Source organism: Mesorhizobium sp. WSM4823 (assembly GCF_055811195.1).
Map to the genome: position 1 here is coordinate 504,362 of NZ_JBVVQL010000001.1, position 56,460 is coordinate 560,821.

53 protein-coding genes (1 of these 53 running past the window's edge) are annotated in these 56,460 nt (G+C 63.3%); 30 read left to right on the forward strand and 23 right to left on the reverse strand.

Features of this window, described 5'->3' with window-relative positions; translation table 11 throughout:
- Positions 1–428 (forward strand): amino acid synthesis family protein (locus AC0L26_RS02470; RefSeq protein ID WP_473631092.1); only part of this gene is annotated, 428 nt, incomplete at its 5' end.
- A 6-nt stretch (positions 429–434) separates the two neighbouring features.
- Here the strand turns inward: AC0L26_RS02470 and AC0L26_RS02475 are convergent.
- The 3 genes from AC0L26_RS02475 to AC0L26_RS02485 are packed head-to-tail and all read right to left on the reverse strand — an operon-like array spanning position 435 to position 2,912.
- Positions 435–1,622 (reverse strand): amidohydrolase family protein, encoded by a 1,188-nt coding sequence (locus AC0L26_RS02475; RefSeq protein ID WP_473631093.1) that lies wholly within the window; start codon positions 1,620–1,622, stop codon positions 435–437.
- Positions 1,623–1,666: 44 nt separating this feature from the next.
- A complete protein-coding gene (locus tag AC0L26_RS02480; protein WP_352935927.1) occupies positions 1,667–2,218 on the reverse strand; it encodes a MarR family winged helix-turn-helix transcriptional regulator in 552 nt (183 codons plus the stop codon).
- A gap of 49 nt (positions 2,219–2,267) precedes the next feature.
- Complete coding sequence (locus AC0L26_RS02485) at positions 2,268–2,912, reverse strand: cysteine hydrolase family protein (RefSeq protein WP_473631521.1); 645 nt, start codon at positions 2,910–2,912, stop codon at positions 2,268–2,270.
- A gap of 233 nt (positions 2,913–3,145) precedes the next feature.
- On the opposite strand from AC0L26_RS02485, the gene AC0L26_RS02490 reads away from it, so the two are divergent.
- The 5 genes from AC0L26_RS02490 to AC0L26_RS02510 all read left to right on the forward strand — a co-directional run bounded on the left by AC0L26_RS02490 (position 3,146) and on the right by AC0L26_RS02510 (position 7,469).
- Positions 3,146–4,000 carry an NAD-dependent epimerase/dehydratase family protein gene (locus AC0L26_RS02490; RefSeq protein WP_473631094.1) on the forward strand — a complete coding sequence of 285 codons (855 nt, stop codon included), beginning with the start codon at positions 3,146–3,148 and terminating at the stop codon, positions 3,998–4,000.
- Positions 3,997–4,800 carry an SDR family NAD(P)-dependent oxidoreductase gene (locus AC0L26_RS02495; protein ID WP_473631095.1) on the forward strand — a complete coding sequence of 268 codons (804 nt, stop codon included), beginning with the start codon at positions 3,997–3,999 and terminating at the stop codon, positions 4,798–4,800. The genes AC0L26_RS02490 and AC0L26_RS02495 overlap by 4 nt, the downstream gene beginning before the upstream one ends.
- Before the next feature lie 112 nt (positions 4,801–4,912).
- Positions 4,913–5,296 (forward strand): GFA family protein, encoded by a 384-nt coding sequence (locus AC0L26_RS02500; RefSeq protein ID WP_473631096.1) that lies wholly within the window; start codon positions 4,913–4,915, stop codon positions 5,294–5,296.
- A 161-nt stretch (positions 5,297–5,457) separates the two neighbouring features.
- Entirely contained in the window at positions 5,458–6,477 is a 1,020-nt protein-coding gene (locus tag AC0L26_RS02505) for an isopenicillin N synthase family dioxygenase (protein ID WP_473631097.1), read from the forward strand.
- Between the two features lie 356 nt (positions 6,478–6,833).
- The gene (locus AC0L26_RS02510; RefSeq protein ID WP_473631098.1) at positions 6,834–7,469 is read left to right on the forward strand and encodes a LysE/ArgO family amino acid transporter; all 636 of its coding nucleotides are present in this window, start codon (positions 6,834–6,836) and stop codon (positions 7,467–7,469) included.
- 42 nt (positions 7,470–7,511) lie between these two features.
- On the opposite strand, the gene AC0L26_RS02515 is transcribed toward AC0L26_RS02510, so the two are convergent.
- The 3 genes from AC0L26_RS02515 to AC0L26_RS02525 form a co-directional block, all read right to left on the reverse strand.
- Positions 7,512–10,760 (reverse strand): winged helix-turn-helix domain-containing protein, encoded by a 3,249-nt coding sequence (locus AC0L26_RS02515; RefSeq protein ID WP_473631099.1) that lies wholly within the window; start codon positions 10,758–10,760, stop codon positions 7,512–7,514.
- 478 nt (positions 10,761–11,238) lie between these two features.
- Entirely contained in the window at positions 11,239–11,733 is a 495-nt protein-coding gene (locus tag AC0L26_RS02520) for a phosphoadenylyl-sulfate reductase (RefSeq protein ID WP_473631100.1), read from the reverse strand.
- Complete coding sequence (locus tag AC0L26_RS02525) at positions 11,730–12,155, reverse strand: hypothetical protein (RefSeq protein WP_473631101.1); 426 nt, start codon at positions 12,153–12,155, stop codon at positions 11,730–11,732. The genes AC0L26_RS02520 and AC0L26_RS02525 overlap by 4 nt, the downstream gene beginning before the upstream one ends.
- Before the next feature lie 125 nt (positions 12,156–12,280).
- Between AC0L26_RS02525 and AC0L26_RS02530 the strand changes: the two genes are divergently transcribed.
- Positions 12,281–13,117 (forward strand): GNAT family N-acetyltransferase, encoded by an 837-nt coding sequence (locus AC0L26_RS02530; RefSeq protein WP_473631102.1) that lies wholly within the window; start codon positions 12,281–12,283, stop codon positions 13,115–13,117.
- Positions 13,118–13,127: 10 nt separating this feature from the next.
- Here AC0L26_RS02530 and AC0L26_RS02535 read toward each other — a convergent pair whose 3' ends face one another.
- Genes AC0L26_RS02535 through AC0L26_RS02555 form a run of 5 tightly spaced genes read right to left on the reverse strand, consistent with a single transcriptional unit; the run spans position 13,128 to position 17,869 of the window.
- Positions 13,128–14,426: an NAD(P)/FAD-dependent oxidoreductase gene (locus AC0L26_RS02535; protein WP_473631103.1), complete on the reverse strand. Its 1,299-nt coding sequence runs from the start codon at positions 14,424–14,426 to the stop codon at positions 13,128–13,130.
- On the reverse strand, positions 14,423–15,406 hold the full coding sequence (locus AC0L26_RS02540; RefSeq protein WP_473631522.1) for a branched-chain amino acid ABC transporter permease: 984 nt from the start codon (positions 15,404–15,406) through the stop codon (positions 14,423–14,425). The genes AC0L26_RS02535 and AC0L26_RS02540 overlap by 4 nt, the downstream gene beginning before the upstream one ends.
- A complete protein-coding gene (locus AC0L26_RS02545) occupies positions 15,403–16,311 on the reverse strand; it encodes a branched-chain amino acid ABC transporter permease (protein WP_473631104.1) in 909 nt (302 codons plus the stop codon). The genes AC0L26_RS02540 and AC0L26_RS02545 overlap by 4 nt, the downstream gene beginning before the upstream one ends.
- Positions 16,308–17,075 (reverse strand): ABC transporter ATP-binding protein, encoded by a 768-nt coding sequence (locus AC0L26_RS02550; RefSeq protein WP_473631105.1) that lies wholly within the window; start codon positions 17,073–17,075, stop codon positions 16,308–16,310. Before AC0L26_RS02550 ends, AC0L26_RS02545 begins: the two co-directional genes overlap by 4 nt.
- Positions 17,072–17,869: an ABC transporter ATP-binding protein gene (locus AC0L26_RS02555; protein ID WP_473631106.1), complete on the reverse strand. Its 798-nt coding sequence runs from the start codon at positions 17,867–17,869 to the stop codon at positions 17,072–17,074. The genes AC0L26_RS02550 and AC0L26_RS02555 overlap by 4 nt, the downstream gene beginning before the upstream one ends.
- Positions 17,870–18,004: 135 nt before the next feature.
- Between AC0L26_RS02555 and AC0L26_RS02560 the strand changes: the two genes are divergently transcribed.
- The 6 genes from AC0L26_RS02560 to AC0L26_RS02585 are packed head-to-tail and all read left to right on the forward strand — an operon-like array spanning position 18,005 to position 22,376.
- Positions 18,005–18,733 carry a GntR family transcriptional regulator gene (locus AC0L26_RS02560; RefSeq protein WP_473631523.1) on the forward strand — a complete coding sequence of 243 codons (729 nt, stop codon included), beginning with the start codon at positions 18,005–18,007 and terminating at the stop codon, positions 18,731–18,733.
- On the forward strand, positions 18,730–19,218 hold the full coding sequence (locus AC0L26_RS02565) for a DUF3830 family protein (protein WP_473631107.1): 489 nt from the start codon (positions 18,730–18,732) through the stop codon (positions 19,216–19,218). The genes AC0L26_RS02560 and AC0L26_RS02565 overlap by 4 nt, the downstream gene beginning before the upstream one ends.
- A gap of 2 nt (positions 19,219–19,220) precedes the next feature.
- The gene (locus tag AC0L26_RS02570) at positions 19,221–19,580 is read left to right on the forward strand and encodes a TIGR04076 family protein (RefSeq protein WP_473631108.1); all 360 of its coding nucleotides are present in this window, start codon (positions 19,221–19,223) and stop codon (positions 19,578–19,580) included.
- Positions 19,577–20,632: an aldo/keto reductase gene (locus AC0L26_RS02575; RefSeq protein ID WP_473631109.1), complete on the forward strand. Its 1,056-nt coding sequence runs from the start codon at positions 19,577–19,579 to the stop codon at positions 20,630–20,632. Before AC0L26_RS02570 ends, AC0L26_RS02575 begins: the two co-directional genes overlap by 4 nt.
- An 8-nt stretch (positions 20,633–20,640) precedes the next feature.
- Positions 20,641–21,069, forward strand: a complete 429-nt coding sequence (locus AC0L26_RS02580; RefSeq protein ID WP_473631110.1) for a DUF4440 domain-containing protein — start codon at positions 20,641–20,643, stop codon at positions 21,067–21,069.
- 47 nt (positions 21,070–21,116) lie between these two features.
- Positions 21,117–22,376, forward strand: coding sequence for an ABC transporter substrate-binding protein (locus AC0L26_RS02585; protein WP_473631111.1), 1,260 nt, complete (start codon positions 21,117–21,119; stop codon positions 22,374–22,376).
- A gap of 84 nt (positions 22,377–22,460) precedes the next feature.
- Here the strand turns inward: AC0L26_RS02585 and AC0L26_RS02590 are convergent, their stop codons facing one another.
- The 3 genes from AC0L26_RS02590 to AC0L26_RS02600 form a co-directional block, all read right to left on the reverse strand.
- Complete coding sequence (locus AC0L26_RS02590) at positions 22,461–23,378, reverse strand: sigma-70 family RNA polymerase sigma factor (protein ID WP_473631112.1); 918 nt, start codon at positions 23,376–23,378, stop codon at positions 22,461–22,463.
- A gap of 22 nt (positions 23,379–23,400) precedes the next feature.
- Entirely contained in the window at positions 23,401–23,940 is a 540-nt protein-coding gene (locus tag AC0L26_RS02595; protein ID WP_473631113.1) for a dihydrofolate reductase family protein, read from the reverse strand.
- Between the two features lie 139 nt (positions 23,941–24,079).
- Entirely contained in the window at positions 24,080–24,619 is a 540-nt protein-coding gene (locus AC0L26_RS02600; RefSeq protein ID WP_473631114.1) for an Lrp/AsnC family transcriptional regulator, read from the reverse strand.
- Between the two features lie 48 nt (positions 24,620–24,667).
- On the opposite strand from AC0L26_RS02600, the gene AC0L26_RS02605 reads away from it, so the two are divergent.
- Together AC0L26_RS02605 and AC0L26_RS02610 are read left to right on the forward strand one after the other, a co-directional pair.
- Entirely contained in the window at positions 24,668–25,840 is a 1,173-nt protein-coding gene (locus AC0L26_RS02605; RefSeq protein ID WP_473631115.1) for an MFS transporter, read from the forward strand.
- Positions 25,841–25,990: 150 nt separating this feature from the next.
- Entirely contained in the window at positions 25,991–26,416 is a 426-nt protein-coding gene (locus AC0L26_RS02610) for a GNAT family N-acetyltransferase (protein ID WP_473631116.1), read from the forward strand.
- On the opposite strand, the gene AC0L26_RS02615 is transcribed toward AC0L26_RS02610, so the two are convergent.
- From AC0L26_RS02615 to AC0L26_RS02625, 3 genes are all read right to left on the reverse strand, one after another.
- Complete coding sequence (locus AC0L26_RS02615; RefSeq protein ID WP_473631117.1) at positions 26,417–27,547, reverse strand: anhydro-N-acetylmuramic acid kinase; 1,131 nt, start codon at positions 27,545–27,547, stop codon at positions 26,417–26,419.
- A gap of 151 nt (positions 27,548–27,698) precedes the next feature.
- Positions 27,699–28,622: an N-acetylmuramic acid 6-phosphate etherase gene (murQ, locus tag AC0L26_RS02620; protein ID WP_473631118.1), complete on the reverse strand. Its 924-nt coding sequence runs from the start codon at positions 28,620–28,622 to the stop codon at positions 27,699–27,701.
- 213 nt (positions 28,623–28,835) lie between these two features.
- Positions 28,836–29,507 carry a FadR/GntR family transcriptional regulator gene (locus AC0L26_RS02625; protein ID WP_473631119.1) on the reverse strand — a complete coding sequence of 224 codons (672 nt, stop codon included), beginning with the start codon at positions 29,505–29,507 and terminating at the stop codon, positions 28,836–28,838.
- A 205-nt stretch (positions 29,508–29,712) separates the two neighbouring features.
- On the opposite strand from AC0L26_RS02625, the gene AC0L26_RS02630 reads away from it, so the two are divergent.
- From AC0L26_RS02630 to AC0L26_RS02690, 13 genes are all read left to right on the forward strand, one after another.
- Positions 29,713–30,591, forward strand: coding sequence for a fumarylacetoacetate hydrolase family protein (locus AC0L26_RS02630; RefSeq protein WP_352936003.1), 879 nt, complete (start codon positions 29,713–29,715; stop codon positions 30,589–30,591).
- A complete protein-coding gene (locus AC0L26_RS02635; RefSeq protein WP_473631120.1) occupies positions 30,588–31,367 on the forward strand; it encodes an alpha/beta fold hydrolase in 780 nt (259 codons plus the stop codon). Before AC0L26_RS02630 ends, AC0L26_RS02635 begins: the two co-directional genes overlap by 4 nt.
- 53 nt (positions 31,368–31,420) lie before the next feature.
- Positions 31,421–32,761 (forward strand): metal-dependent hydrolase family protein, encoded by a 1,341-nt coding sequence (locus AC0L26_RS02640; protein WP_473631121.1) that lies wholly within the window; start codon positions 31,421–31,423, stop codon positions 32,759–32,761.
- Entirely contained in the window at positions 32,758–33,813 is a 1,056-nt protein-coding gene (locus AC0L26_RS02645) for a branched-chain amino acid ABC transporter permease (protein WP_473631122.1), read from the forward strand. The genes AC0L26_RS02640 and AC0L26_RS02645 overlap by 4 nt, the downstream gene beginning before the upstream one ends.
- Entirely contained in the window at positions 33,810–34,838 is a 1,029-nt protein-coding gene (locus tag AC0L26_RS02650; protein WP_473631123.1) for a branched-chain amino acid ABC transporter permease, read from the forward strand. The genes AC0L26_RS02645 and AC0L26_RS02650 overlap by 4 nt, the downstream gene beginning before the upstream one ends.
- A gap of 52 nt (positions 34,839–34,890) precedes the next feature.
- Positions 34,891–36,138, forward strand: a complete 1,248-nt coding sequence (locus tag AC0L26_RS02655; RefSeq protein WP_473631124.1) for an ABC transporter substrate-binding protein — start codon at positions 34,891–34,893, stop codon at positions 36,136–36,138.
- A 42-nt stretch (positions 36,139–36,180) separates the two neighbouring features.
- Positions 36,181–36,951 (forward strand): ABC transporter ATP-binding protein, encoded by a 771-nt coding sequence (locus tag AC0L26_RS02660; protein ID WP_352936160.1) that lies wholly within the window; start codon positions 36,181–36,183, stop codon positions 36,949–36,951.
- A 22-nt stretch (positions 36,952–36,973) separates the two neighbouring features.
- A complete protein-coding gene (locus AC0L26_RS02665; protein WP_473631524.1) occupies positions 36,974–39,190 on the forward strand; it encodes a Tm-1-like ATP-binding domain-containing protein in 2,217 nt (738 codons plus the stop codon).
- Between the two features lie 79 nt (positions 39,191–39,269).
- The gene (locus AC0L26_RS02670) at positions 39,270–41,456 is read left to right on the forward strand and encodes a flotillin domain-containing protein (RefSeq protein WP_473631125.1); all 2,187 of its coding nucleotides are present in this window, start codon (positions 39,270–39,272) and stop codon (positions 41,454–41,456) included.
- A 78-nt stretch (positions 41,457–41,534) separates the two neighbouring features.
- Positions 41,535–41,972 (forward strand): SRPBCC family protein, encoded by a 438-nt coding sequence (locus AC0L26_RS02675; RefSeq protein WP_473631525.1) that lies wholly within the window; start codon positions 41,535–41,537, stop codon positions 41,970–41,972.
- A 10-nt stretch (positions 41,973–41,982) separates the two neighbouring features.
- Positions 41,983–43,545, forward strand: coding sequence for a zinc-binding dehydrogenase (locus tag AC0L26_RS02680; RefSeq protein WP_473631126.1), 1,563 nt, complete (start codon positions 41,983–41,985; stop codon positions 43,543–43,545).
- Between the two features lie 127 nt (positions 43,546–43,672).
- On the forward strand, positions 43,673–44,782 hold the full coding sequence (locus tag AC0L26_RS02685) for a carbohydrate kinase (protein ID WP_473631127.1): 1,110 nt from the start codon (positions 43,673–43,675) through the stop codon (positions 44,780–44,782).
- A gap of 24 nt (positions 44,783–44,806) precedes the next feature.
- Complete coding sequence (locus AC0L26_RS02690; protein WP_473631128.1) at positions 44,807–45,730, forward strand: pseudouridine-5'-phosphate glycosidase; 924 nt, start codon at positions 44,807–44,809, stop codon at positions 45,728–45,730.
- Positions 45,731–45,756: 26 nt separating this feature from the next.
- On the opposite strand, the gene AC0L26_RS02695 is transcribed toward AC0L26_RS02690, so the two are convergent.
- Genes AC0L26_RS02695 through AC0L26_RS02720 form a run of 6 tightly spaced genes read right to left on the reverse strand, consistent with a single transcriptional unit; the run spans position 45,757 to position 54,594 of the window.
- Positions 45,757–47,148: an FAD-binding oxidoreductase gene (locus AC0L26_RS02695; protein ID WP_473631129.1), complete on the reverse strand. Its 1,392-nt coding sequence runs from the start codon at positions 47,146–47,148 to the stop codon at positions 45,757–45,759.
- Between the two features lie 5 nt (positions 47,149–47,153).
- A complete protein-coding gene (locus AC0L26_RS02700; protein ID WP_473631130.1) occupies positions 47,154–48,395 on the reverse strand; it encodes a VWA domain-containing protein in 1,242 nt (413 codons plus the stop codon).
- Entirely contained in the window at positions 48,388–50,661 is a 2,274-nt protein-coding gene (locus tag AC0L26_RS02705; RefSeq protein WP_473631131.1) for a DUF5682 family protein, read from the reverse strand. The genes AC0L26_RS02700 and AC0L26_RS02705 overlap by 8 nt, the downstream gene beginning before the upstream one ends.
- A 4-nt stretch (positions 50,662–50,665) precedes the next feature.
- Entirely contained in the window at positions 50,666–51,745 is a 1,080-nt protein-coding gene (locus tag AC0L26_RS02710) for an ATP-binding protein (RefSeq protein WP_473631132.1), read from the reverse strand.
- Positions 51,746–51,763: 18 nt separating this feature from the next.
- Positions 51,764–53,209, reverse strand: a complete 1,446-nt coding sequence (locus tag AC0L26_RS02715) for a DUF5691 domain-containing protein (protein ID WP_473631133.1) — start codon at positions 53,207–53,209, stop codon at positions 51,764–51,766.
- Positions 53,206–54,594, reverse strand: coding sequence for an SWIM zinc finger family protein (locus AC0L26_RS02720; protein WP_473631134.1), 1,389 nt, complete (start codon positions 54,592–54,594; stop codon positions 53,206–53,208). Before AC0L26_RS02720 ends, AC0L26_RS02715 begins: the two co-directional genes overlap by 4 nt.
- A gap of 446 nt (positions 54,595–55,040) precedes the next feature.
- On the opposite strand from AC0L26_RS02720, the gene AC0L26_RS02725 reads away from it, so the two are divergent.
- Both AC0L26_RS02725 and AC0L26_RS02730 read left to right on the forward strand, forming a co-directional pair.
- Positions 55,041–56,015: a sugar-binding transcriptional regulator gene (locus AC0L26_RS02725; protein ID WP_473631135.1), complete on the forward strand. Its 975-nt coding sequence runs from the start codon at positions 55,041–55,043 to the stop codon at positions 56,013–56,015.
- 45 nt (positions 56,016–56,060) lie between these two features.
- On the forward strand, positions 56,061–56,460 hold the start of the coding sequence (locus AC0L26_RS02730) for an ABC transporter substrate-binding protein (protein ID WP_352936042.1). It continues 1,046 nt past the right edge of the window; 400 of the gene's 1,446 nt are visible here — the first part of the coding sequence; the start codon lies at positions 56,061–56,063; its stop codon lies off the right edge, out of view.

Consider the following 56,460-nt stretch of genomic DNA (forward strand, 5'->3'; position numbering starts at 1 on the left):
ACTTTGGTCTGATTTGGGCCTACTATTGCCCCACGCGGGGGGGCGCCGCGCGCGCCTACCCCCCCCCCGCCCCCCCACCCCCCCCCCCCCCCGCCGCGGCCCCCCCCCCCCCCGAACTCGAACATGCCGCCGCCATCCTTCATCCCAAGCTCGGCGCCCCGTTTCGCGATGTGCTTGGCAAGGGTGCCGCGCTCATTCCCTCGTCGAAGAAACGTGGCGGTCTCGGCGTGCCGCTCGACATTCCGCTCGGCCACAAGGATGCGGCGCGGGTGCGCAGCCATTTCGACGGCATGGAGGTTCGCATTCCCGATGCACCACGTGCCGACGAGATCGTCGTCGCCATCGCGGTGACCGATTCCGGCAGGCCCCATCCGCGCGTCGGCGGGCTGACCAAGGACAAGGTCGTCGGCAAGGATGGCGTCAGCTAAACGTCGCTATCCCTGAATAACTTCAGGAACCCTTATTGCCGGTGGCGTGTTGCGGCTTCGGCGGGTCTGTACCACGCCGTCGATAACGACCATTCCGATCCCCGGAAGGTTGCCCTGCGCCACGCTGTCGAGCATCCCGTCTCCGGCGCCGCCGATCGCCTGGTCGATGAAGATCAGGTCGGCGGCGCGGCCGACTTCGATCATGCCGCGATCATGCAATCCGCGTACGCGCGCTGTGTTGCCGCTGGCAAAGCAGAACGCCACTTCCGGCGCGACGCCGCCCAGCGAAGCCAGCATGGTGAGGATCCGCAGGATGCCGAGCGGCTGCACGCCGGACCCGGCCGGGCTGTCGGTGCCGACGATGATGCGCGAAAGTTCGCCGCGCTGCCTGGCGAGGTCGAGCACGAACAGTCCGGTCCGTAGATTGCCGTTGTGGACGATTTCCAGCGCTCGCGAGCCATTCTCGCAGATCTGCCGGATTTCCGCTTCGGGCAGTGCCGTCGGGCCGCCGTTGACGTGCGCGACAATGTCGGCATCGACCTCCAGCACGACCTCCGCACCGATGCGGCCGGAGCCGGGCAGGGACGGCCCACCGGTGTGGGTCATCGAGGTCATGCCGTATTTACGCGCCCACGCGACCATCTGCCGTCCGGTCGGCCCGTCCTTGACGCCGCCGAGGCCGACCTCGCCGACAAGCGTCACGCCGGCTTCGGCGAGGTAGCGGAAGTCCTCCTCGACCAGGCCGGGCTCCAGAATCGGCGCACCGGCCAGTATCTTCATCCCACTCGGGCGGAAGTTGGAAAAAGTCCGCTGCGCGGCGATGGCAAGCGCCTTCAATCCGACCAGGTCGCGCGGACGGCCCGGCGTGTGGACCTCTCCCGCCGAGATCATGGTGGTGACCCCGCCATGCACGGTCGAATCCATCCAGCCGATCTGGTTCTGCCGCGGCGTCCAGTCGCCGGCCACCGGATGGACGTGATTGTCGATCAGGCCCGGAGCGACCGCCGAGCCGCCTGCATCGATCACGGTGTCGGCTGCACCGACGTCAAGCGCTCCGGCTTTGCCGATGGCGGTGATCTTGCCGTCGACCGCGATGATCGTGTCGGCGTCGAGGATCGGGCGGTCGAGATCGCCCGAGAGGACCAGGCCGATGTTGCGCACGACAAGCGTGTTGGATTTCGGGTCGAGCGACATCGGCACCTCGTCTGTTATCTCAGGGGAATGTTTCGGGACGCGCGTTATTTCCCGCCGTCGCCATTCGATGGATCGTCGTCATTGATTCGGTTGAGCAGGCGAAGCAGCGTCGCCTGTTCGGCGGGCGAAAGCGGCGACAGAAAACGCCGGCCGACTTCGACGCTGCGCTCGAGCCGGTCGAGTGTGTATCTGGTGCCTTTGTCGGTCAGCGCGATCATCGACAGGCGCTGGTCGGTATCGGAAGCGCTGCGGGTAATCAGTCCATTCTTGAGAAGCTTGCGAACGACGATGCTGATGGTCGAGGGGTCCATCGCGGTCAGCCGTCCCAAATGGTTCTGCGAGACCTCGCCATGCTTGAGTACGGTAGCGAGGGCGGCGAATTGCGTCGGTGAAAGATCCTCGCCGGCCATGACTTGCTGGAAGCGCAGCGTCGCGCGCTGGTGTGCCCGGCGGATCACGTGCGCCGGATGACGGTCTAGCTCGTAGCCGGTTTTCGCGTATCGCTGCAGCACTTGTTCGCGGCTCAGCGGCTTGGAACTGTCGCCCGGCCCTTTGGGTGCCGCACTTTCGGGTTGCGATTCGATGTCAGTCGTCACGCCGGGACTCCTCTGGTCGCTATCTCGGATGCCTCAGGCTCGAAAAAGCTCAAGCCGCAACACTCGCCGGTTGAAGCGACGTCCCGTCGCGAAGGGCTGCGACGACGCTTGCCGAATCGCTGACCACGCCGAAATGCGTCGCTATGTCGTAGAGCGAACTCTCCTGCTCGCGCGGTCCCGTCGCCGCACAGCAATCGCTTGGCACCACCACTTCATAACCCTGGAAAAAGGCATCATGGACGGTCGAGCGCACGCAGATGTTGGTGACCACGCCGAAGATGACCAATTGCTCGACCTGCATATCCTTAAGCGTCAGGTCGAGATCGGTTTGAAAAAATGCCGAATAACGCCGCTTGATCACGTGGATTTCATCGTCGCGGGCACCGAGATCCTCGATGATCTCAGGGCCCCAGCTACCCTCAAGACAATGTGGCGTGCGCTTCACCCATTCGCGCTCGCGGCGCATGCCGGCCCGGTGGGTGTCGTGCACCCAGATAACCGGCACACCGCTGGCGCGCGCGGCCTCGATGATCGCCAATTGCGGTGCAACCAGCGTCTCGTATCCCGGCAGCACCATGGCCCCGCCGGGTTTGCAAAATTCATTGACCATGTCGATGACGATAATTGCTGCGCGTTGCCGATCGAGGCGTATCGCGTCATCGTGCCGATGTGAGGAAAAACTGTCCACGGGCATGGCGAGCTCCTTTGGTCGATCGTTGATACTCATACAAAAAACCGTCGCAGATGCGAAGTCAATCCCGATAGGGACAAAGGCTGGTCGCCGAGTGTGCGTAGGCCCACCGACAAAGGTCTGAGCCGTTTTCCGATGCGAAATGACCATTGACAAGGTTCCGCAATCGGGTGTTCGATTTGTATGACCATCAACGATATTCAATTCGCTGAATCTGCTGCGCCGAGGGCTGAGACATGAAGACGATCGTCACCGGATCCAGCGGTCTGCTTGGCCGTCATGTGGCTGCGGCGCTCGTCGCTGCCGGCCATGATGTGCTGGGCATTGATGCCGTAGCGCCGGGTGACGTGGCATGGCGGCATGCGAGCGCCGACCTGATGGACCTGGGATCGGCGCTGCAGCTGGTGCGCGATTGCGACGCTGTGGTGCATGTCGCGGCCATCCCGCGCCCGACCGGACGGGCCGGCGGCGAGGTGTTCAAGACCAATATCGCGACCGCCTACAATGTCGTCGAGGCGGCTGTCATGGCTGGCGCCACGCGCTTCGTCTATGCCTCGTCGTTCAGCGTTTTTGGCTATCCTTTCTTCGAGAAGCCGGTGCGCCCATCCTACCTGCCGGTCGATATGGACCATCCGGTCGGTGCGCAGGATCCATACGGCCTGTCGAAATGGCTCGGCGAGGAGATCGTCGACGCTGCGGTGCGCCGCGGCGCGTTCTCGGCTGTCAGCATTCGTATGCCATGGATCCAGACCCCGGGTTCGTTTTTCGCCGGCGTCGGGCCACGTCGCGCCACTGCCGACAGCGCCCGCGACCTGTGGAGCTATCTCGACGCACGCGACGCTGGGCAAGGCTTCCTGCAGGCGCTGGAATGGCAAGGCGACGGTCATCTCCGCATCCTGCTGAGCGCAGCCGACACGTTCATGGAAGAGGAGACGGAGCCGCTGGTGCGCCGCGTCTACCCGGATGTCGCGCTGTCGCGGCCGATCGCCGGCCATGGCGCCGTGCTCGATACGGCCCATGCGCGCGAAACGATCGGCTTCGAGGCAAGCCATTCATGGCGCTCGTACCCAAAGCCGGAGTCTGGCAAATGAAGCGATTCGACGAAAAGAGCGTGCTCGTCACCGGTGGCGCAGGCGCGATCGGCAGTGCGGCGGTAAGGCGCTTCCTCGATGAGGGTGCGCGCGTCGCCATTGTCGACCGCAACGGCGCTGCGGCACAGGCACTGGCTCGGTTCCTCGGCGAGCATGCGATCGCGGTCGAAGCCGACGTCGCCGACGAGGCAGATGTGCGGCGCGCCGTTGCAACCACGGTCGAGACGTTCGGCAGGCTCGATGCCGTGTTCAACAATGCCGGCATTTCCGGCGTCGTCGCGCCGGTTCACGAGCTGCCTGTCGAGGACTGGGACACCATCATCCGCATCAATCTGCGCGGCATGTTCCTCGTCCTGCAGGCGTCGCTTCGGGCGATGATCGGGGCCGGCAATGGCGGCTCGATCGTCAATATGGGCTCGTCCATGGCCGGCTGGGACGTGCTCGCGGGCGGCGCCGGTTATGTCGCCTCAAAACATGGCGTGGTCGGCTTGACGCGGGTCGCGGCCATCGATGCCGCGCCCTACGGCATACGCGTCAACGCCATCTGCCCCGGCGTGATCGAAACGACGCTCGGCGTGCCGGCCAGCGACGGTGATTTCAAGAGCAGCGTGCAGCATTTTGCCGACCGCATCCCGCTGCGCCGCATCGGCCAGCCCGACGACGTCGCGGCCGCCGTGGCCTTCCTGGCTTCCGAAGAGGCCAGACACGTCACCGGCGCGGATTGGCTGATCGATGGCGGCCAGACTTTGCAGAGCTGGGCCAATGCGCCAGCCGGCGGCGCGTTTCCGAAATTCAGGTAGGTCGTCCTCATAAGGCGCCATTTGGCACAACAGTGGCCGTGCTGGCGCCGAGACGATCAATGCCATAACAATCCAACCGCGCCACTCGATGGGCTGGATCACGGAGGACCGGATGGCGACGGGACGTTGTCTCTGCGGCGGTGTGCACTACGAGATCGCGGGCGAGCTTACTCAGCCGATCGCCTGTCACTGCTCACAATGTTCGCGCACCAGCGGCAACTTTGCCGCCATGGCAGCCTGTAAGTCGGTGGACCTCAGGCTTTCGGCCTCCGAGACCCTGAGTTGGTACCAGTCATCGGAAAATGTCCAACGCGGCTTCTGCTCACGTTGCGGCGGCAATTTGTTCTGGAAGGCCGCGCCGGGCGTGGAAACATATGTCACGGTCGGGACCCTCGATCGGCCGACCGGCCTTCGTCTCGGCGAACACATCTATGTCGGCTCGAAATCCGACTTTTACGATCTGACCGACGGTCTGCCTCAGAAACACGAGTGGTAGGAAGCGGCTTCGCAACGTCCGTTCGAACGTTATTTGCCTGCCGGTCATCAAACGCAGCGCTGACTTTCTTCCATTCGCATCGAGATTGGGTCGAGCGTTCTTTGATCGTGACGACCTGCATGTCACCGTAAGGGCCTGATCCAGCCTGAAGGAGGTTGACCATGGCCAGGATTGTACCCGTGCTCGATCTCAGCCGTCTCGAACAGGGCGCATCGGAGCGTCGGACCTTTCTGTTCGACCTGCGCATGGCGGCGCGCGATGTCGGCTTCTTTTACCTCAGCGGCCATGGAATTTCAGCCGTGGAGACCGATGAGGTGCTCGATGCCTCGCGTCGGTTCTTTGCCTTGCCTGAAGCCGACAAGCTGGCCATCGAAATGGTCAAGTCCCCGCAATTCCGCGGCTACACGCGCACCGGTGGCGAACTGACCAGGGGAAAGGCCGACTGGCGCGAACAGCTCGACATCGGCGTCGAGCGCCGACCCATTACACAGGGGCGGGGCGTTCCTGCCTGGACGCGGCTGCAAGGGCCGAACCAATGGCCTTCGGCCCTGCCGGAACTCGAGCCGGCGCTGCTGGCATGGCAGACCAGGGCGACGGCGGTGGCGATCCGCCTGCTGAAGGCATTCGCGTCGTCGCTCGACCAGGCCGAGGACGCTTTCGATCCGATCTATAGCGGTGAGCCCAACCATCGCATGAAGATCGTGCGCTATCCCGGACGCGACGCAACCGGCGACGACCAAGGCGTCGGCGCGCACAAGGACGGCGGGTTCCTGACGCTCCTGCTTCAGGACGAGAACAAGGGGCTGCAGGTCGAATATGACGGAAGCTGGGTGAATGTGGATCCAATCGCCGGAACGCTGGTGGTCAACATCGGCGAGCTCCTCGAACTGGCGTCGAACGGTTATCTCAGGGCGACGGTGCACCGTGTCGTCACGCCGCCGGCCGGCGTCGAGCGGATCTCAGTTCCGTTCTTCTTCAGCGCCCGGCTCGATGCGACGATCCCGTTGCTCACTCTGCCTGAAGAACTGGCTGCCGAAGCACGCGGACCGGCGAGCGACCCGGACAATCCGCTGTTTCGCGATGTCGGGACCAATGTGCTGAAAAGCCGCCTGCGCTCGCATCCTGACGTGGCGCGTCGGCACTATGCAGATCTCCTCGAGACGAGGACGTCACCGGTCTGAAGCGTCGGAGCAGTAGAACAGAAGTTTTCGTCATTCCGGCTGCTTTGGAATTTTATTCGTCGCCAGCGCTCCCAAACAGGTTCAAACAAGTAAAACCGTTCGGCGGTTTCCTCCCATTCCGCTGAACGGTGTTCCCCTCTGAAGGTTGTAACCTTCTTTTGGCCGGGCCGCATTCGAGCCCGGCCTTTTTTCGTGCGGTTTCGGCATATCAGCTGTCGGTCCTCGAATCATGAAACTGGGAACGGGACTGCCGGCTTTGCCGTAAACGATCCATATGCGCCTGCCTTCCACACTGCGGCGCGTAGGAGGCCGCAGATGCACAAAAACGCGCGATCGAAAAAACCGGGTGACGTCGCATGACGGCCGACGCCCTGTTGTCGCCGGCAACGCTATCCGGCTTCGTGTTCGGCCTCGGGCTGATCTTTTCCCTCGGGCCCCAGAACCTAATGCTTATCCAGGCAGGATTGACGCGCAGTCATCCTTTCGCGGTCGCTTCCACGGGCTACGTCTCGGAGATCGCCCTGGTGACCATGGGAATCGGCGGATTTGGAACGCTGCTGACCGACAATCCCGCGATCTCCGGCATGCTGCAGGCCGCATGCGCCGGATTTCTCGCCTGGTGGGGCGCGCGCACCTTGCTCGCGGTCAACGGGACATCCCGCATGGAGACAGTTGCGTCAGGCCGCAAATCCCGATTGCGTGCGATAGGTTCGATGCTTGCCGTCACCTGGCTCAATCCACTGGCCTGGTTCGAGGCGATGTTTCTCGTCGGCGCGCTCTCATTCAGCTATGGCAGCGGGGAACAGGCGGGGTTCGCCGCCGGGTTCCTCGCCGCCTCCGCAATCAAGTTCTATGGCTGGAGCCTGGCCGGGGTGAGCCTGTCCCGCCACTTGGATAGCCCGGTCTACCGCAAGCGGATGGACGCGGTCGCAGGTCTCGTTCTGATCCTGGCAGCCCTCCTCCTGGCTGCAAACATCCTGAACGGGGCTTGAGCGGTAACCGCCATACCAACGATGGCCCGCCGCACATCGTCTTCAGCGCCTGTGCCGAACAAGATAGGGTTCGACCAAGGCGCGTATTTCCGCGGCGGGCGCCGCTTCGCCGGCAGTATCCAGCGCTCGTTCGTAGCGTACATACTCGTCGACAGCGGCTTCGAAATCACGGCGTGCCAGCCGCTCCTTGATCAGCGCCTTGCAGACGGATCCGGCATCCGGATAAAGGTCCAACGTCCTCAGATAGATCGAGCGCGCTTCATGGGCGTTGCCGGTTGCCTCGAGCCGCTGGCCGACCCGCAATCCGAAATCGATCAGGTCGCGGCGGACTTTTTCGGCGGCAGCGAACGACCAGAAACTGGCTCGCTCGTGCAGAAACAGCGGACCGGGAAATGCGCGGAAGAGCGCCTCGGCGTCCGGGCGCAGTCCGGCAGCGTCGCCATTGGTGGTCGTGACGGCCTTCAGCCGTGCATCCCAGTCGGCAAGGTCGACCCAGACCTTGTCCGACGCGAGGCGAAGCTTGCCTTCGCGCTGCGCGATGAGATCAGTCCGCCCGAGCAGCTTACGCAGCCGATGCAGCGCCTGCTCGCAAGCCGCCCGCGCCTGATCGCCGTCGAGGTCGGGCCACAGCCAGTCCTGAAGCGTCTCCAGCGAGCAGGTGTTGTCTTTCGAGATCGCCAGCACTCGCAGGATGTCGAGGGCCTTCGTCGGTGGCTTGGCGCCGAGAGGAAGAGGCTTTCCATCGAGTTCGAGCCGAAAGCCTCCAAGAACGTGGACCTTGAGCGGCCAAGGCCAGGCCGCGGGCCGCCGCTGCGGCGCGTCCAGCCGGCGTTCGCCGATCAGCGACCGGCAAAGTTTCGGTTCGATGCCGCGGTCCAGCGCGTCGCCAAGCAGTTCGGCGAGCAAGTCAGGAACGTTGAGGAGCACCATTGGCCAGCTGACGTCGCGGATCGCTTCAATAAAGGCCTTCAGCCGGTCGCCATAGTGCGGATTCTGGTCCCACAGGTTCTCCAGCGCGACTGCTGCCAGAATGCATATCTCGGTCCGTTTGCGGGCGCCGCCGTTCAGCCGCGGCAGCAGGTCGCGGAGAAAAGTGGCGGCATCGCGCGGCTTCCTGTCGGCCAGCAGCACTTGGAACTTTGTGATATAGTGCGCCCAGCGCTCGACCATCGGCTCGTTGGCGGCCTCGCTCGCCGCCATGAAGCGCTCGCAATCCTGATAGGCGGTCGCGAAATCGCCCTGCCTGGCATGAAGCGTAGCGTAGCAATTGGAGACGACAGCGACCTGCGTGCTGAAACGGCTGTCGGCGGTCTCGGCCAGACGCTCGACCACTTGGTGGAACTCGGCAAAGTCGTTGCGGAACTTCATCTGCATCTGAAGATGATAGAGGCCACCAAACTCCACGCCCTTGAGCGACTCGCGCTCACCGATGGCGATTGCCTCCCGCAACGCCGCTTCGGCCGAAGGATAGGGAAAACCCCGCCTCTTGTAGGGGAAATACCGGCCGCTCTTGGCGCCAAACTCGACCAGCCACATGCCGAGGACCCAAGGCGACACCTCCTTGTCGCTCAAATCCTCGACAACGCTGTCGACGGCCTTCGTGAACAGATCGGCCCGCATGGTCGATACCGAATGCTCGATCAGGGATTCGCTGGCAAGCAGCCGCAAGCTGCTTGGATCGTGCTCGGGATTCCGGGTCAACCGCTCCAGAAGTTCGGATTCCAGCGCTTGTCCGGCCGGGCTGTTGCCATAGTAGTCGTCGCCGAAGTTCAGCGCCCGCACCATGCCGATGCGCACCAGCATCGCTTCCTTTGAGGGCAGTTCCGGCAGGCCGCGCTCGATGATTTCGAATGCCCGGCGGGTCCAGGCCGAAAGACCCTCATAGGTTCGCCAGCTATCGGACTTGACTAGCACCGCGCGCGACACCGTGAGGCAAAGCCCGCGCTGATCGTCGGCCTCGCCAAAGGCGTGCCATGCCTTCGATAGCCAGCGCTCTGCCGCGGCATCGTCCGGCATGTGGGCCACGCCCAGCCAATAGAAATGCCAGCCGTTCAGGACAGCTTCCGGCAACCGGCCGACCCATTCGATGAAGGTTGTCCGATGTCCCTGCTCCAGCACGGCCTCGGCCCGGCTCAGCATGAGCTCGCTCGCCCGCTCCCAGTCCTCTGCCTGCAAGGCCAGGTGTATGGCTTCGTCATAACGATCGGCGTCCGCGAGGACCTTTGCCGCCCTTTGCTTGAGCGATTTCTGTTCCTCCGCCGAGATACGCTGTGCGAAGCGTCGGTCGAGGAAGTCTCGCAAGAGGTCGTGCAGGTGGAAAACGTCGCGGCTGTTTTCCGTTCGGGTGACCATTAGTTGCCGCTTGTAGAGCCTGTCTAGCAGTTTTCCCGCTTCGCCCGACCCGATCATCACGTCTGCCAGTTCGGCGCTGATTTCGGGCAGGAGATTGAGTTTCAGCAGCATGTCCTGATCGGCGGCTGGAAGGGAAAGGAAGAAATGTCGGCCGAGGGCGTCCGACAACGCGTTCTGGCCGCCGGGTGCTGCCCCGTTCGTGTCGTCGGGTCCGACTGCCGAGCCGTGATCGGCGAGGAGAGCCAGCCCGATCGCCCAGCCGCGTGCCGCTTCGACGTCCACTGAAACGGCGCCGTTCTTGGAACGCAGCTTGATGAAATCGCGCGCTTCCGATGTCGAGAATTCGAGCGCTCGTCGATCGACAATGGCCATTTGGCCCTTGAGAACCAGGTCACCAAACTCCTCCTGGGGCAGCGTGCGCGAGACGCAGATACAGCGGACCGTCTCGGGAAGTTCACGGAACATCACGGAAAGCACCGCCCGGAATTCGGGCGTGTCGGCGTCATGCAAGTCGTCGAGGACCAGGATGGTGCCGGGCCTTAGCCGCGTGAAATAGGCTCTGAAGAACCGCCTGGCGAACTCCTTCGGCTGCTCGGCATATTCGACGCCAAAGACCGGCATGTTTCCGACCGCAGGCGAGGCGATCGACTGCCCCAGATACTGAAAAAAGCGCGCAATATCCTGGTCGCCCTCGTCGATGCGGAACCACACATGCGGTGCCTCGACACTTTCGAGGTAGTCGATGACTGCCGTCGTCTTGCCGTAGCCGGCCGGCGCGGCCACCCAGCACACGCCCGATCGTGATTTCAGCTCGATCGCTTCGAGGACGCGGTTCCGCCTCAATATCCTAGCGCTGCGTGGTGCCGCCAGCTTGGCGATCCGGCCAGTGCCCGAGAGCGGGCGTCTCGCATCGGCTTCAACGGTGTCTAGGGGCGTCATGGGGGCTCCCGCTCGACCAATTATCCAGCGTCGGTCGTGCCGCCATGACCGTCCCGCCGCCCAGATTGACCTTAGGGTAGCGTAATCACGCGACAATTCGAAGTGGCTTCGCGGATGAAGCGGCAATGGCCGATTCTGGCGGTGCGAACCTCGATGTCCGGGCAACCGGAAACCAGGCCGCAGACTGGGCCGAATTGCGAGAGGGAATGCGCGGGCGGTGGATCCGCCGGCCCATCTTCGACCGAATGGGGCAGAATATCGGATCATTGCTATTTTCTCCGATTGGCGAGCTTGTGGGCTGCCGGGCAGTCCCTTCCAACTCACGCGCTCATCCTGCGCGCGGCGGCATCCGCGCACATCGGTATGGTCACCTAGTTTCCGGGCAGCCAATCTCCTAGTTTTCGCGGATTTGCCTAGTTTTTAATCATGCCCAGTGCTTCGCAGATGAAGCGGCAATGGCCGATTTCGGGCTGCGGACCTACCGGAAATCGGAAGCAGCCCGGGCCGAATTGCAAGAGGGAGCAGGCGACCGGTGAATTCCGCACTCCATCTTCGACAGTCCACTCCAGCGGCCCGCGCGCGGATCCTCCGCGCTGCCGCGCGCGATCGTGCGGGGCGCGCAGCCGATCGAGAGATAGCCTTTTTCGAGGAGCGGATGTCGGGGGAGATGATAACGGTCGAGATAGGCCTCGATCTGCTGGCGGGTGAAGCGGGCGAGCGGATCGATCTTCAGGCGTCCGTCAGTCTGCTCGAGTGTCGGAACATCCGCGCGAAGCCCGCCATGATATCGCTTGCGACCGGAAATCCAGGCCTTGAAACCGGCCAGGGTATTTTCGAGCGGCAGAACCTTGCGGATGTGGCAGCATCGGTCCGGATCGCGGCCGTGCAGCGATCCAGCGCCGTCGAGCGCACGCAAGGCATCCGCCTGAGGCCTGACGACGCGCAGATCGGTGAGGCCGAGCAGACGTGTCAACTGAGCGCGATAGGCGATCGTTTCCGAAGAACCCTGAGCGGATCGAGCATCCGCCCTTCGCGCGTTGCCATCAGGAATTCCGGATTCCCCGGTATCGGCCCGCCGATATGAAAGCGCCCCACCTCGCGCACGCCGGCCACCTCAGGCAGCCCGACCGCGACGACACGAGCGCTCAGCCGCCAATTGGGGATCTGGTCTTCAGCAAGTGCCGGAGTCGGCAGCAGGCCGAAAAGCATCGCCGCCGTCGCCATATTCCAGAGAGAAGAAAACCCAAACAGCGCGAACCATCGCCGGGGCTGACGAATTCCGGCAAAGTCAGCTCGGGGTACTGTACGGCCCTTTCGCATCGCGACGTTTCCTGCATCGGCAGTTGTGCACGCGTGATGGTGCTTATCGGCCGAGACTTTGACACGCCCGCGCATACGGATGACTTACGGATTCCGTCGTGGTTCACAGCACTTCGCCGGCATCGCCAAGCATGGCGCCTATGCAAACCCATTGGCAAAGCCGTATCGTGACGCATTGAAGTTGCCGCCGAGTGATCGCAATGTCCCGAACCATCAGAACGCTCGCACTCGAGGAAGTGGAAACCCTTGTCGACTGGGCGGCAGCGGAAGGCTGGAATCCCGGCCTCGGCGATGCCGTGGCGTTCCAGGCGGCGGATCCCGAGTGCTTCATCGGCGTCTTTGTCGATGGCGAGATGGTGGCCGGAATTTCGGCCGTCGCCTATGGTGACGATTTCGGCTTCATCGGTCTCTACATCTGTCGGCCTGACAGGCGCGGCGAGGGCCATGGCAGGGCGGTCTGGGATGCCGGCATGGCGCGGCTCGGCAACCGCACGATCGGCCTCGATGGTGTTTTCGAACAGCAGGCCAATTACCGCAGCATGGGCTTTGCGCCAGCCTACCAAACGATACGGTTCGTCGGAGCGCCGAACAGTCCGGCAGAAGCCGACGGCGGCATTCGCGCCATAGGCCCGGAACTCTTGGCCGATATCCTGGACTACGATAGCCGGTTCTTTCCCGCACCGAGACGATCCTTCCTCGAACGCTGGCTGCGCCCGCCGCATGTGGCGCTTGCGATCGTCAGGGGCGGCGCGATCGAGGGATACGGCGTCGCGCGCCGATGCCGGGACGGTTGCAAGATCGGGCCGCTCTTTGCCAACAGCCTGGATGCGGCAAGCCGTCTCTTCGCGGCGCTCGCCGGCGTCTCCGGACCCGGAAATATCCATCTCGATGTTCCCGAGAGCAGTGGAGACTTTGCAACCTGGCTGACGTCGGCGGGTTTCCAGCCGGGCTTCGAAACGGCTCGAATGTACAAGGGAAAAGCGCCGCAGCTCATGCAGTCCGGGGTCTTTGCGATAACGACCTTAGAGCTGGGCTGAGAGAGGTCGACTAGAGCCCCTCATCCAGCCGATCGCGCAGCATGCTTAGGGGAAGTAGCATGTTGGGTGCATGCCGCATCAAGCCGTGGAACGGGATCGGCGACGGCGGCGCAAACGGCAGCGGCAAGTCCTGCGGCTTCGCGCCATCAGCCCAATCGGCAAGCGCCTTGCCCATGCTTGTCGTCATGGCGATGCCGCGCCCGTTGCAGGCAAAGCCCGCGATCAGGCCAGGCCCAAGATCGAAGAGGTGCGGCAGGAAATCGGGCTCGACGGCGGCCATCCCCGACCAGCTGTAGGCGAGCGGCGGGATTTCCGGGAGATCGAGGTGTTTTGCCAGCCGGCGCCAGATCGCATGCGGCGCCCGCGCGTCGGCACCGGGACCAAGAATATGCATGCCGCCGGTTATCAGCCTGTTTTCGCCATCGAAGCGGAAGGTGAAAAGATTGCGCCTGGTGTCGCCGACGCCTTGCCCGCCGGGAAGCAGGCGAGTGCGGTATTCGCGCGGCAGCGGCGCCGTCGCGATCTGGAAGATTTTGAGCGGAAAGTAGGTTCGCTCAAGCGTGCGGTTTAGCGGCCCGCCATAGGCGTTGGTTGCAATCAGCACCTTTCCGGCGCGCACCGAACCGGAGGGCGTCTTCAAAACCCAGCCATCCCCTGCGCGATCGATCGATATCACACGCGTATGCTCGAAGAGGCGCGCGCCGGCTTTTTCCGCCGCATCAGCGAGCCCGCGCGCATATTCGACCGGATTGAGGACGCCGCCCGAACGGTCCATCCAGCCGCCGACATAACCGCGAACGCCGGTCAGCTCTTCGACTGCCCGCCTGTCCAGCGTAATAGCCGGTCTTCCGCGCCTCGCCCATTGTTCGGCGCGAGATCTGGTTTTTTCGAGAGCGGCCTGCGAATGGGCCGGTTGTATCCATCCGCTCTGGACTGCATCGCACTCGATGCCGTGCCGCCTGATCAGGTCGAAGACGAAGTCGGCGCTGCCGGCCGCGAAATCGATGAGGCGTTCGCCGCGTTCGGGGCCGAGCTTGGCAATGATATCGTCTGGATCCCTTTTCGCGAAATTCGGCACCACGAAGCCGGCATTCCTGCCGGTTGCTCCCCAGGCGATGATTTCCGCTTCGAGGACGGCGACCGAGATGCCTTTCTCGGCGCTGTGCAGCGCGGTGGAAAGACCTGAGAAACCGCCGCCGACGATTGCCAGTTCGACATCGAGTGCGCCTTCGAGGGCGGGCCGGTCCCGGAGACAGCGGCTGACGGCATGCCAAAGGGAAACGCCGGGTGACGCGGCAACGTCGATCATGACTTGGCAATGCTCTCGTCCGGAGCCTCTTTCGCACGTTTGCCGAACCTTGCACGCCGCGGCCTGTCGCCAAACAGGCCGTTCGGCCTGACCAGAAGGATGACGCACAGCATCACGCCGATCGCGACGATCTGCAGCGAAGCGGCGCGTGCCTGCTGTTCCGGCGAGAACAAGACGCTGGTCAAGGCTCCCGATCCGGCCCATATCGCCCAGACCAGGATGCTGCCGATGACGGCACCTGTGTTGCTGCCCGAACCGCCGACGATCAGCATCACCCAGACCTGGAAAGTCAGTGCCGGCAAATAATTGTCCGGCGCGATGAACCCTGTGAAATGCGCCTGCAACGCGCCGGCCAATGCCATGATGGCCCCGCCGACGGCAAAGGCCTGGACACGATAGAACCGCGCGCTTTTACCCAGGGATATCGCGGCCTGCTCATCCTCGCGGAGCGCCTTCAATACGCGCCCCCACGGGCTGCGCGACAGACGCTCCAGCGCGAGATAGACGATCAGTGTCACCACCGAGACGACGGCAAGGTTCGACAGGTTGAACAGCAACGGCGTCTCGGCTAGGCCGCCGAAAGGACGCGGGATGAAGCCGATGCCGAACGGGCCGCCGGTCAGTTTTTGGGCGTTGAGCGCCACCAGCTGCACGACGACGGCCACGCCGAAGGTGGTGATTGCCAGATAGTCGGATCTCAGGCGCAGCGTGGCGATGCCAGTGATCGCGGCGGCGATGCCGCCCACCAGCATGGCGCCGAGCCAGCCGACAAGGATCGGCAGGCCGAAGCCGCCGAGCCGCGCAGCATCATCGGGCGTGGTCAACAGTGCCGACGTGTAGGCGCCGATGGCGACGAAGCCGGCGACTCCGACATTGAAAAGTCCGGTCAGCCCCCATTGCAGGTTGAGCCCGAGCGTGACGAGCGAGAAGATCAGCGCGGTGGTCAGGAAGAAAGCGCCATAGCCGAGCAAATCCATCAGCGTTCTCTCACTCCGAAAAGGCCGATGGGCCGCACGAACAGCACGGTCATCAGGATGATGAAGGAGATGGCCGCCCGCCATTCGGCGCCGATCAACTGCACCGCGCCCGCTTCCGCGAGACCGATGATCAAGCCGCCGAGGACAGCACCAGGCACGCTGCCGATGCCCCCGAGGATGGCGGCCGCGAACATCGGCAGCAGCATGTCGAAACCCATGAATGGGCGGATCTGTATCAGAATGCCGATCATGACGCCGGCGACACAGGCAAGCGCTCCGCCGACGATCCAGGTAACGCGCACGACCCTGGCGACGTCGATGCCGACAATGCGGGCCAATGCCGCGTTCTGGCTCAATGCCTGCATGGAACGGCCGGTCTGGGTGCGGGTCATCAGGAGATGCACGCCGAGCACCAGAACGGCGGTCAGCAGCAGCAGCGCGATCTGGTCGGGGGTGATGCGAATGCCGAAGCCGACCGGCATGGCGATCTGGATCGCCCGGCTGAAATAGGTCGGTCGCGAGGTGAAGATGAATTCGAGCAGGCTTCTCAGCGCCATCGAGGCGCCGAAGCTCGCCATCACCACGATGATCGCCTGGCCCTTGGCGCGCAGCCGCGCGAAAAGCACCAAGTCGAGCAGCAGCGCCAGCAGGCCGGTGATCGCCATGCCGAGCACCACCGCGGCGATCAGCGGCCAGCCGAAGGAGAGGGGAGCGATCGGCGCGATCTTGCCGAACATCGCGCCGATGGCGCCGACGACGGCGAGCGTCGCATAGGCGCCCCAGGCCATGAAGTCGCCATGCGCGAAGTTCGAGAAGCGCAGGATCGAATAGGTGAGCGTCACGCCTATGGCACCGAGGCCGATCATCGAACCTGCCAGCAGTCCGTCGACGACAAATTGCAGGTTCATGCTGCGCTGCCTTTGCCGGAGGGCCGGTCTCTTTCAGGATCGAGGCGGCGCTGGCCAAGGTAGAGCTCGGCGACGACCGGATCGTCCCAGAGCTCGGAGGCGACACCCTCGTGTCGGTCCTTGCCTTCGACCAGCACATAGGCGCGATCGCCGATGGCTAGCGCTGCCTTGGCGTTCTGTTCGACCAGGAGAATAGTGACGCCGGATATGCGTATACCGGCCAGCATCTCGAACACCATCGCCACGAATTTCGGCGACAGGCCGGCCGACGGCTCGTCGAGCACCAGCACCTTGGGATGGACGATCAATGCCCGGGCGACAGCCAGCATCTGCCGCTGTCCGCCCGAAAGGTTGCCGGCGACGGTCCTGCGTTGACGGGCGAGATCGGCGAAGGCCGCATACATTTCCTCTATGCGGGCAGGGGTCTCGCGCGGCTTCAGTATGCCGCAGGCGACCTTCAGATTGTCCTCGACCGACATCAGCGGAAAGATGTTTTCGGTCTGCGGCACGAATGCTAGGCCGAGGCGGACCATGGTGTGGGCGGGCGCCGCGGTAATGTCCCTGCCGTCCAGCAGGACCGCCCCGCCTGTGACCGGGACAAGGCCGGCGATCGCCTTGATCAGGGTCGACTTGCCGGCGCCGTTAGGGCCTAGAACGACGACGATCTCGCCCTTGTCGACGGTGATCGAGGCGCCGCGCACGATCGGCACGCCCGGCTCGTAGCCGGCTTCGAGATCGCGGACATCGAGTACGGTTTGGCTCATGCCGCGCCCCCGAGATAGGCCTCGATGACGCGCGGGTCGCGTGCCACCTCGTCCGGAGTGCCTTCGCACAGAAGCTGACCGCTCGCCATGACCAGCACGCGATGGCAAAGCCGCGTCACCATATCGATATTGTGCTCGATCAGCAGGAAGGTGATGCCGCTCCTGTTGATGTCGCGGATGCGGTCGATGATGACTTCGAGTAGCGTCGCGTTGACGCCGGCCGCAGGTTCGTCGAGCAGGATGATCGCCGGGTTGGCCATCATGACGCGGGCGAGTTCGAGCAGCTTGCGCTGGCCGCCGGAAAGCACCCGCGCCGGTTCGTGCGCCAGGCGGGCAAGCGTGACGAGCTCGAGCAATTCGATGGCCCTCGTCTCGGCCGTCCGCTCTTCGGCGGCTACCCGCCGAGGCGTCAGGAAGTTGGCGAGCAGCCGTTCTCCGGCCTGTCCTGGCGCGGCCAGCATGACGTTTTCGATCAGCGTCAGGTTGGGCAAAGGCCTGGGAATCTGGAACGTTCGGCCAAGGCCGCGGCCGATGCGGCGATGGGCAGCTTCCCCCGATACGAGTATGCCGTTGAGACGGATTTCGCCGCTGGTCGGCAGGATGCTGCCGGCCAGCAGGTCGAACATCGTCGTCTTGCCGGCGCCGTTCGGTCCGATGAGGCCGAGTATTTCACCCGGCCGAACCTCGAACGAGACATTGTTGACCGCGACGAGGCCGCCGAAGCGCCTGACGACATTCCTGGCCGTCAGAACCGGCGTGCGGATCTCCTCCTGCCTGTCCGTCGTGTCGCTCATCAATCCCTCTGGCCGAAAGCGATCTTCGCCGCCTATAATTTGATCTGTGATCACACTTGCTTTGATCACGCTATTCGGCTTTAATTTCTTCCGCAAGCCGAAAACGGATTGGAAACGGCCAAGAACCGGGATGCCATGCAGAAGGCCGCCATCGAACGGAACAACGAAACGATCGCAGCCCAGCTTACGCCGGTCGGCCGCGAGACCGTGCAGGATCGGGTCTATTCGGAGCTGCGTCGCGCCTTGATCGGCGGCCTTTTCGAGCCGAGCCAGGTGCTGACCATCCGCGGCCTCGCCGAGGCGCTGGTCACCAGCACCATGCCGGTGCGCGAGGCGCTCGGACGGCTGATCACTGAAAAGGCGCTGGAGGCGCTGCCCAACCGCTCCGTGCGGGTCCCGCCGATCACGCTGGAGCGTATCGACGATCTCTTGCGCGCCCGCTCCCTGATCGAGGGCGAAGCCATCGCGCTGGCCGCCACGCGCATGAACCCGCGCCAGATTGCTTCGGTCGAGGCCATGCTCGGCGAGTGGGACGAGATGCGGGCGCTGAAGCACAAGAAGGATATCGACCGCGAGGCGACGCTCAACCAGAGCTTCCACTTCGAGATTTACCGCTGCTGCGGTTCCGCCGTGCTGATCCCGATGATCGAGAGCCTGTGGCTGCAATCCGGACCGTGTATCCGCGTCGCGATCTACGCCTTTTCGGATGCCGGCGAGGTCGATACCGCCCACTACCATCGCAGCATCGTCGCAGCGCTTGCGAGGCAGGATGCGCAAGCGGCGCGCGAGGCGCTGGTGGCCGACATCAGCCGGCCCTTCGCCTTCCTGCGCGACAAGTTGCAATCGGCGAAAGGCCAGACATGACCATGCCCGCTATCAGGATCACCGAGCCACGCTCGAACCTTTCCGTGACGGCGCTGCTGTCGCCTGAAAAGGCACCCGACAATGCTGCCTTCCTGCTGGCATATCTCGACAAGCCGCGCGTCGTTGCCGGCATCCATGCGATGTGGACGGGGCCGGAAATCTCCTGCCCGGTTCCATCAGCGGATATTGAGGGCCAAGCCTATGCCAGGCCGTTGCCGGCGGAGAATGCAACGCTGACGCCGCAGCCGGGCGACATCGTGCTATCCTACGTGCCGCCCCGCATGTGGGGCGGCAATCCGAATGCGATTTTCGACATCGGCTTGTTTTACGGCCAGGGTGCGCGCCTGCTGTTCCCGATCGGCTGGCTTGCCGGCAGCGTGGTCGCGCAGGTGCGTCCCGAGGAGCGCGACCGCTTCGCCGCCGCCTGCGGTGTTATCCGCCGCAACGGCGCCTGCGACATCACCTTCACGCGTGTGGAGATTTGAGAGTGCCTGAGAGCGACGACAGTTTCGAACTCTTCGACCTTCGTGTCGAGGCGGTTATCCCCGCGGGCAAGCCGATCTATTGCGGCGCCAAATCAGGCGATTACTTCGAGCTCAAGGGCGAGATGCTGTCGATGCCGGCGGGGCAGGGTTTTTCGATCTATTCGATATCAGCCGTGTTGCCGCTGCTCGCAGCCAAACAGCGCCCCACCCACAAGAACGACTGGATGACGTCGGACGCCGAGATCGCCTGTCCCGATCCCAATTGCGCCAGCCGGCTGAGGATCGTCAGGACAGGCAAGCGGCGGTTCAGCCATGCCGAAACCACGGCGGTGCCGCTGCCGAAGGAGAATGACCAGAAATGACCGCCAAGGCTTTCGAGCTCAGCCCCGGCTATACGATCTCGCGCGTTATTCGCGGGGGCTGGCAGCTGGCCGGCGGGCACGGCGCGATCGACCGCGAGCAGGCGGTGACCGACCTGATCGCCACCTTCGACGCCGGTATCAGGACCTATGATTGCGCCGATATCTATACCGGCGTCGAGGAACTGATCGGCGCGGCGCGGCTGCGGCTTGCCAATGAGCGCGGTCTCGATGCCGCCGTCAAAATGAAGGTTCACACCAAGCTGGTGCCTGACCTGGAAAGGCTTTCCAATATCAGCCGCGACTACATCAGAGGCATCGTCGACCAGTCGCTGCGGCGGCTGAAGACGGAGCGGCTCGATCTCGTGCAGTTCCACTGGTGGGATTATGCGCTGCCCGGTTACGTCGATGCGATGGGCTGGCTCAACGACCTCCGCCTCGAAGGCAAGGTGCGCAATGTCGGCACCACCAATTTCGACACGCCGCATTTGGCCGAGATCCTGACCGCCGGCGTCCCGCTGGTCAGCCAGCAGTTGCAGTATTCCGTGCTCGATCAGCGGCCGGCCAACAGCCTTGCGGCTCTCGCCAAGCAAAACGGCGTCAGTTTCCTCTGCTATGGTTCGGTGGCGGGCGGCTTCCTGAGCGACAGATGGCTTGATGTCGCCGAGCCGCAGACGCCGCTCGAAAACCGGTCGCTGGTCAAATACAAGCTGATCATCGACGATTTCGGCGGCTGGGAGCTTTTCCAGGAGCTGCTTCGCACACTGAAGGCCGTCGCCGACCGCCATGGCGTCGACATCGCCACCATCGCCAGTGCCTGGGTGCTGGAGCAGCCGCAAGTCGCGGCCGTCATCGTCGGCGCCCGCAACCAGGCGCACGCCCTTGCCAACGCCCGGATTATGGACGTCGCGCTCGATGCCGAGGACCGGGCGCTGATCGCCGCCGTGATAGCGCAAAGCCGCGGCCCCCTGGGCGATGTCTACACGCTGGAGCGCGACCGCCACGGCCGCCACGGCTCGATCATGCACTACAATTTGAACGCAGGCCGGATATGAGCGCCGCCATGGACGAAAAACCCTCTCTGCTTTCCCGCGCAAGCGCCGAGGTCGTCGATCTCCACCGCTTCTTCGTCGACTGGTTCGTTGCAGGGAGCGCGGACAGGGCGGATTTCAGCCGCTTCGAACGCGTCATGGCCGAAGGTTTCCGGATGGTTGCGCCGGACGGCCAGATCCTCGATCGCGACGCAGTGGTCGACCACGTCAGGACAAGCCGCGCTATCTGTGATGACGACTTCACTATTTCGATCGAGGATATCCAGGCCGGCTGGCAGGCCGACGACGCGATCGTCCTCTGCTACGTTGAAACGCAGCAGCGCGCCGGCAAGTACAGCCGCCGTCGCTCGAGTGCCGTTTTCACCACCAGTTCATCGGCGCCCAACGGCGTTGAATGGCGACATCTGCATGAAACCTGGCTGCAGGTGCCGGAAGGTTAACAGGCTCAAGACATCAATGAGAGTCGTGTAACGAAAGGGGAACAACAATGACAAAGACGATACTTCAGATCACCACCGCGCTGGCTCTGCTGACAGCCACCGGTGCAGCGCAAGCCGCCGATTGTAAGATCACGGTCGGCCTCGTCATGGAACTGACCGGCCCGGCCGGCGAATACGGCCAGGCCGGCGCCAAGTCGGTCGAAATGGCCTTCCGCGATATCAACGACGCAGGCGGCGTGCGCGGCTGCGATCTCGCGACCGACACCCGCGACAGCCAGAGTCAGGGCAACATTGCAGTCGACGCCGCAACCCAGCTTGTGCAGGTCAAGAAGGTGCCGGTGATCATCGGCGGCATCATCTCCTCGGTGTCGATTCCGATCCTGACATCGGTCACCGCTCCGGCCAAGATCGTCCAGGTCTCGCCCGCTTCCTCGTCGCCGACGCTGACGGCGCTCGGGCGCGACGGCAGGACCAACGGCATCTTCTTCCGCACCATCACCTCGGATGCGCTGCAGGGCGTCGCCGCAGCCAAATACGCCATCGACAAGGGCTTCAAGAAACTGTCGGTCATCCACGTCAACAACGATTTCGGCGTCAACATGGTGGCGGAGTTCTCGCGCGCCTATAAGGCGCTCGGCGGCACCATCGTCTCCGACACGCCCTATAATGAAAAGCAGTCGAGTTATGCCTCGGAAGTCACGGCGGCAATGGCCGGCGAGCCCGACGGGCTTTATCTCGTCAGTACGCCCGTCGACGGCGCGACCATCGCCCGTACCTGGATTTCGCAGGGCGGTGTCCAGAAATTCCTGCTCAATGATGGCATGAACAGCCCGGACTTCATCGAATCCGTCGGCGCCGATTATTTGAAGGACGCTTATGGCACTTCCTCGGGCACCAGCCCGACCGCATCGACCGAATATTTCACCAAGAACTACAAGGAATTTTCGGGCATCGAACCATCGAACCCGGCCGCCGACCGGTCCTATGATGCCGGCGCCATCGTCGGCTTGGCAATCGCCATTGCCGGCTCCGAGGAGCCGGCCAAGATCAAGGACGCGATGTACAAAGCGGTCGACCCGGCCGGCACGCCGATCTATGCCGGCAAGGACGAGTTCGCCAAGGCGCTCGGCCTGATCAAGGATGGCAAGCCGATCCGCTACGAAGGCGTCATCGGCCCGGTCGCTTTCGACAAATACGGCGACATCACCGGCCCGTTCCGCCTCTGGAAAATCGTCGACGGCAAGGTGACGACCGACGGCGAAATGACGACGGATGACGTCAATGCCCTGCAGGCGAAGCTTCAGTAAGGCGCCTATATCTGTCCGGCATCATTTCATTGAGGTTGATGCCGGACACTTGCATCGTCCTGCTTGTCCCCGAGCGTTCGCCGGTTAGTCCGGGATGGAAACGACCACCGCGCTGGCCGCCGGCATCATCCAGGGACAGGCGTAATAATCGGCAATGCGGTTTATGATCCCGTCGACCGCCTCGATCCGAACCGGATGAGCTGGTTTCCAACCGTCTTCGCCGGGGTGGAGCACGAGCAGCACCGCTTCGCCATCGATCTCGCCAGTCACAATCTTCCAGGTCATTTGGGCATTTTCGTACTCGACAAAATAGGGCGATTCCGACAGCCGGCCCTTGAAGCAATCCGCGACCCGCAATTGGGCATCGGCGCTGGTCAACGCCCGCACGCCGTCCCAGTCACGGCGGTTGAAGAGTTCGACGTAACGGTTGAGCAATTTTGAAAGCTCGGGATCGCGCTGGGTCTCCGAACGGACGATTGGTTCGTTTGGCAGCATCGCCAGCTTGGAGCGGCCACGGCTCAACGCCGCCTTGACGCCACCCACGGTCGAGTCGACGAGGCCGGCGATCTCTTCCAGCGAATAGTCGAACACATCCTTGAGCAGGACGCAGGCGCGTTCCTTGGGCGGCAGGTGGATTACCAGCCGTTCGATCGCGCGATCGGCGCCCTGGCCCGCCGGCTCGACCGGCAGGATGATCTCGTCTTCGACGAAACTGGCCTCCGCACGCTCGCGCGCCTGTCTGCTTCGCAGGAAATCGATGCAGCGATTATGCGCAATGCGAAACAGCCAAGGGCGAAGGGCGCTCGCATCGTCAAGCTTCTCGATCTTCCGATAGGCCTCGAACAGCGCTTCCTGCATGACGTCTTCGCCATCAAGCGTCGAACCTGTCATGCGTGCGCAGTAGCGATGCAATCGTCCACGCAAATGCGCGACCGTCTCCAGGAAGGCGGCGTAGCGGACGTCAAAAAGCCCGGTGGGATCGATTTTTGGCTGCATCTTCATGGCATCAATATCCAGTGACGGATCACCGTGGGATATAGGTCAGCGTAATAACGCCGTTCTTGAACCGATGCGTGTTCACAAGCTCCAGCTTGACCAGGGACGGGTCGACATCCTGGAAAGCGCGTTTGCCCTGGCCCACACGGGTGGGCACGATGGAGAGCTGATACTCGTCGACAAGCTTGTTGGCGAGCAACGTCTGGTCGAGATTGCTCACCCCATATTTCAATATGTCCCCGCCGGCCTGCTGCTTGATCCGAGCGATTTCGGCGGCGACATCACCCTCGATCAGCGACGCGTCCCAGCTCACGTCTTTGAGGCTGCGCGATGCGACAAGCTTCTTCAGCCCGTTCATGCGATCCATGTACTTGCTGCCCTTGACCTGCGGCCAGCGCTCCGAAAACATTTCATAGGTCACGCGACCGAGCAGGAAAAAATCCGCCTCGCCAGCCTTTTGGTAAGAATGCTCCCTGCCTTCTTCGTCGAAGAAAGGCGAAGCCCAGTCCATTGGTGCTTCGATGACGCCGTCCAGCGAAATGAAGCTGCCCACGATCAGTTTTCTCATTGCACGTCTCCGGTTGCGCCGCAGGCCTTCCCGTCATGATCGAGAACCGGCGAACGAACCGGTCCCTCGATCGTCACAAGGCCCGATAGCCAAGACGTTCCCGGTACGATTTTGGATACGTGCGTGAAGATCGTTTGAGCTAATAGAGCGGCTTGGCCATGTGCCGTGGCGTCGGCCACTCAGTTGTGATCCCGGGCTGCACCGGCCGCTCGAGATAGGTCGAGAGAACCACGTAGCTTCGCGTCGAGGTGACGCCGGGCGTTTCGTAGAGACGCGACAGCAGGCCTTCGAGCGCCCGAGTGTCCTCGGTACGGACCTTGATCAGCATGCATGTGTCGCCGGCTACCGAATGAATCTCCTCGACTTCCGGGTGCTCGGAAATCGCCATCAGTTCGGGGGTCTTTCCCCAGCCCTTGGTGTCGATGTGCACGAAAGCGAGCAACGGCTTGCGCACCGCCTTGGGATCGATGATTGCCGCGGTGTTGCGAATGGCGCCGCTGCGCCGAAGCCGCTTCACCCGTTCGTGCGCCGCCGGCGGCGACAGCCCGACGCGTTCGCCGAGCTCGGCATAGCTGATCGTGGCATCGTCGACCAGGACGCCTAATATTTTTCGGTCGGTTGCGTCGACATCGCGAGCAGCAGGCCTGTTCTGCGGAATGCCATCTGTTTCTTCATCCATAGTGAAATTCCTTATTGATACAGAATTTAATACGGCCACTATCGCTGTATGACGAACAGTGATCAAGCCGTAGCATTGACAGCAAGGCCGCCTATTCCGGCGTTTGCTTACCTGCTCACCGGATGCATTGCCGTGATCGGATCGAACTCGCTGGTTCTCGGTCCGATAGCACCGGCAGTGGCGGCGTCGTTTGGGACAAGCGTGCCGGCCGTCATGATTGCGTCCGCTGCGTTCGGCCTCGGAACATCGGCAAGCGCCTTGTTCCTGGCGCGCTATATCGACCGGCTTGGCGCTCGCCGCATGCTGCAAGGCGCGTTGCTGCTGCTGGCGATAGCGCTTCTCGCCAGCGCCGCCGCGCCGACGGTAACGGCGCTGGTTGCGGCCCAGCTTCTCGCCGGTATCGCCGCCGGCGTCGCCATGCCGGCAATCTACGCCAGTTCCGCGGCGATCGCGCCGCCTGGCCGCGAAAGCGGGACGATCGGCGTTGTGCTGACCGGATGGACCTTGAGCATGGTGGCCGGCGTCTCAATCTCGGCGGTGCTCGCCGACCTGCTGCATTGGCGCGCCGTTTTCGGGGCTGTCGCGGTCCTTGCGGCGCTCGCGTTGACCGGTCTTACCCTGACGTCGCTGAGCGATGTCAGGAAAAGCGGTCCGGCGCCAACGCCGCTCGGCGCATTGGCGGTGCCGGGCATAGTGCCGCTTCTGGTCGCCTGCGGCGCCTTCATGACCGCCTTCTACGGTGTCTATGGCTATCTTGGTGATCACCTTCACAATGGCTTGGGACGGCCGGTCAGCGCCAACGGCTTGGCAGCGCTTGCCTATGGCGCCGGCTTCGGCATGGCGGCACTTCTTGACGGCGTCATCGATCGGCTGGGTGCGCGACGCGTCATGCCGTTCGCCTATCTGCTGGTCGCAATCGTCTATGTCGCGCTTGCCGCATCGAGCGGCAGCTTCGGCTTGACCATCGCGATGGTGGCTGTCTGGGGCCTCGCCAATCACTTCGGGCTGAATGTCCTGGTGATGCGCCTCTCGGCGCTCGATCCGGCGAGGCGCGGCACGATCATGGGTTTGAACAGCGCGGTGACCTATCTCGCGGTGTTTGTCGGCACCACGGCCTTCGGACCGCTTTATTCCAGCTTTGGTTTTGCGGCATCGGCCGTGGTCGCAGCGTTGCTCATGCTGGTTGCCGCTTCGGCGGCGGCGTGGCATTCGCCGCGGTAGTCGCGGACTATCGCAAGTCGCCGGCTTGCGCCACGCGGCGGCAAAACTTGCGCGCCGCTCCCGTCCTTCGATAAATGCAAATGAAAGTGCCACAGCGTCCGGAACCGCGCTGTATACCGATATCCGGCTGTGAACCCGTCTGGACATGCGATGAACACGACGCTTGAAACCACCGCCGACCCTTCGCCGAAAGAGCTCGCTTTTCTTGGCGAACGGCTCAGCGCGTTCAACGACAGCGATGTCGGCGCGGCCAACAGAGAGGCGCTCGCCGTGTTCGTGCGCGACGAGCGCGGTGCGGTTGTCGCCGGCATCTCGGGATACACCGCCTGGGGCTGGCTCTATGTGCAATGGTTGTGGGTCGATGAGCGATTGCGCGGCCAGCGCGTGGCCGGCAGGATGCTGGACGCAGCCGAACAGGAAGCCGTCGCGCGCGGCTGTCATGGCGCCCTGATCGACACGTTCAATCCCAAGGCGGTTAAGGCCTATGAGCGCCACGGATATCGGCCTTTCGGCGTGCTTCCCGATTTTCCCGTCGGCCGCGACCGCGTCTTCCTGCAGAAGAAATTGTTGGCTTGATTAGCCGGCGAGGCGTCCGCCGCGCATCGGCTGTGGCACACCGGTGGTGGTCGGGAAGCTGATCGGCAGGCCCCTGAGCACGCGGACCGCAAGGAAGGCAAAGCACTCCGCCTCCACCGCGTCGCCTTTCCAGCCGAACGCCTCAGCCGGCACCGCTTCGACGCCGGCGCGGCTGGCAAGCATGGCCATGATCGTCGGGTTGTGGCGGCCGCCACCGCTGACCACCAGCCGCTTCGGCCGATGCGGCAGGAGGTCGAGCGCCTTGCCGACGGCAGCGGTGGTGAAGGCCGTCAGCAGCGCTGCGCCATCCTCAGCGTTCATTCCATCCGCCATGGCCGCGCCGAAATCGAACCGGTCCAGCGACTTTGGATAGGGTTTGGCCAGATAGGGATGCTGCAGGAGCTTGGCCAGCCGGGCTTCGTCGACGGTGCCGGTCCGCGCGAGCGCGCCGTCGCGGTCCATTTCGCCGAGCCCTTTCGACTTGATGAAATCGTTCAGCGGCGCGTTTGCCGGCCCGGTGTCGAAGGCGACGACATTGGCCTTGCCGTCCCACCAGGTGATGTTGGCAACGCCGCCGAGATTGAGCACGGCCGTGTCGCCGCTGCTACCGGCATCGCGTAGCAGCGCGGCGTGATAGGCGGCGGACAGCGGCGCGCCTTGCCCACCGGCGCGCATGTCGGCCGAGCGGAAATCATAGGCCACTTTGGTACCCAGAATGGCATGCATCAATTCGCCATCGCCGAGCTGGCGGGTCTGGCCGAGCCGGCCGACCTGCGGGGCGCGATGCAGCACGGTCTGGCCATGGAAGCCGACGACCCCGATATCGGCCATCGTCAGCCCGTAGCTTTCGACCAGGTTCTTGACCGCTGCGGACTGGGCGCGCGTCAGGGCTTCTTCGGCTTCGCGAAAGATCGCCGGCTCCGGTCCGGTGAAATTCCATGCCCTGGCTTGATCCAGCGTCTCCTCCAGCAGGGTCCGGATCGATCTGGGGTAGGGTGCGAGCGTGTAGGTGCCGAAATCCTCGATCCGCTCGCCGTCGGTCTTGATCAGCGCAACATCGATATTACCGTCCAGCACGGTGCCGGTCATCAGGCCGACGGCCCAGATTGGTTCCCCAGTTTTCGCAATCATGATTTGTTAGGCTCCGATGACGAGGTCGCCGACCGATTGGCGAAGAGCTGCGATTCCGTTGTTGAAATGATGTGTCGGATGGATCCGGCTGGTGGGCAAGGTCCATGCCTGCCTTGTCGAAGTCGATCCACAGCCCGGTATCCGCACGGCTTCACAACGCCTTTTCGCCGACTGCCTTTCGCAGAAAACCTCCGGCATTGCCAAGCGCCTTGCGCGCTTCTTCGACGCTCATGCCGGTCATCATCACCAGTATCGCCAGCTTCACGTCATTGCCGGTCTGGTCGAGCGCCTGTCGTGCTTGGCGTGCCCCGCAACCAGTCGTCTGCATCACGATCCGGGCCGCTCTGGCGAGGAGCTTTTTGTTGCTGGGGTTGAGATCTACCATCAGGTTTTGGTAGCTCTTGCCAATGCGGATCATGCTGGCGGTCGTCAGCATGTTGAGAACCAGTTTTTGGGCCGTCCCCGACTTCAGCCGGGTCGAGCCGGCGAGAACCTCAGGGCCGACAAGCGGAGAGATGGCGATGTCGGCAATGCCGGCGATGGTCGATCCGGGATTGCAGGAGAGCGCCACAGTTGTCGCCCCCACTTGCCTTGCATAGGTCAAGCCGCCGATCACATAAGGTGTGCGCCCGCTGGCAGCGATACCGACCACGACATCGTCGGCGGTCAGCTTGATCTCCTGCAATGCTCTCATGCCTTGTTTCGGATCGTCCTCGGCGCCTTCCGCGGCCCGCGCCAGCGCCTTGGAGCCACCAGCGATCAGGCCGAGAACCATATCCTCGCGCACGCCAAATGTCGGCGGACACTCCGAGGCGTCGAGGAGTCCCAGTCGGCCGCTCGTGCCGGCGCCCATATAGACAAGCCGCGCACCTTTTTGAAACGCAGTAACGATCCGGTCTACCGCCGCAGCAATTTCCGGGATGACCTTCTCGACGGCGACCGGAACGCCGCTGTCCTCGTCATTGATCCTGTGCAGAACCTCGATGGTCGGCAATAGGTCGATATCCATCGTCTTTGGGTTCCGCTCCTCGGAAACCAATCGCCCCAGCTTCGACATCAATTCTTGTTGGCCCATCCGCCTGCTTTCAAGTTCTTGCCGTCGGCCCTAAGTAATGTGATGCCGCGCCGAGTGCCAACCAGTGCCAGCTGGCTCGATTTCGTCTCGGCCATTCCGGTTTCAAATGGCGGACCGCGCCGTTGCATTTAGCTGGCCGGGCATCGGTGTTGGCCGCTCAGCCTCGGCCGCGGCTCAAGAAGCTGGACTCGCGCAGAGGGTGCGCTTTCGGAACTACCGGCCCAGAAGGTTGCGTTCGACTGTCTTGAGATGGGCAAGCATCGCTTGGTTGGCGCCTTCCGGGTCACGGTGCAGCAATGCGTCCAATATGGCCTGATGCTCGTTGCAATAGGTTTGCCGGCGCTCTTCCGAAAACGAACGTTTCTTCATTTCGAACCAGGGCGACTGGTTGCGGATCGTGCGCATGAGATTATGGATCTCTTTCAGGAAATCATTGCGGCAGCATGCAAAAACGCGGTGATGGAATTCGGCGTCCCAATGCTCGAAGTTCGGCATGTCCTCGGCCTCGCATGCAGTCTGGTGCGCTTCACGAACCGCGTTCAGCTCCGCCATGCTGGCGTTGGTCGCGGCGAAGGCCGCCGCAGCCGGTTCCAGCAACTGCCTGATCTCCATCATGTCGGCAGGGCTGGTGCCCTCCATCCGCGCGACTGTCGCTGCGATGGAGCCCGGATTGGTTGCGGTCAGGAAGGTGCCTCTTCCCACATGCCGGACAACCGTTCCGTCGTCCTCCAGGAAACCGACGGCGCGCCGTACCGTATTGCGAGCGACGCCGAACTCGACCGCCAAATCGCGCTCGGGTGGCATCCTGCCGTCTTCAAGCCATTCCCCGGATGAAATCCGCTTCTTGAGCATTGTGGCGATGTCGTTGGCAACGAGCTTGGGCATCCGGAAATGTTCTTATCTGATCCAATATTGAGCCAATAATATCAGCGTCTGCACCGTTGGTCTAGCGCCTGAACGTGTTAGAGGGCTTATACTGGCGGTTCTTGTCGGATTATCCACCAAACTCCTCTTGCAGCCTAAACCAATCAGCGATAGCGTGTAGTGAAAGAGCGGATATTGGCTCATAAAAGGTTCAGGGAGAGACGGGATGAGGGTCGCGACATTTTCGATCGCAGGTGAGCGTCGCGTCGGAATTGTCGACCTCGACAGTCAGTCGGTCGCCCCTTTCGATATCCCCGTCGAGCAGGCACAATTGGGAGTGCTGGCGCTATTGCGGCGGAACGGGGCCGGGATGCCGCGGACGCTTTCGCCGCTGCCGCTCGCGCAGGTCGAACTCGAGGCGCCAATCCCGCTTCCTGCCCGCAATATTTTCTGCGTTGGCAAGAACTATTACGAACATGCGCACGAATTCGCGCGCAGCGGCTTCGATTCGAGCGCCGGTTCAGGCGCCATTCCACAGCACCCGATCATTTTCTCGAAAGTCCCGGAATCGGTCGTGGCAACGCATTCGAGCGTGCTGATCGACCCTTCCGTGTCGACGGCGATCGACTATGAGGCGGAACTGGCCGTCATCATCGGCAAAGGCGGGCGCGGCATTTCGAAGGCGGACGCTTACGATCACGTCTGGGGCTACACGATCGTCAACGACGTCACCGCGCGCGATCTGCAAGGCAAATACAGCCAGTGGCTGATCGGCAAGTCGCAGGATACCTTTTGCCCGATGGGGCCGTGGGCGATCACCAAGGACGAGTTCGATCTGGAAAACGCTTCGGTGCGCTGTTTCGTTAACGATGATCTTCGCCAGAACTCCAAAATATCGCTGCTCATCTTCGATATTCCGACGATCATCTCGACGCTGTCGCAAGGCATCACCCTGAAGCCGGGCGACATCATCGCCACCGGCACGCCGGTTGGCGTCGGCATCGGCTTCGATCCGCCGAAATATCTCAAGGCCGGCGATCTTGTCCGGGTCGAGATCGACGGCATCGGCACGCTGGAGAACCGGATCGTGGAGCGGGTCCAATGACGACTGTCACCGTCGGCCAGATTGTTGCTGAAGTCACCGGCGAGGGTCACCCGGTCGTCATGATCCACGGCCTCGGCGGGACATCGAACATGTTCCAACCGCAGATGGAGACGCTCTCGGCCTACCGTGTCATCCGGCTCGATCTGCCGGGTTCCGGGCGCTCGGCAAGGCCGCTTGAGCCGCTGACGATCGAGATCATGAGCGAAGCCGTCATTCGCGCCATGGCAGGCATGGGCGTGACGCGAGCCCATTTCGTCGGCCATTCCATGAGCACGATCGTGTGTCAGCAGATTGCGGTAACGCAGCCGGCGCTGGTGAGTTCGCTGGCGCTGTTCGGTGCATTGGCCGAGCCGGTCGAGGCGACGCGGCAAGGCCTTGGCAACCGGGCACGGCTGGCACGTTCGGGCGGTATGGCCGACATTGCCGACCAGATCGTCGCCAATGCGCTATCGGCGCATACCAGGGAAACGTCGCCCGCAGCCGTCGCCTTCGTGCGCGAATCCGTCACCAGGCAGGATCCGGAATGCTACGCCCGCACCTGCGAAGCCCTGGCCAAGGCGACGGCCGTCGATGCCAGGCGGATTTCGGCGCCGACCTTGCTGGTCACCGGCGATGCCGACACGGTCAACCCGATGAGCGTCGGCCAGGCGCTTGCCGACAGGATCAAGGGGGCCATATTCTCGTCTCTCGATCGGTGCGGACATTGGGCGACGGTGGAGTGCCCCCGCGAAAGCAGCCAGAAGCTCGCCGATTTTTTGAGACGCGTTGATAGGTGAGGATCGGAATTCGGGCGTAAAAAAGTGCGCTCGACAGTTTGGGAGGTTTTCTGATGGCAGACGACGGCTGGAACGGCAACGGTTCGGGCAACACGCTCTTTACCAATGTGCGTGTGCTCGATGCGACCGGGGAGTATCCATACACCGGCGAAGTGCTGGTCCAGGGCAACCGCATCAAGCAGATCACCAAGGGCTCGTCGCGCTTTGGCTCCTCCTCTGCATCGTCGTCCTATGCTGGCGCGCCTGCAGGTGTCACGACAATCGACGGCATGGGCGCGACGCTTATGCCCGGCATGATCGACGCGCATCTGCATTTGTCCTGGAACAACGCACCGGGCATCGACCCGATCCAGATGATGGAGGTCGAAGAGCACATGCTGGTCACCATGGAGATGGCCAAGCTGGTGCTCGATGCCGGCTTCACGGCGGGCAGGGGGGCGGCAGCCGCCAAGCCCCGCCTCGACGTCGTTGCCAAGAAGTTCATCAACCAGGGTCGCTTCCCGGGCCCGCGTTACCTCGCGGCGGGGCCGGAAATCACCACCGTCGGCGGCCTCGGCGATTCCGCGCCTTCGCACATCCCGCATGAAGGCCTCAACCTAGGCATCGTCGTCTCGGGTCCCGAAGAGATCCGCCGCACGGTGCGCCAGCTGATCAAATACGGCGTCGATTCGATCAAGCTCAATCTGTCCGGCGAGAGCATCACCGGCATGGGCGCCGAAGAGACACCGATGTCGGAGGAAGAGGTTGCCATGGCCGCCTCCGAGGCACGCTGCCGCAACAAGGTGCTGTCGGCCCATGCGCGTTCGTCCGGCTCGGTCAAACAATGCATCCGCCACGGCATCCAGAACATCTACCACGCCTCGTTTGCCGACGAAGAATCGCTCGACATGCTCGAGGCGGCGAAGGACAAGCATTTCGTCGCACCCGGCATTGCCTGGCTGATCAACACCGCGCGCCATGCCGAGCAGTGGGGCATCAAGCCCGGATCGCCGCTGTCGCTCGAATATGAGCGCGAGCTCGAAATGTGCGTCGACACGATGAAGAAGATGCACCGGCGCGGCATCCGCGTCTGCATTGGCGGCGACTATGGTTTTGCCTGGACACCGCAAGGCACCAACGCCAAGGACATCCAGACCTTCGTCGAGATGCTCGGCTTCTCGCCGATGGAAGCGATCCAGGCCGGGACCAAATACGGCGGGCAGATCATGGGCATGGGTGATGAACTCGGCATGATCAAGGAAGGCTATCTCGCCGACCTCCTGCTGATAGACGGCGATCCGATTGCCGACGTGCGCATCCTGCAGGACAAGAATCGCATCCTCGCCATCATGAAGGACGGCAAGTTCCACAAGGCACCGCGCTTGAATGAGCAGCGCCGCCGGCTGACGGCATGAGCATCCTCGACCAGCCATCATCGTCCTCCTCGTCGATGGCGGGTGGCGGCATGACGCGCCGGCAGGCATGGGGCCTTTTCTGGCTCCTTGCCGCCGGGCTCGTCGCATGGCTGGTCTTCGCCGTCTGGCCGGCTTGGCTGAACGCCATCCTGATCTCGAAGAAGGCTTTCGTCAGCGCGATCCTCAACGGGGTCACACTGGCCGGCCTCTATTTCCTGGTTGCCAGCGGCTTTACGCTGATCTTCGGGCTGATGCGCAATGTCAATCTTGCGCATGGCTCGCTTTATCTGCTCGGCGCCTATATCGGCTACGAAGTGGCGAACCGCACCGGCTACTGGCTGCTGGGTGTCGCCGCCGGCTTCATCGTTTTGGCGGCGGTCGGCGTCGTCATGCAGATTTTTGTCTTCCGTCGCCTGGAAGGCGACGACCTGCGCCAAACGCTGGTCAGCATCGGCATTTCGATCGTCGCCGCCGACCTGATGCTGGCCGTCTGGGCCGGCGGCACCTATCAGATCGCGGTGCCGGAATGGCTCGGCGGTGCACTGACGCTCCCGGTGATCACCGCGGTGCGATCGAACGGCGCATCGGTTTTTCTCACCTATCCGCTCTACCGCCTTGTCGTGCTGGCGGCGGCGATCGTCATCGGAGTCGGTCTCTGGCTGATGCTGAACAAGACGCGTGTCGGCATGATGATCCGCGCCGGCGTCGATGATCGCGCCATGCTGTCGGCCTCCGGCGTCAACGTGCATGCAGTGTTTGCCATCGTCTTTGCCGTCGGCGCTGGACTTGCCGGCTTTGCCGGCGTCGTCGGCGGCTCGGCGCTCTCGGTCGCGCCCGGTGAAGATATCCGCTATTTGCTTGCTTCGCTTGTCGTCGTCATCGTCGGCGGCATGGGCTCGATATCAGGCGCCGCCATTGGCGCACTGCTGATCGGCCTCGCCGAGCAGATTGGCCTCGTCTATTTCCCGACTTACGGCATCGTGCTCACCTTCGTCATCATGGTGGTGGCGCTGGCGGTCCGGCCGCAAGGCATCATGGGGAAAGCGCGATGAGCCTGACCCTTGCTGCGGATGCCAGAGCGCCCCAACAGACATGGCTGGAAAAACTCGGCCCGGGCCACATTATCCTAGCCGTCGCCCTGGTCCTCTATCCGCTGGTGGCATCGGATTTCTTCCTGACGCAGATCGGCGGCTATTCGCTTATCTTCGGCATGCTCGCTTTGTCGCTGATGATGCTGGCGGGTTATGGCGGCATGGTCAGCTTGGCGCAGATCACCGTCGCCGGCATCGCCGCCTATGCCATCGCCATCCTCGGCAACAACAATTCGAACGTGCTCGGCTTCGGCTGGCCGTGGTGGCTGGCGGCGCCTTTCGCTGTAATGGCGGCCGCGGTGGCATCGGCGCTGATCGGCTGGATCTCGGTGCGCACCGAAGGCATCTACACCATCATGATCACGCTGGCGATCGCCACCGCCACCTACTATTTCGCCCAGCAGAACTACGCGATCTTCAATGGCCATTCCGGATATGCCGGCATCCACGCTCCCTCGTTCTGGGGCATCAACTGGCGCGATCCGAAAGCCTTCTATTACCTCTGTCTCGGTTTTGCGGTCCTGTCCTATGCGGCCATATTCTACGGCTCCCGCTCCACCTTCGGCTTGACCTTGCAGGCGATCCGCGACAACCCGCGGCGGATGCGCGCGCTAGGCTATGACGTCACCGCGCACAAAGTCTTCGCCTGGTTCCTCGCTGGCATCATTGCCGGTCTGGCCGGTGTGCTCCTGGTCTGGTTCAACGGCCGCGTTTCGCCCGGCACCATCGGCGTGGACGCCGCGATCGATGTGCTGATCATCGCCGTCATCGGCGGTTTGCGGCATCCGATCGGCCCTTTCTTCGGCGCGCTCGTCGTAGTCCTGATGCAGACCTTCGCCATCGACATCGTCGGAGCCGAGCGTTTCAACACGCTGATCGGCCTTGTCTTCCTGGTGATCGTCTTCGTCTCGCCAGACGGAATTCTTGGGTTGTGGGGGAGGATCAAACCGCATCTTGCCCAGGAGTCCTTGCGTCCCGGCCCCTAGTCGCCGGGATGGAATGAACCACTGCGAAAACGTCAATCAAAGGGAGGAAAACATGAGGATACATCGACGCACACTGCTTGCGCTGGCGCTGGCGACTGGGCTGGTCGCTCCGTCGCTTTCGCTTGCTGCCGACGACACGATCAAGATCGGCCTGCTCGCCACCTTCGAGGGCCCATTCACGGTACTCGGCGAAGATGGAGAGCGTGGCGCGAAGACGGCGCTCGACGAGGTCAACGGCATGGTCGCCGGCAAAAAGGTCGAGATCGTCAAAGGATCGTCCGACGCCTCTCCGGACAGCGCCGTGCGCGCAGCGCGCAAGCTGGTCGAGCAGGACGGCGTCAAGGTGCTGGTCGGTCCGCTTTCGGGCGATGAGGGTCTGGCCGTCAAGGACTATGCCAAGACCCAGCCGACCGTGACATTCCTCAATGGCGCCTCGGCAGCCCAGGACACGACATTCCGCAATCCGGCGGACAACTTCTTCCGCTTCGGAACGGACGGCGCCCAGTGGATGGCGGGCCTAGGCACCTATGCCTTCACCGACAAGGGTTACAAGCGGGTCGCCACCGTCGCCGAGGATTATTCCTTCCCGTACACGCAGGTCTTCGGCTTCATGGCCGAGTTCTGCAAGGCCGGCGGCCAGGTGCCGTCCAAGTCCTGGGTGCCGATCGGCAACAAAGACTACTCCTCCGTCATCGCCGCCATTCCCGACGATGTCGACGCCATCTATGTCGCACTCGGCGGCGCCGATGCCGTGAATTTCCTGACGCAATACCAGCAGTCCGGCGGCTCGGCACCCTTGATCGGTGGCTCCATCACCGTCGACCAGACCGTGCTGACCTCGAAGGGCAAGTTGCGTGACGTCCTGATCGGCACGCCGGCCGCCGGACCGACTGCCGATACCAACGACTCCCCGTCGTGGACGAAATTCGTCGAGCAGTACAAGAAACAGCCCGGCGCCTTCCCCTCGCCCTCGCTCTTCGCCCATGCCTATTACATCAACATGAAAGCCGCGCTGCTTGGCCTCGACAAGGTCGGGGGCGACGTGTCCGATGGCGGCGCAAAACTGCGAGATGCGCTTTCGACGCTTTCGTTCGAGACGCCGACCGGCAAGGTTTCGCTCGACAAGAACCGCAACGCGATTGCCGACATCTATCTGACCGAGGTCACCGAAGGTTCGGATGGCAATCTCATGAACAAGCTGATCAAGGTTGTTCCGCAGGTCAACCAGACCCTCGGAATATCGGAGGCGGATTTCACTGCGCTTGGCGCCGTCAGCCGTGACAATCCGAACTGCCCGTAACCGGACGTAACGCGGGAGCGATCGCCAGTGGCCGAGAACGACATGGCAGCCCGTCTGCAGGGAACCGGTGCCTATGCACTGGAACTGGACGGCGTTGCGCGTCATTTCGGTGCTCTGGTGGCGCTCTCGGGCATCAATATGAGGATCGCGGCCGGCGAGCGGCGCGCGGTCCTCGGCTCCAACGGCGCCGGCAAGACCACACTGTTCAATGCCGTGACCGGCGACTTTCTGCCGACCGCCGGCCGCATCCGCTTCTTCGGCGAAGATATCACCGACCTGCCGCCGCATGAACGCATCCGGCGTGGCCTGAGGCGCACCTATCAGATCTCGCAACTGTTCAAGGGCCTGTCGGTCCTCGATTCCATTTTCCTGGCATGCCGGGGCGTATCGCGCCGACGGTTTTCGTTGCTTCGACCAAAGGCAACCGACGTCAACAGGGTACAGGCGGAATCGATCCTGCATGCCGTGCATCTGGAAGCTTGGCGCGACGCGCTGGTGGCAACGCTCAGCCACGGCCAGCAACGGCAGTTGGAGATCGCATTGGCGCTGGCCGGTGCGCCGCGTTTCATCCTCTTCGACGAACCGGCGGCAGGGCTGTCGCCGACCGAGCGCCGCGATCTGGTGGCGATCCTCAATGGGCTGCCGAAGCATATCGGCTATGTTATCATCGAACACGATCTCGACGTTGCGCTGCGTGTCTCGGAGTATGTTTCGATGATGCACAATGGCCGCTTGTTCAAGGAGGGCACGCCGCAAGAGATCGAAGCCGATCCGGAGGTCCAGGAAATCTATCTCGGAGGCAAGCATGGCTGAACGCCGCGTTCCTGCCGGCCCCATGTCTCCGTCCGGCCCAACGCCTCCGTCTGGGAAGGCGGTCCTCAGAATAGAGGATCTGCAAGTCTATTACGGCGAGAGCCATGCGCTGCAGGGCGTGTCACTGACGCTGGACAGCGGCGTGCTGTCGGTCGTCGGCCGCAACGGCATGGGCAAGACGACGCTCTGCAACACCATCACAGGCTTGAAGCGCGCGCGCTCCGGGTCGATCCGGGTCAACGGCCGCGAGATTTCCTCACTCGAACCGCATGAGATTCACCGGCTCGGAGTTGGCTATGTGCCGCAGGGCCGCCGCGTCTGGCCAAGCCTGACGGTCGACGAGCATCTGCGCCTCGCGGCCGGCAACCGGCGTGATGCGAATTGGACGGTCGAGCGCGTCTATCACATTTTTCCGCGCCTCGCCGAACGCCGGACCAATGGCGGTTCGCAGCTCTCGGGCGGCGAACAGCAGATGCTGGCGATCTCGCGCGCACTGCTGAGCGACCCCAAGCTGCTGGTCATGGACGAGCCGACCGAGGGCCTCGCACCTGTCATCGTCGGGCAAGTCGAGCGTATGCTGGTGACGCTGGCCGAGGAAGGCGAGATGGCGATCCTCGTCATCGAACAGAATATCGGAGTCGCCACCGCTGTGTCCGATCGCGTCGCCATCATGGTCAACGGGCGCATCAACCGGGTCATGGATGCCGCAGCACTTGCCGCCGACCGTGAACTGCAGCAGCGACTGCTCGGTGTCGGCCGCCATTCAGACGAGTCCGCTATGACGCCAGCGGCAGCGGCACAGGCGCAACAACAGCTGGCCGAAGTCTATCGCATCGATCGTGGTGCTTTGCAGGACGCTGCTCCGCAGGACGGTATCTACCGCCCGGTGACCGAACTGCCGAACCGCTGGAATGTGCCGGTGACGGCGATGCGGCAAGCGGCGGTCGAGAAGGCAGCGCCGCAGGACGAGCTGAAAAAGGTCTTCGCCATTCCCTTCGCCGAACGTATCGGCAGGACCGTTCTGGTCGCCGGCACTTTCGACACCAAGGCCAAGGAACTGCGCTTCGTCGCCGACCGCCTGAAATCGCTAGGTGTGCCGGTGCGCACCGTCGACCTGTCGACGTCGGGAAAGCCGTCGAGCGCCGATGTTCCCGCTATGCAGGTCGCCGGCATGCATGCGCTGGGGTCGTCGGCCGTTTTCACCAATGATCGCGGCGGCTCGGTGAGCGCCATGGCCGAAGCCTTTGCGCGCTGGATCGAGCGCGAGCCGCGCATCGGCGGGGTTATTTCGGCGGGCGGTTCCGGCGGCACTACGCTGGCCACGGCTGGCATGCGCAGGCTACCCGTCGGTATACCTAAGCTGATGGTCTCGACGGTCGCCGCCGGCGACGTCGCCAAATATGTCGGCGGCGCCGACATCATGATGTTCCATTCGGTGGCAGACGTTCAGGGGTTGAACTCGATCACCGAACAGGTGCTTTCCAACGCCGCGCATGCAATGGCGGGTATGGTCGCGCAGCTTCCCAATGCCGAGGCGTGGGAGGCCAAACGCAAGCTGGCGCGTCCGGCCGTCGGCATCACCATGTTCGGCGTCACCACGCCGGCAGTGCAGGCGGTGACCAAGCGTCTTGAAGCGGACTATGACTGTCTTGTCTTCCATGCCACCGGAATTGGTGGGCGCGCCATGGAAAATCTCGGTGACTCCCGGCATCTCTCAGCCTTCCTCGACCTGACCACGACCGAAGTCGCGGACATGATTGTCGGCGGCGTGTTCCCGGCGACCGACGACCGCTTTGGCGCGGCGATCCGTACCGGCTTGCCCTATGTCGGCTCGACCGGGGCGCTGGACATGGTCAATTTCGGCCCGCGCGACACGGTGCCGGAGAAATTCAGAAGCCGTAACTTCGTCATCCACAATCCGAACATCACGCTGATGCGGACCACGCGCGACGAGAACCGTGCCTTCGGCGAATGGATCGGCGCCCGCCTCAACGCAATGAATGGCCCGGTCCGGTTCCTGCTGCCGGAGGACGGCGTGTCGATGCTCGACGCCCCAGGCCAGCCGTTTCACGATCCGGAGGCCGACAATGCGCTGTTCGAGGCGATCGAAAAGACCGTCCGCCAGACGCCGCTGCGCCATGTCGAGCGCGTCCGGTCGAATATCAACGACCCGTCTTTCGTCGACGCAGCCATCAACGCGTTCCAGGCGATCACGCCGAAATTGCAGAGGCGGGCGTGATGGTTTTCGAGTTGGCGGATTATGGAATTGATGCCGGTCGCCGATGGCTGACCGCATCCTGTTTGGGAGGGTAGAAAGAATGGCCGCGCAGACCTTTGGCGCTTTCCTTTTGTGGCTGATCATTGCCGCGATCGTCGTGGTGATCGCCGTCTATGTTCTCAGATGGCTTTATCGCCGCTCGACCAAGGAGACGGCGTTCGTGCGCACCGGCTTCATGGGCGAGAAGGTGGTGGTCAATGGCGGCGCCTTCGTCATTCCGGTGCTGCACGAAATCACCCCGGTCAACATGAATGTCTTGCGTATCGAGGTGCGCCGCGAAGATGGTTTTGCGCTGATCACCAAAAACCGGATGCGCGTCGATCTGGTCGCCGAGTTCTTTGTCCGTGTCGGGGCGAGCCGCGAGCTGGTTGCCGCAGCCGCTCAGACGCTCGGCCGCCGTACGCTGCAGCCCGACAGTCTGCGCGAACTGCTTGAAGGCAAGTTTGCCGGCGCCATGCGCACGGTCGCGGCCCAGATGACGCTCGAGGAGATGCACGAACTGCGCGGCGACTACGCCGCCAAGGTCCGCCAGCTCGCCTCGGAATCGCTCGCCGCCAACGGGCTCGAACTGGAGAGCGTCGCCATCGTCGACCTCGACCAGACCAGCCTCGAATATTTCGACCCCTCCAACGCCTTCGACGCCGAAGGCCTGACCCAGCTCACCGAATCGATCGAGACGCGGCGCAGGATGCGCAACGAGATCGAGCAGCGCACGCTGGTCGATATCCGCAACCAGAACCTCGACACCCAGCGCAAGGTGCTGGAGATCGACCGCGACACCGAATATGCCCGCCTCGAACAGGAGCGCGAAGTCGAGATACGCCGCGCCTCGCAGCGTTCCGAACTCGCCATCGAGCGCGCACTGCGCGACCAGGAGTCGGAGCAGGCGCAGCTTTCTTCGCGCGAAGCGGTCGAGAAATCGCGCCTCAACCAGGAGCGCAACATCACCGAGGAGCGCATCAAAAACGAAGAAGACACCCAGCGCCGCGAGATTGCCCGGCGCCGTGCGCTCGATGAGACGGAAATGAAAATGCGCGAACTGACCGAGCGCGAGCAGATAGCGCTCGAGCTTGCGCTGGAGAAGGCGCGCATCGAGCGTGAAGGCACGCAGAGCCAACTGGAGATCGAGCGCAAGAAGGGGCTCGAAATCGCCGAGCTCGAACGCCAGATCGCCTTGGCGGAAAAAGCGCTCGAGGTCACCAGGGCCGAAGCGGAAAAGCGACGCGCCGAAATTGTCGAGAACCAGACGATCGAAACGGCCCGTATCGATCAGGAGCGCGCCATCGATGAAGTGAGGATTGCGCGGGAACGTCACCTCGAAGCGCTGCAGATCGCCAAGCGCCAGGCTTTCGAGGAAGCCGAGATATCGGCCAGCGAAGAGGTCGAGCGCGCCCGCATCACCACCGAGCGCGGCATCGAGGAAGCCCGGCTGATCAAGGACCGTGACCTGCGCCAGCTTGGTGTCGACCGCGACCAGAAGATCGAGATCGCCGAGATCCAGAAGGCCATCGACATCGCCAAGAAGACGCAGGAGCGGTCTTCGGCGATCGCTGCTTCGGAAGCGGTCCGCGCCAAGGCCATCCAGGCCGAGGAACAGGCCTTCACCGCCCGCGAACGCGAGATCGCCGAACGCCGCAAATTGACCGACCTGATCGGCGCCGCCCGTGAGGCAGAGCGCGAGGCCCTGCGCATAACCGCGGCGGCCGATGCCGAGATGAAGGCTGCCAAAAGCCTCGCCGAAGCGCAGAAGATCGCCGCCGTCGCCTCGGCCGAATCCGAAAAGATTCACGCCCTTGCCGCGGCCCAGCGCTACGAGGTCGACGCCGCCGGTCACCGCCAGCTCAACGAGGCCGAAAACCTGCTCTCCGATGAGGCTCGCGCCGGCCGTCTGCGCGGCAAATTGCTCGACCATATGGAAGGCATCATCCGCGAAAGCGTCAAGCCGATGGAGAAGATCGACGGCATCAAGATCCTGCATGTCGATGGCATCAATGGCGGGCCCGGAGGCAACCGCAACGTCACCGACGAAGTGATCGATTCGGCGCTGCGCTATCGGGTACAGGCGCCGATGATCGACAATCTCATGAAGGAGATAGGCATCGAGGGCGGTTCGCTCGGGCGGATGACCGATGTGCTGCGTGACGCCAAGGACATTTCGAGCCTGACCCGCGACAAGAAAGGCAAGGGCAAGATCAGCAAGGACGACGATGACGATCGCGACCGCTGACTTGATCGTGCAGTCCATGCGGTGCGCAAGCGAATCGGAATGTCTCGGCCGCTTGTGTCACGCTGGCGGCTGCCCGGCATGACCAAGGTCTATGTTTCCTCGGTCATTCCTGCGCCGGCGGCAGAGGTCTGGAAGGTCATTCGCGATTTCAACGCGCTGCCAAGTTGGACGCCGTTCGTCACCGAAAGCCGCATCGAGCAAAATGCGCATCCCGACCAGATCGGCTGTATCAGAAATTTCGTGCTCAGGGATGGCGGGCGGATTCGCGAAAGATTGCTGGCGCTGTCCGACTATGACCTGTCCTGCAGCTACGCGATCCTGGAAAGCCCGATGGCGGTGGAAAATTACATCTCAACGCTGTCGCTGACGCCGATCACCGACGGCAATTTGACCTTGGCCGAGTGGCAGGCTGAGTTCGACTGTGCCCCCGAACGCGAGGCAACGCTGACGCACCAGATTGGCACCGGCGCATTCCAGGCTGCGCTCAGCGCACTCAAGCAGCGCTTCGGGCGCTGACGCCTGCGCTATGGTTCAAGTCCGCCAGAGCACGATCATCGATGCGCCGATCGAGGACGTCTGGTCGATCCTGCGCGACTTCAACGGTCATGAGCGCTGGCATCCGGCCATCGCGTTCAGCGAGATCGATGGGGGCGAGCCGGTCGATGCGGTGGGGTCGGTGCGTCATTTCCGGCTGGCCGACGGCGGCGAATTGCGCGAGCAGCTTCTGGCGCTGTCCGATAAGGACTTTCGGCTGAGCTATTGCCTGCTCGAAGCACCGCTGCCGCTGATGGGCTATGTCGCATCGATCCGGCTGAAGCCGGTGACCGACGGCAACGCCACTTTCTGGGAGTGGCGGTCCGAGTTCCATCCACCCGCGCATCGTCGCGACGAGTTGGTCAGGCTCGTCACCGAGGGCATCTACCAGGCCGGTTTTGAGGCTATTCGCAGCCTTTTGCGTCGAAAGCCGAAAACCGCACCTTTCCATGCGAGAGCGCCGGTGGTCGCACCGACACCATCGGCAGCCCTGCCGCGGATCGCTCCGACAATATCTTCAGGGGCCATGTCTTCCGGAGCCACGAGTTCGGGTCAGATCGAGAGGACCAGTCAGATCGAGAGGACCAGGGCGATCCTCGTCGAAAAATATGGCGGGCCGGAGGTGCTGCAACTGAAAGACATCGCTTTGCCTCCGCCCACACCGAGCGAGGTGCAAATCCGTCACAGGGCGATCGGCGTCAATTTCATCGACGTCTATTGCCGCACCGGCTATTTCGACCTTTTGCAGCCGCCTGATGTGCCCGGCATGGAGGCTGCCGGCGTCATTGAAGCGATTGGTTCGGAGGTTTTGGGCTTTTCAGCCGGCGATCGCGTCGCCTATGCCTGCCCGCCGGTCGGCGCCTATGCCGAGCGGCGCAACATGGCGCCCGATCTGCTGGTCCGGCTCTCGGACGACGTTTCGGACGAGACCGCGGCAGCGAGCCTGCTCAAAGGCATCAGCGCGAGTTTCCTGCTGCACGACGTCCATGCCGTGCAGCCAGGCTCCGTCGTTCTCATTCACGCCGCCGCCGGCGGTATCGGCCAGCTTCTGGTGCAGTGGGCCCGCCATTTGGGGGCAACGGTCATTGCCACGGTATCGAGCGACGATAAGGCGCGGATCGCCGAACGTCTTGGTGCGCATCACGTCATCGTTTATTCGCGCGAGAATTTCGCCGAGGCCGTCATGCGCCTGACCGGCGGCGCTGGCGCCGATGTCGCCTACGATGCGGTCGGCAACGACACGTTCGGCGGTTCACTGGCGGCACTCGGCATTCGCGGCCATCTCGTCAGTTTCGGCCAAGCCTCCGGACCGGTCGGCAACTGGGATATCGGCCGCTTTGCATCGAAGTCGATCACCATATCGCGTCCCAATTACGCCCATTATACCGACACTCCGGCAAAGCTTTCGCCGCACGTCGACCGTTTCTTCGCAGCGCTACGGCAAGGCGTCGTCAGGATCGAGCCCCCCAGACGCTATAGCCTGAGCAATGCCGGCGAGGCCCACCGCGACCTCGAATCCAGGCAGACAACGGGCGCATTGGTGCTGGTGCCGTAGCCACCGCTCTGCTCTCAGTACACCCGCTAGACCGGCATCAATGTGCCTCCCACGCTAACAAATGTTGACAAAGTCATCTGTTGTCTTTCATATCGGAAGGCCTCCAATCGAACAGGCCGGTGAAGTGATGGACGACCTTGGAGCACAGGAACAAGCGGTTCTGGATCTCATCGCGGCGAACCCGTTCGCCGGCCAGCAGGACATAGCAACCGCGCTAGGCATCGCCCGCTCGACCGTCGCGGCCCACATCATGCAGCTCGTCAACAAGGGCTACATTCTCGGCCGCGGCTATGTGCTGCCGGCCTCCAAGCGCATGATCTGCATCGGCGGCGCGGTTCTGGACCGCAAGTATCACGCCAAGAAGGATCTGATCTTCGAGACGTCAAACCCGGTCGACGGCTACCGCAGCTTCGGCGGCGTCGCCCGCAACGTCGCCGAGAACCTTGTCCGCCTCGGCGTCGACGTCAGTTTCGTCTCGATTGTCGGCGACGATGAAACCGGCCGCTCGCTGGTGCGGCATCTGCGTGACCTCGGCGCCGATGTCAGCCAGGTCATCACCACCACGGAACGACCAACGGCCGAATATGCGGCCATCCTCGATCCCAACAACGATCTCGTGCTCGGCATTGCCGACATGGAGATCTTCGACCTGTTTTCGCCATCCTATCTCGACCGCTTCTGGCCGCATCTCGCTTCGGCAACCTGGGTGTTCATCGACTGCAACCTGCCGGCCGCGACGATCGAAGCGCTGATGTCACGCAAACAGGGCGCGCGCTTCAGGCTCGCCGTCGACACGGTCTCGTCGCCGAAATCCGCACGCTTGCCGAAGGACCTGACCGGCATCGACCTGTTGTTCACCAATCACGACGAGGCCAACGCGATGCTTGCCATCACCGACGCCGACAAGCGGCTGAAGCCGAAGGAAGCCGCGGCGGCGCTGCGCGCGGCAGGTGCTGCCGAGGTCATCGTGACCATGGGCGCGCATGGATTTGCGGTGGCGACCGAAAGCGGCTTGGCGACGATGCGTTCCGTCCCGGCCCGCGCGGTCGACATCACCGGCGCCGGCGACGCGATGATTGCCGGCACCATGTACAAGGTGCTTTCGGGCGATCCTGTGCTCGACGCAGCACGCACAGGGGCGCTGCTCGCCACGCTGACCACCGAGAGCGAATCCAGCGTCCATCCCGATCTGTCGCCGCGCTTCCTCACCGCCGGCATGTACCGCATTCCCGCCTAAAACGAGACGACCGAAAGCGAGACCATGAAACCTTCTTCCCTTATCCACCTGAACGACGAGGTTGCGGCAGCGCTTCGAGAAGGCCGCGCGGTGGTGGCGCTGGAATCAACGATCATCACCCATGGCATGCCTTATCCTGCCAATCTGGAGACCGCGCGCGGCGTTGAAACCGTGGTCCGCGAGAACGGCGCCGTGCCCGCCACGATCGCGGTGGTCGCCGGCAAGATCAAAGTCGGACTTGACGACCGTGAGCTGGAACGGCTTGCCGCGGCGAAGGACGTGGTCAAGGCATCGGGGCGCGACCTCGCCGCCATCATGGTGCGCGGCGGTTCGGCCGGAACCACGGTGTCGGCGACGATGCGGATCGCAGCCCTTGCTGGTATCGGCATTTTCGCCACCGGCGGAGTCGGCGGCGTGCATCGCGGCGCCGAAGCCACTTTCGACATCTCGGCCGACCTGACCGAACTCGGCCAGACCGGCACGACTGTCGTCTGCGCCGGTGTGAAATCGATCCTCGATATCGCCAAGACGCTGGAGTATCTGGAGACCCAGCGCGTGCCGGTGATTGCCTTTCAAAGCGACGATTTTCCGGCTTTCTACACACGATCGAGCGGCCTCAAGGCCGATCATCGCCTCGACACGCCAGAAGAGATTGCACGCGCCATGCTGCTGCACGAGCAGATGGGCTCGGGCACCGGCATCCTCGTCGCCAATCCGATTCCGCAGGCGGATGCGCTTGATCCCGCCTTCATCGACGGCACGATCGCGGCGGCGGTGGCGGAAGCTGACAAACGCGGCATCGGCCGCAAGGAACTGACGCCGTTCCTGCTCGCCCGCATCAACGAACTATCGCAAGGCCGCAGCCTGAAGGCCAACATCGCGCTGGTCCGCAACAACGCCGCACTCGCCGCCCGCATCGCCGTGGCGCATACGCAGTTAAGGGCATGAAATAGAGATGCTATCGGCCTTCGATTTCAGCCCGGTGAAAGATCGAAGACCCGCCCGGCATTGAGGATATTGTTCGGGTCGAACACCGCTTTCAAGCGCCGCATGGCCGCGATCTCGGCATCGCTGCGCGCCAGATGCAGCCATTCCTTCTTGTCGAGGCCGATGCCATGCTCGGCCGAGACGCCGCCGCCAGCCGCGGCGACGCCACGATAGACGATGCCGTGTGTGGCGGCCGGATCCACGGTGCGCACCTGATAGTGCAGATTGCCATCGCCAAGATGGCCGAAGACGTAGATGTCGGCGCTGGGGTCGACAGCCCTGATCGCGGCTTCTGCTTCTTGCAGGAAAGCCCCCATTCTTGCCAGCGGGATGCTGATGTCGACGCCGATCAGGCCTTTCATTGAAAACAGGAAGCGGTTGGCATCCTCGCGCACCGCCCACAGCGCACGGAACTCGCGCGGCGACTGCGAGACGACCACGTCGTCGACCATGCCGTCCTCGACCGCCTGCATCAGAACAGCAGCAAATCGGTCGCCGTCGCGCTCGGGCTCGCTGCCCTGGATCTCGGCCAGCACATAGACGGGTGACCCCACGGGCAGCGGCGCCGGTGCATCCATCCCAGCGACCATGGCGCCGTAGAGCGGCGCGAAATTCACCTCATAGGCCGACAGCAACGGCCCGAGCTTCTGCCTGAGCAGCGCAAGCAGCGCTATTGCCGCATCGAGCGACGCAAGCGCGCAGAAGGCATTGACCTCGGTGGCCGGCTTCGGGTGTAGCCGCAGGCAGGCGCGCGTGACGACGCCAAGCGTGCCTTCGCTGCCGATGAAGAACTGGTTGAGGTCATAGCCGGAATTGTCCTTGGGCAGGCCCTTGAGTGAGGTCAGGATGCTGCCGTCGGCAAGCACCGCTTCCAGGCCGAGCACCTGCGCCCGATACATGCCGTAGCGCAGCACGCGGATGCCCCCGGCATTGGTGGCGACATTGCCGCCGACCGTGGCCGTGCCGCGCGCACCGATGTCGACGCCGAACAGCAAGCCAGCCGCGTCTGCTACTTCCTGCACCATCTGCAGCGGCGCGCCGGCCTCGGCGATGATCGTCGCGGCCTCTCGGTCGACAGCCTCGATCGCAGTCATGCGCTCCAGCGACAGCACCGCCTCGCCGGGCTGAATTCGCGCCGCACCCGCAAGTCCGGTCCGCCCTCCCTGGATCACGAGTCTCTGCCCTACCTCGTTGCACAGGCGCAGAATGTCCGACACCTCGCCGGCAGTACGCGGACGCAGCACGAACTCCGGCGGCGCGCCGGCTTTGCCGTCGGGATCTTCCCGGTAACGTGGTCCGGCCTCGTCGGCTAAAACAATCGCTGACCTGTCCAGCCGCTTTTCCAGCCGCGACAGGAGTTCGGCAATCCTCTTGGACATGGCGCTCACTCGTCTGCCCTGGGCGCCTCGGCGTCGGCGCGAATGAGCTTGATATCCGCCCCCGCCGCCCAGGCGCCGATATCTTCCCGGCGCAGTGCCGCTGCCATCATATCCGGAAACAGATCCGGCGTGCAGGCGAAGACGGGAATACCAAGTGCCGCGACCGAACCTGCCATCGTGGGATCGTAGCCTGGCCGGCCCTGATCGGTCAGCGCCAGAAGCACGACGACATTGACGCCAGATCGAACCAGCGCTGCCAGCCGCCGCAGCAGTTCCTGGCCGTTGCCGCCCTCATAGAGATCGGTGATCAGCACCAGATGCGACTTGGTTGGCCGCTCGATACGGTTGGCGCAGTATGCTACGGCCTGATTGATATCGGTACCGCCGCCAAGCTGCACGCCGAACAGCACTTCGACGGGGTCGCTGAGTTCCTCGGTAAGGTCGACGATGGTTGTGTCGAAGCAAACGAGCTTGGTGCGAACAACCGGCAGTGAGGCCATGACGGCTGCGAAGATCGAGGCGTAGATCACCGAGCTTGCCATCGAGCCGGACTGGTCGACACAGAGAACGACTTCGTCGAGATCGACCAGCCGGCGCTGCTTGCGCATGAAACCAACCAGCTTCTCCGGAACGATGGTCTTGTGCTCGGGTTGGTAGTGGCGAAGGTTAGCCGAGATGGTGCGCTGCCAGTCGATATCGCGCGAACGCGGGCGGTTGGTGCGCCTCGACCGGTCGAGCGCGCCACGTATCGCCTCAGCGGTCTTCTGCTCCAGCTTTTGCATCAGCTTGGCGACGATATCGGCGATGATCGTGCGGGCGATGTCCTTGGTCTTGGCCGGCATGACCGAGCGCAGCGAAACCAGGTCGGCGACCAGGTTGACGTCCGCCTCGATCGCCTTGAGGAATTCCGGCTCCATCAGCATCTGCTTCAGGTCCAGCCGTTCAAAAGCGTCCTTCTGGACGATCTGAACGACCTGCGCGGGAAAGAAGGAGCGAATGTCGCCCATCCATTGCGCAACGCGCGGCGCCGAGCGGCCGAGCCCGCCGCGCCGCTTGCGCGGGTCACTCGCCGCAGCGCTGTCGCCATCGCCGTAGAGAGCGTCGAGCGCCGCCGAAAGCCGTTTGTCGTCGCTGGAAAGTGCCACCGACGCCTCGTCATCGGCGCCGATCGCCAGTCGCCAGCGGCGCTCCCTTCCGCCATCGGCAGTGAGTGGGCCGGGCTCATTTACTTCGCTCTCGTCACCCATTGCCGTTTTGTCCTATGAGCAACGGTCCAAGCAGCTCCAGGTGCCGGCGCCATGCCTCGCCCCCATCCGGCGACGGCGTCAGGCCAGCCGGCAGGCGCGCAGCGCGGCCGAGGACCGCTTCGATCAGCCGGCGGCGTTCCATGCTGTCCAGATTGGAAAAGACACGACGCAGCAATGGCAGGTGCGCGATGAAAGCATCTTCGTCCAGGGATTTGAGCCACCCATCGACCGCACTGCGCAGACCGTCGTCATAAATCAGCCGTTGACCGGCTGTGCTGAAGAACCCTTCGAAGAACCCGGCCGCCTCGGCCACCGGCGTGCCCGGCGACAGGCGTCGCCCGAGCAGCCCGGCAGCGGCTTCGGCGGACAGGCGACCGGCTTCGTAGAGAAGGTGCGCGGCACATCCTGCCAGCAACGCCGTCGACCGTGACCCCTCCAGCACGGCAGCCAGCCCGCTGCGCCATCCGTCCAGCACGTCTTGCCCGGGCTCGACCAGTCTGATCGCCTCATCGGCCATGCGCATCGCACCAACCAGTGTCGCGGCGGCTTGCTCATCCAGATCGCGCGCAGCATAGGGAAGCGCGATCGCACCTTCGACGATCAGCCGCTCCATGAGGCCGGACAGCCGGTTTGTCTCCGTCTTGCGAGCCTCACCGTAGCGGATGATGTCGGCGAGCGGCGGCACCGACGCCAGGATCTCCAGGCATTCGCTGCTGTGCGCCGCTCGTGCCTCCAACGCCGCGAGGCCGGCACTCGAAGCTTCCGACAGGCCTGCGGTGGTGGCGCTCTGGACCAGTGCCGCGAGCGTGTCGAGGGTCGCTGCCGTTTCGATCATCTGGATCAGGCGGCCGTTGGCAGCCTTTTCGATGGTCGGCCCGTAGATCAGGTTCTCGACCAGACGGACGGAATATTCCGGATCCCATGCCAGCGTCCACCGCTCGCGAAACGTGCCACGACTGCGGCCACTGTCCGTCAATCTGCCCCAATGCACACCAAGCACGTTCAGCCGATGCAGCAGTGTCGAGCGAAACAGCCCGCTATCACTTCGCAGGTCTACGGATAACTCCCGCTCCAGCGCCTCGGGCTTCAGCCGCGCCGCCTTCTGGTTGCGCTGCAGATCCTCGATCAACGGCGCCAACGGCGTGTCGGGTGGGATTTCCCCGACGTCGGCACCCAGAAGCAGTTCGGCCTCGACCAGAGTCCACAGCACCGCCTCGCCACTGAACAGAGCCGCAATCGCGGCATCGCGCAATTCCTCGAACCCGGGTTTGGGCCGTTCGCGAATTGCGGCGAGCGTCCGGGCGAGGCGCTCCGCTTCGATCAACGAAGCGGTCGAGATCAGGTGACCTTTCGCCCGCAACACCGCCGCGATCATTGCAAGCCACAGGGTTGCCGCATCGTGACGGCCGCGCGTGCGCCAAAGATGCTTGCACCAGCCGGGTGCGACGACGCCCGCGCCATAGCCGTAGCCCAGCGCCAGACGCCGTCCCGTCCACGGCGCCCATGTCATCGTGCTCTTGCGCCGCGCGATCCCCTTGAGCAGGGCTTGATCGTTTTTCTGCGAGTGTGTGGCCTGCAGTGCCGGCACATGCCATGCCCCGCAGACGACAGCGATAGGTCCGTCGAATTCCTTTCGCGCCGCGGCGATTTCGAGCCGCATATGCGCTTCGCGCTGGGCCTCGAACTCAGCGATCGGACCCTCGCCGTCCCGCAGCGTCGTCATCGCATCGGCGATGGCGGCGAATATAGGGCCGGGTTCCGGGTTCTGTTCAATCATGTCGGACCACCAGCTTTCGCCGTCCTCATAGCCGGCAGCCCTTGCGAGTGTACCTATCGGGTCACGCCGATGCGGGGCCGCGTCGCCGTCCTTGTCGCCGGCTTCGTCCCTGGGCTCGGCTCTGTCGGGGTCGTCGGGCTTGTTCGCGCCATCCGTCACCGCCGCCGTAAACCGCGCCGACGACGGCAGGTCGATGAACCGCAACGCCGCCTTGTGCCGAACCGCCCACAGCACCGCCTGGTATTCGGGCGAGAACTCAGCGAAGGGCCAGAAGCTTGTCGAAGCCGGATCGTCCTCGGGATAGCAAAGCAGCGCCACCGGCGGCTGCATTTCCGGGCGCGCCAGCAAGGGCAGCAGCGGGGAGGCGTCGATCGGCCCCTCTATCAGCACGGCGACCGGCTTCAAATCCCGTAGCGCCTGCACCAGGCTGTCGGCGGAACCAGGCCCGTGATGGCGTATGCCGAAATAGGCGATGTCGCCGTGTCCCACGGCGTCAGATCGCTGCGTTCAAGGCCGCGTAGTAGCCGGCATAGTCCGGCCGCTTCTTCAGCACTGTTTCCAAATATTCCTCCAGCACGACCTTGTCCTGTACTGGATCTTTCACGATCGCGCCGACAAGGCTGGCGGCAAGACCTTCGGCACCGAGCTTGCCGCTGTCGAACCACGCCGCCTGGCTGAGCCCGCCAACCATCGTCGCGATCGCCTCGGCGGTCGACAGCGAGCCCGAGGGCGTCTTCAGCGTCACCTTGCCGTCGGCGGTCGCACCGGAACGCAATTCGCGGAAGATGGTCAGGACGCGAGCGATCTCCTCGCCGACATTTTTCGGCACCGGCAGGTCGAGCCCACCAGCCATTTCGTCGACCCGCTTGGCGACGATCGCCACCTCTTCGGCCATGTCCTCCGGCAGCGGCAGCACCACGACGTTGAAGCGACGTTTGAGTGCCGAAGAAAGCTCATTCACGCCTTTGTCCCGATTGTTTGCCGTGGCGATGATGTTGAAGCCGCGCTGGGCATAGATCGATGTGTTCAATTCTGGGATCGGCATCATCTTTTCGGAAAGCACGGTGATCAGCGTGTCCTGAACGTCGGAGCCCATGCGCGTCAGTTCTTCGAGGCGGCAAAGCTTGCCGGTCTGCATGGCGCGGTACAGCGGCGTCGGCACCAGCGCTTCCTGGCTCGGGCCCTTGGCCAGCAACTGCGCATAGTTCCAGCCATAGCGGATCTGGTTCTCGTCGGTGCCGGCCGTGCACTGCACGATCAGCGTCGAGTCGCCCATGATGGCGGCGGCGAGATGCTCGGACACCCAGGACTTTGCCGTTCCGGGAACGCCGAGCAGCAACAGTGCGCGATCGGTGGCGAGCGTTGCCACCGCGGTCTCCATCAGCCGGCGGCGACCGACATATTTTGGCGTTATCAGGGTGCCGTCACCGGCCTTCCCGCCCAGCAGATAGGTCAGCACAGCCTGTGGCGATAGGCTCCAGCCGGCAGGCTTTTGCCGGTCATCACCGCGCGCCAGCGCCTGCAATTCAGAGGCATAGGCCTGCTCGACCGGGAGACGGATGGCAGCGTTCATATGAATTCTCCGGATTGATCATGTGTCGGTTCTAGACGGATATTCGGCCAGCGCCGCATTGAGACGCAGGACACTGAGTGATGGGGCCGCGGGCGGCATGCCGGCTGCGACAACGTCGTCGATCAATTTGGCTGCTGTGGTCGCAGTGGCAAGAAAGCCCATCGTTTCCACCATTTCGTCGACACCTCGCTTCACGGCGTCGTCGTTTCCCGCAACGGCGGAACTCAACGCCAGCAGTGTTTGGCTATTCGTCAGGTCGCCCCATTCCAACCAACTTGCTTCCATGCCTTCGGCAAGATTGAGAGCACCAAGATATTTCGAGTCTTTCAGGATCAATCTGATGAGGACACGCTTTCTGCGGCTGTCCAGACGCGGCATGAGGTGCAACACGAACAGCGCCGGTTTGCCGCCATCGGCGACAAGCATGTCCGCCATATGCGTCACCGCCGCGTCGCTCCCGGAAGCGGCGACCATTCGTGCGATCAGGATGTCGGCATTGGTGTCAGCGCCGAATTGCCAGGCCCCTATGAATTCGGGTTCCGTAGTGCCGAACCGTGCGGCAAGGTCGACGAGATTGCAGGTCTCGAACAATTCGGCGCGGCGCTTTTCCTGCGCCGGGGATTTGAGTTTCGCCGGCGTGTAAGTGGTCCGGCGGCGGATGAAGCCGGATTTGCCTTCGCCGATGAAGGCGGCGAGTTCGACTGCGGGGTCCTCCGGCCCGCCTTTGCTCGAATGGCCATGCTCGCCCAACCTTGCCAGCAGCCGGCCAGCCAGGTCCTGCACCTTGCCGGAACGGTCGGTGGCAAGGCTTTTCAGGAACGGCGCGTCCTCGGCATTGAGGCCGAAGCGCATCAGTTCGATGAGCGCAAGCCTGATTTCTGCCGGTTCACCCGATGCCTTGGCCTCGATCAGCGTTCGAGCCGAAGCCGGTTCACTGCGGCGCATATCGGCCAGCGCGATGCGGCGCGCGGCGGGATAGAACTCATCCCAGTTTTCCGCCGTGAGTTTCTCTTGCGGGGCATGTCTTTCTCCATCCACGCTGGCTTGCCAGTCGATCCAGGGAGCGTAGACATCCGGGCTGTTCTGGTCCGACGCACCCGGCATCCAGTCCATGGGGTGGAGCACGAAGCCGCGGCTGGCGACGAGCGTCACCACGCGCGTCTTGCGCTTTGCGTCGGCGGCTTGTTTCAGCGCGGCGCGCAAAAGCGGCCGCAACCGCTCCGGCAGCGCTGGCAAGGCAAGCTCGGGCAGCGGCGGCCGCCGCTTGAGCGTCTTCGGCGCCGCCGGCCGCAAGGCGACGTCGAGCGCTTGCGCTGCAATTGCCAGGAGCCTGCGCTCCTGCTCGTCGGCATTTGCGCCGCCGGCGATTGCCTTCCAGGCGGCCGGAGCCAGATCGAAAGTGGCTCCGCCGGTGATCCAGCAGTCACGCATTGTCGCCAGGCCCGTCTGCTCGAGTTCGTTCACGACAGGTCAAGCCTCCCGAACCCGCTTTGCGCCGCCAGAAGGTCAAGCCGGGCGCCATCCCAGAGCGCGGCCGTGGCCGCAAGTTCGAGGCCGAGCAATGTCTGACTGACAGCGCCGGCGATCGGCAAGGCTATCCCTTGCGGATCGTCCGCGGCCTGCCACCAGCCTGTGCCCTGGTCGTCGACCAGGATCGCACCAGGCGGCAGCATGAGAGGACAATCGGTAGTCCAAGGCGCAGGCTCCTGATGGGAAGCATGCGTGGCAAGTGGGTCCTTTGCAGCGCCAAAGGTGAAATCAGGCCACGCGCCGGACATCACTTCACCCTTGCGTTCCGCCACCAATGCGCGGAGCGGCTTGCGTGATGGATAGAAGACCAGCCGTGCATCGAAACGATCACCCGGAGCAAAAGCGTTGGACCGGCGCCCGGCAGAAGCCGGAAAATAGTCGAGCAGCACGGCAAATTGCGGGATGGTGCTCTTAAGATCGAGCAGCCAGGTCGAATGACTGACGAGACCGTCGCGGCGGCTCTCGATCTTCTCGCCGAGAACTTCCCAGAAGCTTTCGACCTGTCTTGCATCCGGATTGGCTAGAACCTGTTCGCGGGTTTCGGACGTCGATACGAGGCGTTTCAGCTCAGGGTCGTCGGGCGACGACCGCCACGCCTTGGCCAGCAGCACGAGCTTACCGAGCTCGCGGATTGCCGCATCCGGTCTTTCCTCGCTGCGCAGCGCCATCAGCCGCGATGGGATCTCGTCGACGCGACCGGCAAGCGCGGTTGCCTTCATGTCGACCAGCCGCGCGGCAATCCGGCGGCAACGGTCGCTGCTCGCCTCGATAAAGCTCGAAAGGCCAAGCCGCAACTGATCGGCGATCCATTGATCGAGCTCATCCAGCGCCGCCGATACCGCTTGTCGTGTGTCCTCCGCCCGCTTGCGCTGCGCTGCCTCGCGACGCTCCACAGCCGCAACGTCTTCGACGGCGACGCTCTCGTCCATCCGTGCGGCTTCATCGATGCTCTTGGCTGCCGCGCCTTGTGTCGACTGCGCTGGCGCTGGCGTCGTCTTTCTGCGCCGGCCAAGCCAGTCATTCACCCATTCCGGCGTGGATTCGGCCGCGGCAAAACTGGCTGGCGCGGTGGCGGCAATCCACATCAGGGCCAGCGTGTGCTTGCACGGGAATTTTCGCGACGGGCAAGTGCATTTGTAGCCGTGATCGCCTGTGTCGACCACCACCCGATAAGGATTGGAGCCGGAACCCTGGCATTCACCCCAGATGAGCGCCTGCTGCTCATTGCGCTCGAGCCGCGGCCAGTTCGATCGCTTGGTCAGCTTGGAGGCGGCGCTCAGCGACGCTTGATCGGGAGCAAGCGCCTCAATGGTCTTCAAATCGAATTCCAAGCCGCGCCCCTCGTGACTCGAACCAAACGCCCTGTCGCCAGCATAGATAGCTGTTTGTGAAGAATTATTGTAGCTCCCGCGAAGTGAAGATCGATACGTCCTGGCCCTTGTCCCTACGTGCCCGAATCCGCCTGATCCGCAAGCGAGGTCTACCGCCATTCGGGTCCCGGGCAATTGCAAACGTCGCAAATTTGATCGGCTGGCTGGGCCACGCAGCCAACCCTGGGCGCCGATTAGCGAGCAGGGCGGCAGACTGATCGCGGCTGCGGCAGGTCGACAGGTGTGGCATTTCAAACGGGCGCCGGCCTGCACGATGCCTCTCCAGCAGGCCAGTTTTTTGCCTCCTCAGTGCAATTTTGATCACGCGGCGCTTGACTCCGGCGGCGCCTTGTGAAAAATTTTGCATCAACTGATAAAAATATCTTAGGGCGGAAATGGTTGGTTTTGGAAACGGCCTCCTGCGCGACGATGAAACCAGTATGGCGACCCGTGCCGCCTGGCTTCATTATGCTGGCGGCCTGACCCAGTCGGAGGTCGCCAAGCGGCTTGGCCTGACCAGTCTCAAGGCGCATCGCCTGATTACCAAGGCCAACCAGGAAGGGCTGGTCAAAGTCTATATCGACGGCGAAGTGTCGGAATGCGTCGCGCTTGAAGACGACTTGTCCAGCCGCTACGGCCTCGATTACTGCGAGGTCGTTCCCGACTTCGATGGCGAAGACCTGCCGCTCAAGGCGCTCGGTATTGCCGGCGCGCAGTTCCTCAAGCGTGAGATCGAACGCGGCGAGGACACGCTGATCGGCGTCGGTCATGGCCGCACGTTGGCCGCCTGCGTCGAATATCTGCCGCGCATATCGGCCGAAAAGACCCGCTTCGTTTCGCTGCTTGGCGGCCTGACGCGCAAGTTCTCGGCCAATCCCCACGACGTCATTCATCGCCTGGCCGAACGGACCGGCGCGGAAGCCTATGTGATGCCGGTGCCGATGTTCGCCAACACGGTCGAGGATCGAACCGTGCTGCTCGGGCAGAAGGGCATCAGCGAGGTCTTCGATCTCGGCAAGGCCGCCGACCTGCTCATTGCCGGTATCGGCACTGCCGAGCGCGAGGCGTCGCTGGTCGCCACGGGCATGATCGAGAAGGGCGAAATGGAGGAGATCCGCCGCAAGGGCGGCGTCGGCGAATTGCTCGGCCATTTCTTCGACGATGCCGGAAAAGCGGTCGAGACGACGCTTTCCGACCGGGCGCTGGCGCTGGCGCGCGAAGACATCAGCAACCGCAGGATTGTCGCCGTTGCCGGCGGCAAGGTGAAGGTTCGTGCCATCAAATCGGTGTTGGAGGGCCGCTATCTCAAGGGCTTGGTCACCGATGAGCGGACGGCGCGATCACTCGTGGAGCAGACGCCGGTCGGGTAGCCGGCAACCATTCGATTGAAACTACCCCTGTGGAGGAGAAGACAAATGCATGAGAAAGAAAAAGACCTGATCGATGCGTTCCTGCGCGGACAAGTCGATCGTCGTGGACTGATCAAGGGCCTTGGCGCGATGGGCCTTGCCGCCGGCACGGCCGGCACGCTCCTCAATCTGGGGCAGACCCGTGCGCTTGCAGCGGATTTCGACTGGCAGGCGCACAAGGGCAAGACCATCAAGCTCCTGCTCAACAAGCATCCTTATGCGGATGCGATGATCGCCAACCTCGAGAACTTCAAGAAGTTGACAGGCATGGAAGTCGTCTATGACGTCTTCCCGGAGGACGTCTATTTCGACAAGGTCACCGCTGCGCTGTCGGCCAGCTCGCCCGAATACGACGCCTTCATGACCGGCGCCTACATGACCTGGACCTACGGCCCGGCCGGCTGGA

Excerpts from the sequence above, each read along its gene's own strand:
- AC0L26_RS02475 (WP_473631093.1), bottom strand. The coding sequence starts at position 1,622 with ATGTCGCTCGACCCGAAATCCAACACGCTTGTCGTGCGCAACATCGGC.
- AC0L26_RS02485 (WP_473631521.1), bottom strand. The coding sequence starts at position 2,912 with ATGCCCGTGGACAGTTTTTCCTCACATCGGCACGATGACGCGATACGC.
- AC0L26_RS02490 (WP_473631094.1), top strand. The coding sequence starts at position 3,146 with ATGAAGACGATCGTCACCGGATCCAGCGGTCTGCTTGGCCGTCATGTG.
- AC0L26_RS02495 (WP_473631095.1), top strand. The coding sequence starts at position 3,997 with ATGAAGCGATTCGACGAAAAGAGCGTGCTCGTCACCGGTGGCGCAGGC.
- AC0L26_RS02500 (WP_473631096.1), top strand. The coding sequence starts at position 4,913 with ATGGCGACGGGACGTTGTCTCTGCGGCGGTGTGCACTACGAGATCGCG.
- AC0L26_RS02505 (WP_473631097.1), top strand. The coding sequence starts at position 5,458 with ATGGCCAGGATTGTACCCGTGCTCGATCTCAGCCGTCTCGAACAGGGC.
- AC0L26_RS02510 (WP_473631098.1), top strand. The coding sequence starts at position 6,834 with ATGACGGCCGACGCCCTGTTGTCGCCGGCAACGCTATCCGGCTTCGTG.
- AC0L26_RS02515 (WP_473631099.1), bottom strand. The coding sequence starts at position 10,760 with ATGACGCCCCTAGACACCGTTGAAGCCGATGCGAGACGCCCGCTCTCG.
- AC0L26_RS02525 (WP_473631101.1), bottom strand. The coding sequence starts at position 12,155 with ATGCGCGGGCGTGTCAAAGTCTCGGCCGATAAGCACCATCACGCGTGC.
- AC0L26_RS02530 (WP_473631102.1), top strand. The coding sequence starts at position 12,281 with ATGTCCCGAACCATCAGAACGCTCGCACTCGAGGAAGTGGAAACCCTT.
- AC0L26_RS02535 (WP_473631103.1), bottom strand. The coding sequence starts at position 14,426 with ATGATCGACGTTGCCGCGTCACCCGGCGTTTCCCTTTGGCATGCCGTC.
- AC0L26_RS02545 (WP_473631104.1), bottom strand. The coding sequence starts at position 16,311 with ATGAACCTGCAATTTGTCGTCGACGGACTGCTGGCAGGTTCGATGATC.
- AC0L26_RS02550 (WP_473631105.1), bottom strand. The coding sequence starts at position 17,075 with ATGAGCCAAACCGTACTCGATGTCCGCGATCTCGAAGCCGGCTACGAG.
- AC0L26_RS02555 (WP_473631106.1), bottom strand. The coding sequence starts at position 17,869 with ATGAGCGACACGACGGACAGGCAGGAGGAGATCCGCACGCCGGTTCTG.
- AC0L26_RS02560 (WP_473631523.1), top strand. The coding sequence starts at position 18,005 with ATGCAGAAGGCCGCCATCGAACGGAACAACGAAACGATCGCAGCCCAG.
- AC0L26_RS02565 (WP_473631107.1), top strand. The coding sequence starts at position 18,730 with ATGACCATGCCCGCTATCAGGATCACCGAGCCACGCTCGAACCTTTCC.
- AC0L26_RS02575 (WP_473631109.1), top strand. The coding sequence starts at position 19,577 with ATGACCGCCAAGGCTTTCGAGCTCAGCCCCGGCTATACGATCTCGCGC.
- AC0L26_RS02580 (WP_473631110.1), top strand. The coding sequence starts at position 20,641 with ATGGACGAAAAACCCTCTCTGCTTTCCCGCGCAAGCGCCGAGGTCGTC.
- AC0L26_RS02585 (WP_473631111.1), top strand. The coding sequence starts at position 21,117 with ATGACAAAGACGATACTTCAGATCACCACCGCGCTGGCTCTGCTGACA.
- AC0L26_RS02590 (WP_473631112.1), bottom strand. The coding sequence starts at position 23,378 with ATGAAGATGCAGCCAAAAATCGATCCCACCGGGCTTTTTGACGTCCGC.
- AC0L26_RS02595 (WP_473631113.1), bottom strand. The coding sequence starts at position 23,940 with ATGAGAAAACTGATCGTGGGCAGCTTCATTTCGCTGGACGGCGTCATC.
- AC0L26_RS02600 (WP_473631114.1), bottom strand. The coding sequence starts at position 24,619 with ATGGATGAAGAAACAGATGGCATTCCGCAGAACAGGCCTGCTGCTCGC.
- AC0L26_RS02605 (WP_473631115.1), top strand. The coding sequence starts at position 24,668 with ATGACGAACAGTGATCAAGCCGTAGCATTGACAGCAAGGCCGCCTATT.
- AC0L26_RS02610 (WP_473631116.1), top strand. The coding sequence starts at position 25,991 with ATGAACACGACGCTTGAAACCACCGCCGACCCTTCGCCGAAAGAGCTC.
- AC0L26_RS02615 (WP_473631117.1), bottom strand. The coding sequence starts at position 27,547 with ATGATTGCGAAAACTGGGGAACCAATCTGGGCCGTCGGCCTGATGACC.
- murQ (WP_473631118.1), bottom strand. The coding sequence starts at position 28,622 with ATGGGCCAACAAGAATTGATGTCGAAGCTGGGGCGATTGGTTTCCGAG.
- AC0L26_RS02625 (WP_473631119.1), bottom strand. The coding sequence starts at position 29,507 with ATGCCCAAGCTCGTTGCCAACGACATCGCCACAATGCTCAAGAAGCGG.
- AC0L26_RS02630 (WP_352936003.1), top strand. The coding sequence starts at position 29,713 with ATGAGGGTCGCGACATTTTCGATCGCAGGTGAGCGTCGCGTCGGAATT.
- AC0L26_RS02635 (WP_473631120.1), top strand. The coding sequence starts at position 30,588 with ATGACGACTGTCACCGTCGGCCAGATTGTTGCTGAAGTCACCGGCGAG.
- AC0L26_RS02640 (WP_473631121.1), top strand. The coding sequence starts at position 31,421 with ATGGCAGACGACGGCTGGAACGGCAACGGTTCGGGCAACACGCTCTTT.
- AC0L26_RS02645 (WP_473631122.1), top strand. The coding sequence starts at position 32,758 with ATGAGCATCCTCGACCAGCCATCATCGTCCTCCTCGTCGATGGCGGGT.
- AC0L26_RS02650 (WP_473631123.1), top strand. The coding sequence starts at position 33,810 with ATGAGCCTGACCCTTGCTGCGGATGCCAGAGCGCCCCAACAGACATGG.
- AC0L26_RS02655 (WP_473631124.1), top strand. The coding sequence starts at position 34,891 with ATGAGGATACATCGACGCACACTGCTTGCGCTGGCGCTGGCGACTGGG.
- AC0L26_RS02660 (WP_352936160.1), top strand. The coding sequence starts at position 36,181 with ATGGCAGCCCGTCTGCAGGGAACCGGTGCCTATGCACTGGAACTGGAC.
- AC0L26_RS02665 (WP_473631524.1), top strand. The coding sequence starts at position 36,974 with ATGTCTCCGTCCGGCCCAACGCCTCCGTCTGGGAAGGCGGTCCTCAGA.
- AC0L26_RS02670 (WP_473631125.1), top strand. The coding sequence starts at position 39,270 with ATGGCCGCGCAGACCTTTGGCGCTTTCCTTTTGTGGCTGATCATTGCC.
- AC0L26_RS02675 (WP_473631525.1), top strand. The coding sequence starts at position 41,535 with ATGACCAAGGTCTATGTTTCCTCGGTCATTCCTGCGCCGGCGGCAGAG.
- AC0L26_RS02680 (WP_473631126.1), top strand. The coding sequence starts at position 41,983 with ATGGTTCAAGTCCGCCAGAGCACGATCATCGATGCGCCGATCGAGGAC.
- AC0L26_RS02685 (WP_473631127.1), top strand. The coding sequence starts at position 43,673 with ATGGACGACCTTGGAGCACAGGAACAAGCGGTTCTGGATCTCATCGCG.
- AC0L26_RS02690 (WP_473631128.1), top strand. The coding sequence starts at position 44,807 with ATGAAACCTTCTTCCCTTATCCACCTGAACGACGAGGTTGCGGCAGCG.
- AC0L26_RS02695 (WP_473631129.1), bottom strand. The coding sequence starts at position 47,148 with ATGTCCAAGAGGATTGCCGAACTCCTGTCGCGGCTGGAAAAGCGGCTG.
- AC0L26_RS02700 (WP_473631130.1), bottom strand. The coding sequence starts at position 48,395 with ATGGGTGACGAGAGCGAAGTAAATGAGCCCGGCCCACTCACTGCCGAT.
- AC0L26_RS02710 (WP_473631132.1), bottom strand. The coding sequence starts at position 51,745 with ATGAACGCTGCCATCCGTCTCCCGGTCGAGCAGGCCTATGCCTCTGAA.
- AC0L26_RS02725 (WP_473631135.1), top strand. The coding sequence starts at position 55,041 with ATGGTTGGTTTTGGAAACGGCCTCCTGCGCGACGATGAAACCAGTATG.